Below are 40,526 nucleotides of genomic sequence, written 5' to 3' on the forward strand. Positions count from 1 at the left end.
CCCCCCCCCCCCCCCCCCCCCCCCCCCCCCGGGCTGATAGCGTTGTACCGGCGGCCCTCTCCCCCAGCCCCTCTCCCATAAATGGGAGAGGGGAGCAAAGCAGCGGAGTTTGTTCTGGAGTTTGTTATGAGCCGCACCCCCGATACCTGGATTCTCACCGCCCACTGCCCGAGCGTGCTCGGCACCGTGGATGCGGTGACGCGCTTTCTGTTCGAGCAGCGCTGCTACGTCACCGAGCACCACTCCTTCGATGATCGCCTGTCGGCGCGCTTCTTTATCCGCGTGGAGTTCCGTCAGCCGGATGACTTTGATGAGCAGGCCTTTCGCGCCGGCCTTGATCAGCGCCTGACCGCCTTCGGCATGCAGGTCGAACTGACCCCGCCGGGTTACCGCGCCAAGGTGGTGCTGATGGTCAGCAAGGCCGATCACTGCCTGAATGACCTGCTCTATCGCCAGCGTATCGGCCACCTGGCGATGGACGTGGTGGCGGTGGTGTCCAACCATCCGGATCTGGAGCCGCTGGCGCGCTGGCACGACATCCCCTATTACCACTTTCCGCTCGACCCGGCTGACAAGCCGGCGCAGGAGCGCAAGGTGCTGCAGGTGGTCGAGGACAGCGGCGCCGAACTGGTGGTGCTCGCCCGCTATATGCAGGTGCTCTCACCTGAGCTGTGCCGCCAATTGGACGGTTGGGCGATCAATATTCACCACTCGCTGCTGCCCGGCTTCAAGGGTGCCAAGCCCTATCACCAGGCCTATGAGAAGGGCGTCAAGCTGGTCGGCGCCACCGCGCATTACATCAACAACGACCTCGACGAGGGGCCGATCATCGCCCAGGGCGTGGAGTCGGTGGATCACGCCCATTACCCCGAAGACCTGATCGCCAAGGGCCGCGATATCGAATGCCAGACCCTGGCCAAAGCCATCGGTTACCACCTCGAGCGCCGCGTGTTTCTCAACGACGGCCGCACGGTGGTGTTGCACGCCTAAACCCATTTACGGCCCGTAGGGTGCGCCGCGCGCACCACGGCTAAGCCGAATCATCGGTGTGCATCGCGCACGCTCCGCCGGAGTCCGGCAACAGACGAATAACGCTCCAGTGCAAGGCCGCGTGGCCGCAGGTCGCGCCTTTGTATCAACAACAAGAAAGGAGAAATACGTATGTCTGGTAATCGTGGCGTCGTCTATCTCGGCGCTGGCAAGGTCGAAGTGCAGAAAATCGACTATCCGAAAATGCAGGACCCGCGCGGTCGCAAGATCGAGCACGCAGTGATCCTGCGCGTGGTCTCCACCAACATCTGTGGCTCCGACCAGCACATGGTGCGCGGCCGTACCACGGCGCAAACCGGCCTGGTACTGGGCCACGAAATCACCGGTGAGGTGATCGAGAAGGGCCGCGACGTGGAGAACCTGAAAATTGGTGATCTGGTCTCGGTGCCGTTCAACGTAGCCTGCGGCCGCTGCCGTTCGTGCAAAGAGCAACACACAGGCGTGTGCCTGTCGGTCAACCCGGCGCGTGCAGGCGGTGCCTACGGCTATGTCGATATGGGTGACTGGACCGGCGGCCAGGCCGAATACGCCATGGTGCCGTACGCCGACTTCAACCTGCTGAAACTGCCGGACCGCGACAAGGCCATGGAGAAAATCCGTGACCTGACCTGCCTCTCCGACATCCTGCCCACCGGTTACCACGGCGCTGTGACGGCGGGTGTAGGCCCAGGCAGCACCGTATATATCGCCGGTGCCGGCCCGGTTGGTCTGGCGGCCGCCGCTTCGGCACGCCTGCTTGGCGCGGCGGTGGTAATTGTCGGTGACGTCAATCCGGTGCGCCTGGCGCATGCCAAGGCGGTAGGTTTCGAGATTGCCGACCTGTCCAAAGACACCCCACTGCACGAACAGATCGCCGCGCTGCTGGGCGAGCCGGAAGTCGATTGTGCGGTGGATGCGGTGGGCTTTGAGGCTCGAGGCCATGGTCACGCAGGCGTCCAGCACGAAGCGCCGGCCACGGTGCTTAATTCGCTGATGGGCGTGGTGCGGGTCGCCGGCAAGATCGGCATCCCCGGCCTGTATGTCACTGAAGATCCGGGCGCGGTGGACGCGGCGGCGAAGATCGGCAGTCTGAGTATTCGCTTTGGCCTCGGCTGGGCTAAGTCGCACAGCTTCCATACCGGTCAGACACCGGTGATGAAGTACAACCGCCAACTGATGCAGGCGATCATGTGGGACCGTATCAATATCGCCGAAGTGGTGGGCGTGCAGGTGATCAGCCTGGACGACGCGCCGCGTGGTTACGGCGAGTTCGATGCCGGGGTGCCGAAGAAGTTTGTGATCGACCCGCACAAGCTGTTTAGCGCGGCCTGATTGCCCTCAGATATACAGGCGGGCAGTTGGTTTGCCCGCCTGCAGTCGCATGTGGCGTTCCTCATCCAAGGGGCGTGCCCGCTTTCTGCTTTTTCTGCTCCGTAAATAGAACCTGAAAAGTGGCTAGAGTAAGTGCACGGCACGGTTGTTCAGTGCCCACTTTCCAGGGCAGGACCTTATGCGGGCGATCTGCTTCACCCTATGCTGGCTTTGGATAAGTGGCCCAGTGTGGGCTACGGACTGGTATCCGGCTGAGGTGCTGGCCGATGGTGTATCGCAGCAGTACCAACCTTTGTCGCAAGCGGCGAAACCCTGGCGGGTCTGCGCCTTGTTGCCGCACGGCAAGGATCGCTATTGGTGGGGCGTAGCCTGGGGACTGGATGAAGAGGCGGCGCGTCAAGGTGTGCGACTGGGCATCTATGAGGCTCGCGGCTATGAAAACCCGCAGGTGCAAGCGCAGCAGTTGCTCAACTGTCAGCAGCGCAATGCCGATGCCTATGTGATTGCGGCGATCGATGCCCAGGCTCTCTGCACGGCTATTGCCCAACTGGTCGAACAGGGCAAACCGGTTATTGATCTGGTCAACGGCATCGACTGTCCGGGGCTGAGTGCCAGCTCCAGCGTGGACTTTGCCGATATGACCGGCGCCGCCCTGGCGTATATCGATAATCATCGGCCCTCGGGGCCTTTCAGCCTGGGCTGGCTGCCTGGGCCACAGGGTGCAGGGTGGGTGCTGGATTCGGAAAGGGCGCTGCGCCAAGCCGAACAGGTCAAGCCGCTGACCGTGCAACACGGTGGCTATGCCCCGGTAGATCGCGCCAGCCAGGCGCAGCTGGTGCGCGAACTACTCAGGCAGCATCCGCGCCTCGATTTCCTGCTGGGCAATGCTGAAGCCGCTGGCTTTGCCGCGCAGCTGGTGCAGACCTCGGGGCAGAACTACCAGGCGCGGGTACTGGCCACCTACACCACTGAGCGGATCGTCGAGCAGATTCGTGATGGTTTTATTGTTGCTGCGCCCACCGACTCTCCGGTGTTGCAAGCGCGCATTGCCGTGGACCTGGCGGTGCGCGCGCTGGAAGGTCGCGCGCATGCACGGCGGGTCAGTCCGATGATTGAGATGCTCGACCAGACCAGCCTGGAACAGTTCGATATGAGCCGTCTGATGCCGCCGCCGGAGCACTGGATGATTCGCCGTGAGCTGCCGCAGTAGTTGAGCAGTAGCGGTGTCTGGTCAGCTGGGCTGTTCGGCGCGAATCTGCGCGATCCGCGCATCCTTGTCTTGCCACAGTTTCGTCACCCAGCTCTGCACAAACTGGCGGAATACCGGGTCGTTCTCGTAATCGCCCTGCCACAGCGCGGGGTCGAGGTCGCGGGTCTGGATATCGACAATCACCTTGTCCACCTGACCGCTGATCAGCTCCCAGAAACCGGGAATGCGCGTGCTCGGATAGACCACCGTCACATCCAGCACGGTGTCCAACTGTTCGCCCAGCGCCGCCAGGACAAAAGCCACTCCGCCGGCTTTCGGCTTGAGCAGATACTGGTAGGGCGAGCCTTGCTGGGCCTGTTTGGCTGGGGTGCAGCGGGTGCCTTCGAGGTAGTTGACCACGGTCACCGGTAGGTCCTTGAACTTCTCGCAGGCGCGCTTGGTGATTTCCAGGTCCTGGCCCTTGAGCTGCGGATGCTTGGCCAGAAACGCCTTGGAGTAGCGGCGCATAAAGGGGTAATCCAGGGCCCAGAACGCCAGGCCGAGAAAGGGCACCCAGATCAGTTGCTGCTTGAGGAAGAACTTGAAGTAGGGTGTCTTGCGGTTAAACGCCTGCACCAGCGCAGGAATATCGACCCACGACTGATGGTTGCTGATCACCAGGTAGGAGGTGCTCTGGCGCAGGTCGGCACTGCCGCGAATATCCCAGTGCACCGGGAGCAGCGTGGCGAAGATCAGCTTGTTGAGTTCCGCCCAGGTTTCTGCCACCCACATTACCCCGCGTGAGCTGGCGGTTTTCAGCACCTTGCCGGGCAGGACGAACTTGCCGAGGGCGATCAGCAGCAGTGGGCCGATCAGTATCAGCGTATTGAGTAGCAGCAGAATAATGACGCTAAGACCGGTCAACAGGCGGCGCATGGCAACTCCTTATGGTGCGCTTGAGCGGCAATCATAAGCAGTCGTGCTAAGGCTTCCAAGCCGCTGATCTGCGACTGATGTCCTATGGCCATTAGTTGCTGCAGATCAGCATAATCCTGACGATTGTTCATCTACGCTTGTCTGACAATCATCGGGTTACTTTCTCGTTCGAGTGCCATCCATGCTGAAGTGCATCGCTGTGACCGACGTACGCGTCGGTATGTATATCCACGAATTCTGTGGCGCATGGATGGACCACCCCTTCTGGAAGTCCAAGTTTTTGCTCAAGTCTGAAAAAGACTTGCAGCGAATCAAGGCCAGCAGCATCGGCGAGTTGTGGATTGATGTCAGCAAGGGGGTGGATGTCGAGGTTGGCACTGCCAGTGTCAGCCCTGAGGAAGTCGCGGCCGAAGCCGAGGCCGCCCTGTTGGCTGCAGTGCAGAGCCCGCCGGTCAGCCTTGCGGTGTCGATGGAAGATGAGATGCAGCGTGCGGTCAAACTCTGCGCCCGCTCCAAAGCTGCGGTGGTCAGCATGTTTGGCGATGCGCGCATGGGCCAGGCGTTGCAGTTCGAGCAGGCCGGCGAGTTGGTCGAGGAAATTTCCGACTCGATCATGCGTCACCCCAATGCACTGATCAGCCTGGCGCGGCTAAAAAACGCCGATGAATACACCTATATGCATTCGGTGGCGGTCTGCGCCTTGATGATTGCCCTGGCGCGCAATCTGGGCCTGAACGAGGGCCAGGTGCGCGAGGCCGGGCTGGCCGGACTGCTGCATGACATCGGCAAGATGGCGATTCCCAATGAGGTGCTGAACAAGCCGGGCAAACTCACTGATAACGAATTCGCCACCGTACGTGACCACCCCGAAGCCGGTTCGCGCATGCTGATCGAAAGCAAGCAGGTCAGTGCCCTGGTGCTGGATGTGTGCCTGCATCACCACGAAAAGGTCGACGGTACGGGCTACCCGCATCGCCTGGCCGGCGAGCAGATCAGCCTGTATGCGCGTATGGGCGCAGTGTGTGACGTGTATGACGCGATTACCTCCAACCGGCCATACAAACAGGGTTGGGACCCTGCCGAGTCGATCCGCAAGATGGCCGAGTGGAAGGGGCATTTTGACCCCGTGGTGTTCCAGGCATTTGTCAAAACCGTGGGCATCTACCCGGTGGGTTCGCTGGTGCGTCTGGAAAGCGGGCGCATCGGCGTGGTCATGGAGCAGCAGGCCAAATCTCTGCTCGCGCCGAGGGTCAAAGTGTTCTTCTCGGCCAAATCGAAAACCCCGATCCCGCAGGAAATCCTCGACCTGAGCAAGCTGGTTGGGCGCGACAAGATCGTCGGGCGTGAGTCTGCCGAAGAGTGGGGCTTTCGCCATGTCGAGGAACTCTGGAGCGGTATTTCCAGTTAGGTTTCTCGGCCGGCAGCACAGCTCGCCGACCGGCAACGGGTCGCGACCCGGTCTCTCATCTATGCTTATTACAGATTACCGCCTGCAAGCGCGCTGCTTGGGCGTGCTTCTTGCTTGAAGTTTTGCTTTGGCGCGCCCCTGAAGTTGGCGTGCCCAACAGGTTGAGGTGTGTATGACTGGAGTACTCAAACCGGGTGTGCGGCTGCTGGAGCGTTTCAGCTTCGCGCGCAAGTTTCAGCTGGTGTTTGTCTTGTTCGCCCTGCCGCTGGGCTTTTCCCTGTGGGTGATCAGCAGCAATTACCTGGGGCGGCTCAACTCCATCGACCATGAACTGGAAGGCATCAGTGCCCTGCAGGGCATGGCCGGCGTGCAGCAGGAGCTGATTGAGCAACGCACCTTGCTGTCGCGCTGGAAGGGCACCGAGAAAGCCGCCGAAGCGCTGCTGCGTGAACACGCCAGTGGTCTGGGCCCTGCTCTGCAAGCGTTGCAGCAGCCGCTGAACTCCGCGCTGTTGAGTGATCAGGCGCGCCAGCATTTGCAGACCCTCAGCGCCGGCCAGGTCGAGCTGACTGTCGATGTACTGGGTAAGCTGGCCTTGCCCGACGCCCTCGAACGTTACCAAAAGAACCTGTTGAGCCTGCTGGCCCTGCGCGAGCAGGTGGCCACCGACAGCGGTCTGATCCTCGATCCGCAGCTCGACACCTACCTGATGATGGAGCAGCTGACCTACACCTTGCCGCGTCTGCTCGAACAGTTGGGCAGCTTTACCAGTCAGGGTTATGGCGCGGTGGTGTCACAGCATTTCACCTTGCAGAGCCGGGTGCTGATCCGCGATCTGCGCCGCAGCCTGGATGAGTCACGCAGCCAGTTGCTCAAGGCCCAGGCCACGCTCAAGCTGGAGGCGCCGCGTGCCATGCGCCAGCTGCAAGGGCCCTATGATGAGGCGCTGCAGGGTTACGAAGCCTTTCTCGCGGGCATCGACCGCGACATGTTCGAGGCCAGCCCCATGGCCCTGACGCCGGAGCAGTTCGTGCAGCGCACCGATGCCCTGCAGGGCCAATTGCTGGCGCTGCAGACCGCGCTGTACCAGCAGTTTGTCGCCAGCCTCGGTGATTACCGGCGCAAGGCCCTGAGCGCGATGATCGAAGTGATCGGTGTGTTCAGCCTGCTGACCCTGCTGGCGCTGTATGTGTTGTTCTGCCTGAACGCCTCGATCCGCCGCAGCACCGCCGGCATCATCCAGGCCGCCGAAGGCCTGCGCGATGGCGACCTGCGCGTGCGCATGCAGGTGCATGGTGAAGACGACCTGGCGAGTATCGCCATGGCGCTGAATACTGCCGTTGGCCAGTTGCGCGACTCCATGCAGGGGGTCAATCAGCAGAGTCAGCAACTGGGCGGTACGGTGCAGATGCTTAATGGCGAGGCGCGTAATGCCCTGGCGTCGGTGGAGCAGCAGCAGGCGCAGATGAGCCAGATTGCCGCGGCTGCCACCGAAATGGCGGCCACCGCGCAAAGCGTGGCGCAGAGCTGCGAGCAGGCTGCCGTGGAAGCCAGCCAGACCCGCGAGATTGCCAACCAGAGTAACCAGCGCAGCGCCCGTACCAGCGAGAGCATGCGTCAACTCAGCAGCCGCCTGGGCGACAGCGCCACCACCTTGCAGCAACTGCGTACGCAGACCGAGCAGATCACCCGGGTAGTGGATGTGATCAAGGGCATCGCCGAACAGACCAACCTGCTCGCGCTCAACGCCGCCATCGAAGCGGCGCGCGCCGGTGACCAGGGCCGCGGCTTTGCCGTGGTCGCCGATGAGGTGCGTTCGCTGTCGCAGCGCACGCAGAACTCCACGGCGGAAATCGCCGAAACCGTAGCCAATCTGCATCGCGTGGTGGGCCAGTCGGTGACCCAGATGGAAGACGCCGTGCGCCAGGCCGAAGGCGATGTTGGCAGCGTGCTGGCCATGGGTGAGGACCTGAATGCCATCGTCGAATCAGTGCAACTGGTGACTGATCGCTTGGCGCAGATCGCCACCGCCGCCGAGCAACAAGCGGCCACCGCCGATGAAGTCAGCGGCAATATCCAGCAGGTCGATCACGCAGCCAGCGCCCTGCTTGAAGGTGCGCAGGCCGTGAGCAATGCCGCTGAACAGCTGCGTCAGGGCAGTCAGGCATTGGCGCAGAATACCGCGCGTTTCAAACTCGACTGATGGCTCGTGGCTATCTGTAGGTTGGGTCGGGCGGCGTTCCGTTGAGGCGCGCAGCGGCGAAGCCCAACGATACGGCCGCACCTGTTGGGCTTCGCTGCGCTCAACGCCAACCTACGATCTGGTGCGTAGCCCGGATGTAACCCGGGGCGATCTATCTGTCGTCGTCATTCCCGGATTACATCCGGGCTACAACGGCTACGTGCAGGGTGATTGGTCATGCTTGACGCTGGCAGCGGCCTGCCGCAGGCTCCTCGCCGAGTTGCCACGAGCAGGACGCCCATGCCGCATATTCTGATTGTCGAAGACGAAGCCGCCATCGCCGACACCCTGATCTTCGCCCTGCAGAGCGAAGGTTTTACCACCACCTGGCTAAGCCTGGCCGAGCAGGCCCTGGCTGAGCAGCAGCGCAATCCGGCTGATCTGCTGATTCTCGATGTCGGCCTGCCGGACATCAGCGGCTTCGAGGCCTGCAAGCGACTGCGGCGCTTCTCCGAGGTGCCGGTGATTTTTCTCACGGCGCGTAGCGAGGAAATCGACCGCGTGGTGGGGCTGGAAATCGGTGCCGACGATTACGTGGTCAAACCCTTTAGCCCACGGGAATTGGCAGCGCGGGTTAAGGCCATCCTCAAGCGCATGGCGCCGCGTGAAGCGCCTGCCGCCAGCCCTGCAAGTGGCCCGTTTCAGCTGGATATCGAGCGGGTGCAAATCCACTACCACGGCCAACTGCTGAGCCTGACCCGCCACGAATTCCGCCTGCTACAAAGCCTGCTGGCGCAACCCGAGCGGGTGTTCTCCCGCGAGCAGTTGCTTGACGGCCTGGGGGTGGCCGCCGATGTCGGCTACGAACGCACCATCGACAGCCATATCAAAAGCCTGCGCGCCAAGCTGCGTCAGGTGGCCGCTGAGGCTGAGCCGATCCAGACCCATCGTGGCCTGGGTTACAGCTACTCGCCGAGGCACGCCTGATGCCCTTGGGGATTCGCATCTTCCTGGTGTACTTCTTGTTTGTCGGGCTGGCCGGCTGGTTTGTGCTGAGCACGGTGATGGACGAAATCCGCCCCGGGGTGCGCCAGAGCACCGAGGAAACCCTGGTCGACACCGCCAACCTGCTGGCGGAAATTCTGCGCAATGAGGTCAAGGCAGGACGTTTGCAACAAGGCCGCTTGCCGCAGGTATTACAGGCCTATGGTCAGCGCAAACCGCAGGCGCAGATTTGGGGCGTGGAAAAAACCCAGGTCAACCACCGCATCTATGTCACCGACGCCAAGGGCATTGTGTTGCTCGACTCCACGGGCGCGGCGGTGGGCCAGGACTATTCGCGCTGGAACGATGTGCTGCGCACGCTGCGCGGCGAATACGGCGCGCGCTCGACCAAGGAAGACCCGAACGACCCCGACTCCTCGGTGATGTATGTGGCCGCGCCGATCATGGACGGTGCGCAGATTATCGGCGTGGTCTCGGTGGCTAAGCCCAACCGCACCTTGCAGCCCTATATCGAACGCTCCGAGCAGCGCCTGGCCTGGCTCGGTGGCGGGCTGATCGTGCTCGGCCTGCTGATCGGCGCGCTGCTGTCCTGGTGGCTTAGCGCTGCGCTGCGCAAGCTCACCCGTTACGCCCAGGCGGTCAGTGCTGGGCAGCGTGCCGAACTGCCCAGCGTGCGCGGTGGCGAACTGGCGCAACTGGCTGAGGCCATCGAACGCATGCGCACCGAGCTGGAAGGCAAGGCCTATGTCGAGCGCTATGTACACACCCTGACCCACGAGCTGAAAAGCCCACTGGCGGCGATTCGCGGCGCGGCGGAGTTGCTCGATAGTGAAATGCCCGCGCCACAACGCCAGCGCTTCGTGGCCAATATCGAGCAGGAAAGTGCGCGCATGCAGCAACTGATCGAGCGCCTGCTGCACCTGGCTCAGGTCGAACAGCGCCAGGGCCTGGAAGAACAGGTGGCGGTGCCGCTGCAGGCGTTGGTCGATTCCCTGCTGCAGGCGCAGATGGCGCGCATCGAAGCGGTCGGTCTGCAGATTGAAAACCGCATTGGCACTGAATTAAGCGCATGCGGTGAGGCCTTTCTGCTGCGTCAGGCGCTGGCCAATCTGCTGGACAACGCCCTGGACTTCACCCCGCCAAGCGGGCTGATACGCTTTGACGCCGAGATTCGTGCTGGGCAGATCGAGCTGAGGCTGTTCAACCAGGGCGAGGCGATCCCCGATTACGCCCTGGCGCGTTTGAGCGAGCGCTTCTACTCCCTGCCGCGCCCCGGCAGCGGTCGCAAGAGCACCGGTTTGGGGCTGAATTTTGTCGAGGAAGTGATGCAACTACACGGAGGTGCATTGCACATCGGCAATGTGGCGGGCGGGGTAGAGGCGCGGCTGAGTTTGCCGCTCTTTCAGGGCAACTGACGCGTGGCTTGGCACCGACCTTGCTGGCCTGCAATGGTTGCGCTGAGCCCGCGCAGATGCTCTGATCGGGTCATCGGGTTGGCCAGCAATGGCCTGCCTGTGCACTATCCTTAATGCCAATAAGAAACAGAGCAGGAGCCGCTGCATGAAAACAGTTGCCGAGATTCTTCGCGCCAAGCCCCAGGCCGCCGTGTACAGCGTTACGCCCAGTACCTCTGTGCTGGATGCAATCAAGCTGATGGCCGAGAAAGGCATTGGTGCACTGGTGGTGCTGGATGACAAAGGCCGCCTGGCCGGTATCGTCAGCGAGCGTGACTACGCACGTAAAATTGTGCTGTTGGAGCGGTCTGCTTCTGATATTTCGATCAGCGAAATTATGACAGCAGATGTCCTGACTGTAGGGCTGCGCGACACCTCGCAGCACTGCATGCAACTGATGACCGATCGCCACCTACGGCATTTGCCGGTATTGGCCGAAGGCGAATTGATCGGCCTGTTGTCGATTGGTGACCTGGTCAAACACACCATTGCCGAACAGGCCAGCCTGATCCAGCAGCTGGAACAGTACATTCGCGGCGAGTAGCCCATGCAGTGGCGTTAGCTCGCTTCGCGGCGCTGCGGCTGATCCTCATGCAGAAAGCGCGTGTAGATATCCCTGGGCGGCGCCAATTGCAGTTGCGCCATGATCCGGCCGACCGCGCCACGGTGATAACCGCCGTGGGTGACGATATGCGCAAGCATTTCCGCGCGGCTCATACAGCCGGCATCACCATCGACGAAATTGAAGTGCAATCGTTCGGCCAGCTGCTCGGCGCTTAGCTCCGCAACATAATCCAGATACCAACGATCAGTCTCCTGCACCGCCTGCTGCAGTTCTGTCAGCGTGGGCGTCTCTGGGGTGTTGGTGGCGCTGTAGTCGTGGCGGATGCCTTGCAGGTTGGCGACAAAGATCCGCTCGACCACATGGATGTGATTGAGGATGCGCAGGGCAGCGTGCAGCTCGCTGTGCTGGGTAATGGGGTCAAGGCGTTGCAGCTCAGCAAAGAGTTCCTGGTTGGCCCAGGCCTTGTACTGCAGTAATGAGGTTAACAAGCTGGCGCTGCTCATAAATGGCCTTCAAGACGCGGGTTGTTTAACAGGATGGTGGTTGGGTTATTGCTCTGCGGGTGGATAGTGCTGTGCGCTTCTGACGTGGCGCGCATACTGGCGCTTCAATAACCCTAAGGTGACGATTATGACCCTTGCTCTAACCCCACTGATTTCGCTGATCGCCGGTGTGCTGATTCTGGTGATGCCGCGTTTGCTCAACTACATCGTGGCGATTTATCTGATTGTGATTGGTCTGGTCGGCATCTTCGGTACCGGCAATTTCAATCTGAGCTTTTAAGCGTTGAGCGGCCCGGTTCTCCGGGCTGCTCCGTGCCATTAGGCTGTCGTCGAGGCGCTATCCTGCGGCGCTTTGCTACCTGTATCGAGGGCCTTAAGTACCAGATACAGCAGCGGCCCGACTGATACAAAAATCGCAGTCAGGGCAAAGAACGGCAGCAGGTAGGCCAGTGACTTGCCCCGTGCGCGGCCATCGCGGTACATCCAGATGCACGCCAGCGCCGCGAGGATATACAGGTCGATTACCACCTGGGCGGTGTCGGCGTTGGACATCAACTGCAGGCCAAATTGCAGCAGCGATTGTTCTGCGTGCAGCATCACGTACAGGGTGTAGGCGCTGAAGGCCAGCAGGGTGATCAGCGGCAGGGCGAGCTTTTTCATGGTGCCATCCTTGGGTGTAATGGTGGTCCGGGGCTAATCGGCAAAGCGTGGTTCGCAGCGCACTTCAGATTTCACCGAGTTGGCGATAAAGCACTCTTCATGGGCCTGGTGGTGCATCTGCTCAATCTGGGCGCGGCTGGGTAGGCGCTCGCCGGAGAAGCTGACGGCGGGGCGCAAGGTGACCTGAGCGATAAACAGCTTGCCGGCGGCATTTTCCTGCATTAGCCCGCTGGCATTGTCACGGTAGTCATCGACGCAGAAGCGGCGCTTGGCAGCGATGGAGAGAAACCACAGCATGTGGCAGCTGGCGAGCGAGGCGACAAAGGCCTCCTCGGGGTCGACGGCGCTTGCATCCGACATCGGCAGCGGCACCACATGCGGTGAGGACGAGCCGGCAACCTCCAGGCCGCCATCAAAACGCAGCAGATGCTTGCGGCTGTAGCGATTACCAACAAAGTCCTGCTGGTCGCGTTGCCAGATCACCTCAGCGACATGCTCCGTCACGCTTATTCTCCTGATGCAGTTGAGTTAACAGGCTTGTTGAAAAACGTAGGCGAGGCAGCCAGCGCAAGGAAAAAACAGGCGAAAAAGCGGAGTTTACGAGCTGTAAATGAGCATTTTGAGCCTGTTTTTAACGCCGCGCTGGCAACGCAGGTAGTTTTTCAACAGCTTGTTGGACGCTTACCACCAGCCGTTATCGCTTAGCAGCATCTTCTTGTAGTAATCGATATTGGCGCGCGTGGCGAATACCGCGCTAATGCCGTAGCCCAGGGCGTTGGCGATTTTGCTGTAACCGAGGTAATCCAGGCCGATGCCAAGGATGAGCACCACCACTGCGCACACGACAAACAGCGCCAAACCCTTTTTCCACATGCCCTTGATGGCGTAGTAGATCGGCCCGAAGAAGAACGCCAGAAAGTTGAAGCTGAAGGCCTTGCGCCGCTCCTCGGCGGGCAGCTGCTTGAACGTGGGCATCTTGATGCCGCCGGCATGGTGGATCGCGCTAAAGCGCTGCTTCCATTTATCCGAGATGGGTAACGCGGCGATCTGCTCGTCGGATACCCGTGATTCTGGGTCGACGGCGCTGGCTTGCGGGGTGGCGTAGGGGTTGTGCTGGGTCACGGCCGTTCATCCTTAATGGGCGATCAGCGGCACGCTACGCATTTCTGTAAAAGCTGTCCATTTGCGCCGGGACGATTTGCGCAATCTTGTGATCTTTTCAGCGTCGCTTCATGCGCGCTTGGCTGAGGCATTGAGAGTTGTACAGGGCGAGATGCCCCGGGCAGTTGCCTGCCTCGGGGCCGGTTGGGTTACTCGTAGCGCCAGTACAGGGTCACACCGGAGAAGCTGGAGTAGCCCCGTACACCGATATGCCAGGTGCCGGCGGCAGGATTTTCCTGGGTACAGGTTTCCTGGTTGCCTTCGAGGTAGGGCCGGCAGGTCCATTGGCTGGTGGTGGGTTGGCTGCCCAGGCGGGTGTACAGGTCGGCATCACCCGTGCCGCCGCTGATTCGCACGGTCAGACGCTGGGCGCCGCTTGGCACGACCACGTTGTAACGCACCCAGGCGTCCCGCGCGCCGGAGAGGTTGGGGTAGGTCTGTTCCTCGCCATTGCCACCCCCGGTGGCATCGCAACCGCGCTGGGCGATCAGGTCGCTGGCCCGTTTGGCTTTGACGATACCGTAGCCGTAGTAGGGGTCGCGGCCCGGAGTGCCACGGTCTTCGGCTGTGGCGTTGACCACCTTGCGAATCTGCGCGGGGCTACATTGCCGATGTTGGCTCCACACCAGGGCGTAGACCGCTGAAACATGCGGGGTGGCCATCGAGGTGCCGTTGTAGTTCGCATAGTTGTTGCCAGGCAGGGTGGAGCGCACGCCAACGCCGGGCGCGGCGACTTCGACCTGATTGTTGTATTGCGAGAACGAGGCACGATTGCCGCTGCTGTCGACCGCCGCAACCGATACCACTGAGTCGTAGGAAGCCGGGTAGGAGAGGGTGCTATTACCACTGTTACCGGCAGCTGCGACGACCAGCACACCATTCTGGTAAGCCGCATCCATGGCATTGCGCTCGGTTACCGACGAGGCGCCGCCGCCCAGGCTCATGCTGATCACCGTCGAGCCGGCTGCGCGGCACTGCTGGATGGCCATCACCAGGTCCGAGCCATAGGCCCAGTTACCGCTGTTGTTGAACACCTTGACGATATGCAGGCCGAGATTGCCCGATGGGCTGACGCCGACCACACCAAGGTTATTGCCGCCCAGTGCGGCGATGGTGCCGGCGACATGGGTGCCATGGCCATTGCCATCCTCGTACCAGTTACCACTGTTGACGCTGCCGTAGCCGTCATTACCGGTGATGCCGGCTGACGGCAAATCCTGATGGCCGAGGTCGTAACCGGAGTCGACGATGCACACCTTCATATTGGAAATGGCGTTATCCGCTAGCAGGTCCGCCTGCACCATGGGGATGCCATAGGGCACTTGTTCGGCCATCAGGTAGCGACGCGGGTCGAGTTCGACATAGTCGACTGCCGGGTTGGCCTGCAGCTGTTTGAGTTGTGCTGGGCTGAGGTACGCCACGCTGGCAGCCTGGCTGTCCAGGTGCATCAGCGGTTGCACCTGAACCTGGCTAAGCAGGCGCTGGGCGGCGCGGCTTTCGAACTGGCCGGCGCTGAGGGGCTGCGGTTGGTTGGCCTGGCTTATCAATGAAGGTGACAGCTCCTTGTACTTGATGATGTAGCGCGGTGACTGCTGATCATCGACGGCGATCTGCGCCTGGGCCGCGAAGCTGGGTTGTTCATCGGCCTGGGCGTAGGCCCAGCCTGCGCTGAGCAACAGCAGTAAGGCAGTGGTGCGTTGGAATCCTTGCATGGTGATCTCCCAATTGTGTGCCGCGTAGTGCAGCTGCCAGAACCCTAGAAGACTGTGCTGAAAAGCCAAGGCCGTTTGTCGTTTTTTATCTATAAAAAATCAATAAAATCAATTATTTAAGTCGATATTGAGCCAGCCTTTCGGATGCCCAAAAGGGGATGTGAAACGCTGCTGCTGACACCTGGCCCAGGGCTGCGGTTACACCGGCACGGGGAGGATGGTGATGCACGCAACGCTGGCGGCTAGGGGCTATACGTCAGTGCCTGGGCATACCTGTGGCTCCACATAGACGAACGCCAAGGCGCAGTGCATGCGCCTGTGTCGTACGTGTGTTCAGGGGATAGGGTGCCCGCGCCGGCCAAACCGCTCGGCGGGCGCGGCGCTTATCTCAGTCTGCTGTCCAGGCGTCTTGCCAATGGCTGCCGATGCCGGGCTCGAACTGGGTCGAGGCGGCTGACCATTGCGTGCAATAGCCACTCTGCGGAAAGGGACGACACTGATACAGCTGTCCCGTCTTGGGTTGCAGCACCCGGGTGCCGGCCGTGTAACTGCGCAGGCCGTCCGGGAAGGTGAAGTCGTAGCTGGCGCTGCCGTCGTCTGCGACGAACATCATGTCGAAGGTTTTCTGCAACACCTGCTCGCTGTCAGCGACCTTGGCGCTGACTACCAATTGGTGATGACCGGGCGCAGGGTTCTCGACATTGATGCTCAAAGGCTGGCTGCCATTGGCCAGCTCGGTGGCGGCAAAGCCTTTGGCATTGCCGCCATGGTCGTAGACGTAGCTGCTGATCTGCAGCGCGCCAACGGCGGTGACGTTGAACGTGAGTTGCAGCTGGCCGCCACGGATGCGATAGCTGGGCTGCAAACCATCGACCAGTAGGTCGTGGTCCGGTGCCGGGGCCTTGTCGATCTGCACCTCGATGCGCTGGATGCCGCTGTCGGCGCGGGCAAACAGGCTGTTCTGGCCGTACACCGGCTGGATAGCACCATCGTTGCCGCGCTGGCCGGCCTTGAGCTGGCTCTGCTGCTGGTTGATCCGGCTGGCCAGCAGGTAGGTCCACTGGTTGCGTTGGCCCTGCTCGCGGGTTTCAACTTGCAGTCGAGTCTGCAAGTCATTGCGTTCGCCGCTGGCATCGAAGACTCGGGTCATTGCCTGGTCACCGACTTGCAGATCTACCGAGGGGTAGAGCATGCCCTTGGCTTGCCAGACGGACGGATCGGGAGGCGTTGTCACATCGCCGAACATCACATCCATCACGTTGTAGAAACTCATCGGCGTATCGCCCACTTCCCACACCCCGAGGATCACCTGGTAACCCTCGCGCGGCGGTACATCGCAGTTATGGGTGACCTCCTGCGGCGGCTGTTGCATGCCGCCGTCGACCACACAGAATGGCACCAGCTCGAACGCTGCACGGTTGAGCGGCTGATTGGCCAGCCAGTCGGGGCGGGTGATGTAGTAGCGCCAGTTGCGCGTGACATGGTTGGCGGTAAAGCGCCAGGTGAAGTTCGTTGGGCCAGCAGTGATTGGGCGCTTGGCCCAGCGGCTGACGGTCTGTTCATTGAGGGGGGAGAATTGCGCCAGGCCGGCACTGGCGATCTGGCCATCGGCGGGGCCGTTTTGCGGGAAGCCGGAGTAGCCCTCCAGGCTTTGCGGCTCCCATTGCACAGCACCGCATTGGCTGTTTTCACCGAGCTTGCACAGATAGCCACGTGCTTCAGGTTGTTTGATATAGCCGTGGGCGAATACGTTGCTGCTACCGAGCATTAATAGTGCGCTGGCCGCGCAAATCCATTGGCGCTTATGCATGACAGTCCCTTTCAGATTGGATAAATCTTGGTGAAGCCGCTTACCGGTCGCCTTGTGAGCAACAAGTGAGTTAGCACTTTAGTGCAGAAAACTCTGGCTTCCAGTGGAATGGACGAACGGTCGCAGGCATGTGCGAGCAAGCCCTTCGTGCGCATGTGGCCGATAAGTCTCCACACACTCTCCATCTGCCCTCCATAAAGCCACCACCTACGCCGCCCAGACTCTGCCTACCTAAACCGTATCGGAGAGTTGCACCATGAGCCGCATTCTGGGTTTCAAGCTGGGCGCTATTGCCTTGCTGATTTTGTTATTGCTGGTCCCGCTGTCGATGATCGGCGGGCTGGTGAGTGAGCGGCAGTATCAGCGCGCCGAGGTGCTGCAGGACATCGCGCGCAGTTCCAGCTACCGCCAACAGCTCACCGGGCCGATTCTGGTGATGCCCTACACCAAGGTCTGGCACCTGTGGAAAACTCACCCCAAGAGCGGCGAGCGCTATATGGAAGAGCAGCGCACGAGCGGCCGTTTGTACTTTCTGCCGGAGCGCTTTGTGCTCAATGGTCACGTCGCCACCGAGGAGCGCGCGCGCGGCATCTATAAGGCGCTGCTGTACCGCAGCGACAACCAGATCAGCGGTGCCTTCAAGCTGCCGGCGCGCCTGGGGCTGGGCGATGAGCTGGGCCTGTACCAATTTGACCGGCCCTTCCTCTCGGTCGGCATCAGCGATATCCGTGGCATCAGCAATGACCTGCAGCTGCGCTTCAACGGCATGAACCTGAGCTTTGCCCCCGGCAGCGCCGAGGAGCGTTTCGGCGCCGGTGTGCATGCGCCGCTGCCAGCGCTGGATACCCAGGGTGGGCAAGTGCTGGAGTTCGCCTTCGACCTCAAACTGCAGGGCACCGAACAACTGAGCATCACCCCGGTGGGTCGCGACAGTCGCGTCGAGCTGACCTCCACCTGGCCGCACCCCAGCTTTGTCGGGGAATACCTGCCGAGCAGCCGTGAAGTGTCGGACAAGGGCTTCAAGGCGCAGTGGCAGACCAGTTTCTTCGCCACCAACCTGGAAGAGGCGCTGGCCGATTGCGTGCGCGGTGACAGCTGCAACGCGCTGACCGCGCGCAACTTCGGCGTGAGCTTTGTCGACCCGGTTGACCAGTACCTGAAGACCGAGCGGGCGATCAAATATGCCCTGCTGTTTATCGGTCTGACCTTCGCCGTGTTCTTCCTCTTTGAGGTGCTCAAGCGCATGGCCGTGCACCCGGTGCAGTACGCCCTGGTGGGCATGTCGCTGGCACTGTTCTACCTGTTGCTGCTGTCGCTGTCCGAGCACCTGAGCTTTGCCCTGGCCTACGGCATTGCGGCGACCGCCTGCGTGCTGCTGATCGGCTTCTACGTCAGTTACGTGCTGCACAGCGCCCTGCGCGGCGCGGGTTTTGCCACCTTGCTGGCGCTGCTCTACGGCATGTTGTTCGGCCTGCTTGGGGCCGAGGACTACGCCCTGCTGATGGGCTCGGTACTGGTGTTCGGCGTGCTCGCCGGGGTGATGGTACTGACCCGCAAACTCGACTGGTACGGCGTCGGTCGCCAGCCACTGGCCAGCCCAGCCAGCGACCTTTGACCAATAGCGGCGCAGGCCCCGTCTGCGCCGCTTTCTTACCTGCGTGGGAGTTGAACATGATGCGTTTATTGATGCAGTTCTCTGCGTGTTTTGCCCTGGGGCTGGCGGTGGCTTTTATGGTGCTGCTGGGCCTGATGTTCTGCGGCCAGTTTGACCTGATCAAGGGCCTGCAGCTGACCGGCCAGCCCTTGGCACAGATGAGCCTGCTGCTGTTGCCGGAGGCGTTCTGGGAGAGCCTGACCGGCCTGGCCAATGCGCCGCAGAATCGCGAGGTGCAGTCCTTTCTCAGCCTGTGCACGGCGCTGGGTCAGGTCGGCCTGCTGCTGGCGTTTGGCTTCTTTCGTCTGTGGTATGTGCGATGAGCGGGCATGTCGGGTTACGCGAAGAGTCGCGCGCCGGGCACGTGCTGGCGCGGCGGATTGCCCACTTATTTGCCGCTGCGGCGAGCCAGCAGGCAAAGCGTGCAACGGACAAGGCTGCAGCGGTTGGTGATGGGCTTGTGCGGTCGGGATAACGGTGTGCTTGAGGGGCGTGGTGCAGGTGTTGTTCGAGGGCGTTTAGCGGGCCGTAGCTGCTATGTCATTCGACTAACGTCCTAGCGCTGACCTTAGCTCTGCTGCATGGCTGTCTAAGGTATTGTTATATAAGGATAAAAATTGTCTTCCAGGGCGCGCTCAGGCAGCTAATACCAATGTCTATCTGTCGGCCCTAGTGGCCTGCTGCTAGCTTGAGGGTGCATGAGAATAACAATAACCGGAGGAGTTTATGACTTCTGAACAAGCTAACGCTGCAGCGTACTGGAAGGCGAATGTTCGGCTGATTACCTGGAGCCTGATTGTCTGGGCCCTGGTGTCTTACGGCTTCGCCATACTTCTTCGACCGATGCTGGCAGGTATCTCTGTCGGTGGTACTGACCTTGGCTTCTGGTTCGCCCAGCAAGGTTCGATCATTAGTTTTGTCGTGATCATTTTCTTTTACGCCTGGAAAATGAACAAACTCGATAAACAATTCGGTGTCGAGGAATAATCCATGAGCCAGTTTGTAATCAATATGCTGTTTGTGGGCGCCTCCTTCGCGCTCTACTTCGGCATCGCTGTCTGGGCACGTGCCGGCTCGACTAAAGAGTTCTATGTCGCCGGCGGTGGTGTTCACCCTGTCACCAACGGCATGGCAACTGCAGCCGACTGGATGTCCGCGGCTTCTTTTATTTCCATGGCCGGTCTGATCGCCGCCGGTGGTTATGCCAACTCAACCTTTCTGATGGGCTGGACCGGTGGCTATGTGCTGCTGGCGATGCTGTTGGCGCCCTACCTGCGCAAGTTCGGCAAGTTCACTGTGCCGGACTTTATCGGTGATCGCTTCTACAGCAACGGCGCACGTCTGGCTGCAGTGGTCTGCCTGATCATCATCTGCGTCACGTATGTGATCGGTCAGATGGCCGGTGCCGGCGTGGCGTTCTCGCGCTTCCTCGAAGTGAGCAACTCCACCGGTATCTGGATCGCTGCCGGCGTGGTGTTCTGCTATGCGGTATTCGGCGGGATGAAGGGCATTACCTACACCCAGGTTGCCCAGTACGTGGTGTTGATCATCGCCTACACCATTCCTGCGGTGTTTATCTCCCTGCAGCTGACGGGCAATCCGATTCCGATGTTCGGCATGTTCAGCGAACATACCGAGTCAGGTGTGCCGCTGCTGCAGAAGCTCAATGAAGTTGTCGCGGGTCTGGGCTTTACCGACTACACCGCCGATGTCACCAACAAGCTGAACATGGTGCTTTTCACCATGTCGCTGATGATTGGTACGGCCGGTTTGCCGCACGTCATCATTCGCTTCTTCACTGTGCCGAAAGTCGCCGACGCGCGTTGGTCGGCTGGCTGGACCCTGGTGTTTATCTCCCTGCTCTATCTCACCGCGCCGGCTGTGGCCTCCATGGCACGCCTGAACCTGATGACCACTGTCTATCCGCAGGGTGTCGAGGCTCCAGCGCTGGCCTATGAAGAGCGTCCGGAGTGGGTGAAGACTTGGGAAACAACCGGTCTGATCAAGTGGGAAGACAAGAACGCTGATGGTCGCATTCAGCTGTACAACGATGCGGCGCCAGCCTTCACTGCGACCGCTGAGGCTCGCGGCTGGAAAGGCAGCGAGTTGACCGTGAACAACGACATTTTGGTACTGGCTAACCCGGAAATTGCCAACCTGCCGAGCTGGGTTATTGGCCTGATTGCAGCGGGTGCAATTGCCGCCGCGTTGTCCACCGCTGCCGGTCTATTGCTGGCCATTTCCTCAGCCGTGAGTCATGACCTGATCAAGAACATGATCAATCCGAAAATCAGTGAGAAGGGGGAAATGCGCGCTGCGCGGATCTCCATGGGGGTCGCGATCCTGCTGGCCACCTGGTTGGGGCTCAATCCACCAGGCTTTGCCGCGCAGGTGGTGGCGCTGGCCTTCGGTATTGCCGCAGCTACGCTGTTCCCGGCGCTGATGATGGGCATCTTCTCCAAACGGGTAAACGACAAAGGCGCGATTGCCGGCATGCTGGTCGGTCTGGTGTTTACCGTCGTCTACATCTTCCTGTACCTGGGCTGGTTCTTCATCCCTGGCACTGCGACCTTCGCCAACACCCCGGAGAACTGGATATTCGGCATCTCGCCGCTGTCCATCGGTACCGTCGGTGCGGTGATCAACTTCGCGGTTGCCTACGCCGTGTCGCTTGCGACCGTCGCGCCGCCGAAGGAGATTCAGGAATTGGTGGAAAGCGTACGTACTCCCAAAGGTGCTGGTGGCGCGTTGAGCCACTGAGCATAATCCCCCGATCATCTTTGATCTGGGTCTTACCAGCGGGCCTCCTTGAGAGGCCCGTTTTATTTCCAGTCATCGATAGCGCCACCCTTCGGGCCGTCGCTGCGCAGCGTTAAAACTGCGCCAGGCAGTTTTTTATTTTCGGGAGTCAGTCAATGCTGTGGACAATACTTGCCATCGTGGTATCGGGGCTGGGGGCTGCTGGTATTGCCATGCTGCTGCGCAAACTGACGCGCAACCGCCTGCCCAAGTGGATCATTCCGGCGTTTGGCGGTTTGGGCATGCTGAGCTACCAGATTTATTACGAGTACTCTTGGTTTGACCACCAGCTGCAGCGTCAGCCGGCTGAGTCCGTACTGGTAGCCAGTGAAACCGGCGAGGTGTTCTGGCGGCCCTGGACGTTTTACTGGCCAATGACCAAGGCCTTCACCGTGCTCGACAGTAAAAGCCTGCAGCGTCAGGAGACAGAGGCGGGCGTGATCAGCGCCTTTAATCTCTACCGCTTTGAAAAGCAGCACGTCGACCACGTCAGCCATCAGGCGCATCTGCTCAACTGCACCACGGCAGAGTTGCTGCCTTTGGACGCAGGCAAAAAGCCGCTGCTGGATCAGTTAAAAGTCGTAGCTAAAGAGGATGCGCTCTACCGGCAGGTTTGCCAGTAGTAGGCCGCAGCACCTACACCGATTCCCCTCGCTAATACATGCAGGTTACCGACCGGCTCGCCCTGATCCCTTTGCGGGTTTACGGGCGCCGGGTTTGGCTGCGCTGCAGCAACGGCCAGCAGCCAAGTACGGCCGGTAGCCCGAGGCCAAGCCAGGCCACGGCATCCCAGCCGCCATCACCCAGTAGCGCACTGATCAGGCCGATGGCGCTGAGCAGGCCGATCAGCAGCGGTAAGGCGAAGGTCGATTGGCGCCAGTTCATGCTGTTGTCTCCGTGCGCTCACGTTGTGTCGCTGGGGTGCGCCGGCGTATCCACCAGAGGTACAGGCCGCTGCCGAGCACAACGATGGTCAGCACATCCAGCACCGCCCAGAGCACTTTCATCGGCATGCCGCCGTAGTCACCAAAATGCAGCGGTTGCGACATCGACAGGGCATCCATGTACCAGGGCCGTTGGCCGATGGCGGTGACGTCCAGGCTGCGCGCATCGATCAGCACCGGCGTCCACAGGTGCGCAGTGAGGTGCGTATTGCCCTTCATAAACACGCTGTAGTGGTGCTCGCTGGAAAAGCGCGTGCCGGGGAAGGCGATAAAGTCCGGCTGCATACCCGGCGTGGCCTGCGCCGCGATAGTCAGCACCTGGTTGACCGGCGCGCGCTGGGTCAGCGGCGGGGCCGCGCGGTACGGCTCGACCATCGCTGCCAGGGACTCGCTGCGCCAGGCGCTGATCAGCAGATCGGCGCAGGCGCTGATTACCCCGGTCACGCCCACCACCAGCGCCCAGGTCAGGGTGACGATACCGATCAGGTTGTGCAGGTCGAGCCAGCGCGTGCGGGTGGCTTTCTCCCGGCGCACTTCGGCGAATTTCAGCCGACGCATAAACGGCGCATAAAGCACCACGCCGGAGATGATCGCCACCACAAACAGCAGGCCCATTAACGCCAGCAGCAGCTTGCCGGGCAGGCCGGCGAACATGTCCACATGCAAGCGCAGGATGACCATCAGGATGCCGCCATTGGCCGCCGGCATCTCCAGCGCCTCGCCGCTGCGCGCATCGAGCATAAAGGTGTGCGAGGCGTTCGGCTCGGTGCCGGCGGTGGCGGCGGTAATCGCCACCACGCCGTTGGGCTCGTCGTCCTCGAAACCGAAGTACTGCACCACTTCGCCCGGCCGGTGCCGCTCGGCTGCGTTGACCAGTTGCTGCAGGCTCAGGTGCGGCGCGTCCGCCGGCATTTCACGCAGCTCGGGCGCTTCACCGAGCAGGTGCTCCAGCTCGTGGTGGAAGATCAGCGGCAACCCGGTTAGCGCCAGCATCAGCAGAAACAGGGTGCAGATCAGGCTGGTCCAGGTGTGCACCTGGGACCAGCGGCGGATGGTGGTGGCTTTCATCGGCATATCCAGAAATGCCTGCGCCGCCCGGTATGGCGGCGTAGGGTTGCTGCGTGGGTGCTTACCAGGCGTAGTTGAGGCTGGCGGTCACGCGGCGTGGATCGCCGGCATAGCAGTAGAAGCCGTCGCAGGTGGCCAGGTATTCCTTGTCGAACAGGTTGTTGGCGTTGAGCGCCACGCTGGCGCCGTACAGGCTGCTGTCGAGATGGCCGAGGTCATAACGCACAGCGGCGTCGTAGACGGTGTAGGCGTTGGAATGGCCATCCGCTGTGTCGCGCACGAAGCCGATGCTGCCGACAGAAATATTGTCGGTGGCACCAACATAACGAGCACCGAAACCGATGCCGACGCCAGCCAGTGGACCCACCGACCAGTCGTAGTCAGCCCACAAGGCGGCCTGATGCTCTGGGGTCAGCGGTAGCGCGCGGTTCTTGTCGCGAGGATCACCGACGTTGGTCATCTTGCTGTTGGCGTAGGTGTAAGAGGCGGTCAGCTTGAAATTCGCGGTCACGTTGCCGATCGCTTCCAGCTCGAAACCACGGACTTGCACTTCCTCCAGGGGCTGGGTGGCTCCCAGGGTGTTGGTGCTGACGATGTTCTGCCGTTTCAGGTCATACGCCGCAGCGGTGAACAGCATGTCGCTGCCAGGCGGCTGATACTTGATCCCCAGTTCATACTGTTTGCCTGTGCTCGGCTGGAATGCTTTGCCCTCACTGCCACCCGCTTCCGCCTGGAAGGATTCGGCGTAAGAAATGTAAGGGGTGAAGCCGGAGTCGAACACGTAGCTCAGCGCTGCGTTGCCGCTGAATTGGCTGTCGCGACGACTGTCCTTGGCATCGTTGGCGTTGTAGAACACCGAGTCGGTATCCAGTTTGTCCCAGCGGCCGCCGAGGGTCAGGCGCCAGGCGTCGAGTGCCATCTGATCCTGCAGATAGAGGCCGGTGCTTGTGCGCTTCTGGTTGTAGTTCTGAAAAGCCGTGTAGGTGACACCGCTGAAGTCCTGTCCGTAAATCGGGCGAATGATGTTGCTGCTGGGAGCCGTGCCGTACAGCCAGCGGTAATCGGTGTCGACGCGCAGATAGTCCACGCCGAGCAACAGCGTGTGCCCGATTGCGCCCGTGTTGAAATCGGCCTGGACGTTGTTGTCCACGGCGAAGTGGCTGATGTTTTCGTCGTACACGTTGGCACCGCGCGCCACTGTGCCGTCATCGGCCACCGCAGTGGCCCAGCCGCCAGCGGTGATGATCTGGTTATCCAGTTCGAGCTTGCTATAGCGCAGGTTCTGATTGAGCTGCCAGATGTCGTTGATACGGTGCTCGAAGGCGTAGCCTAGGGCGTAGAACGTCTTGTCGTAGAACTCCCAGTCAGGGTCGCCAAGGTTCTTGTTGTAGTCGACCTTGCCGGCTGGGGTGCTCAGCCTGGTGCCTTGCAGGGGCAGGAACTGGCTGGTGCCGCCGGTATCGTCACGGTTGAACTGGCCGAGGAAGGTCAGTTTGCTGTCGTCGGCAATGTTCCACGTCAGGCTGGGCGCGAGGTTGAAGCGCTGGTCGTCCATATGCTCGATAACGGTGCCACTGTCACGGCCGGTGCCGCTGAGACGGTAGAGGAAGCGACCGTCATCGTCGATCTTGCCGGTGCTGTCGAAGCTGATCTGTTTGTGTTGGTAGTTGCCAACCTGCAGCTGCACCTCATGGCTGCTCTCGTCCTGAGGGCGCAGGCTGACGGCGTCCACCAGACCGCCTGGGGGCGTTTGACCGTAGACCGAAGAGGCCGGGCCGCGCAGTACGGCGACGCGTTCCAGGTTCCAGGTTTCCAGCTTGGCCATGGTGTAGCTGCCCTTGGGCAGCGGCAGACCGTCGAGCATCTGGATCGGCTCGAAACCGCGAATCTTCATCCAGTCGGCGCGGCTGTCGCTGCCGTAGCTGCTGGCCACCACGCCAGGCATATAGCGCACGGCATCATCGAGGTTCTGCACCTGGCGATCCTGCATCTGCTCGCGGGTGGTCACCGAGATCGAGCGCGGTGCTTCCAGCAGTGGTGTGTCGGTCTTGCTGCCAGCCGCTGTGCGTGAGGCCAGGTATCCAGGCGCAGGGCCCCAGGCGCTTTCCACATTCTGCGCAGCGGTCACCGTAACGTCCGGCAAGGCCACAGCGGCTTGCGGCACAGGCACCAGGCTATAACTGCCGGCACTGTTCTGTTGCAGTTGCAGGCCGCTGCCTTGCAGCGCCTGGTGCAGGGCGCCGAGGGCGTTGTAGTCGCCGGCAACCGGGGCCGATTGCTTGTTGGCGGTCAGCGCGGGGTCGATGCTCAGGACAATACCGGCCTGGCTGGCGATCTGCGTCAGGGTGCTGGCCAGGGGCGCGGCTGGCAGCTGGTAGCTGTCCGCCAGGGCGGGAGCGCAGACGCTGGCGAGGCTGATGGCAGCGGCAAGCAGGCCGGGGCGAAACAGGGGCAGGGCGCGGGTCATTACGAAACTCTCCTAAGCGGGAATGCATCTCAATAACCTGTTGCCGAAGCAGAATGGAAAAGTGACAGGGTCGGCTGAAATTATTTTTTAGCGAGATCCAAAGGCGCTGTTGTCGACCCCTAACCGGACGCCGGTTCTTTGTGGGAGGGGCTATAGCCGCGACACTGCAATGTCGCGGCTAAAGCCCCTCCCACGTCCGCCCCTGTCCGCCTGGTTTTTAGGCGGCCGCTTACTGCGCAGCAGGTACAACCTTGGCCCACCAGTTGCCAAAGCGTTCGATTTTCACCGGCAAACTCGGCGGTAGCGCAGCCAGGGCCTTGTCGCTGTCGTGCAGGGGGAAGCTGCCGCTGATGCGCAGGTCAGCCAGGCTTGGGTCGAGGCCCAGGTAACCGCTGCGGTATTCGCCCAGGGCGTCGAGCAGGTCGGCCAGGCGCAGGTTGTCGGCTACCAGCATGCCGTGGCTCCAGGCCGCCGCGCTGAGTGGCGCAGGCAGCACGCTGCCAAGGCGCTGGCGCTGCATCAGCACTTGTTCGCCGCTGTGGATAATCCGTTCGCTGCTGCCTTCGGCCGGGTGTGCGGCGACGGCCGACTGCAGCACGGTGAGGCGCGTGCTGGTGCCTTCGCGGCGTACCAGAAAGCGCGTGCCGAGGGCGCGCAGGCTGCCGTGTTCGGTGAACACCACAAAGGGCCGCGTATCGCCGTGAGCGGTCTGCACCAGGATTTCACCGCTGCGCAGGCGCACCGCTCGTTGTGTTTGGCTGAATTCGATATCCACGGCGCTGGCGCTGTTCAGGCGCACCAGGCTGTGGTCGCTGAGCAGCAGCTCGCGCTGTTCGCCCCGGCCGGTGTGTTCGTCGGCCAGGTAATCGCCGAGCGGGCGCTGTTGCGCCAAGAGGCCGAGCGCCAGCGCGCTGCTCAGCAGCAGGCCGAGTGCCGTACTGCCCATACGGCGCAGGTTTTTGCTGCGCGCGCTGTGCAGCAAGGCGTGGCGCGCGGGTACGGCGGCGGCCGAAGCCAGGCGGATATCCAGGCCATTGAGTTGCTGCCAGACCCGTGCATGTTCGGGGTGCGCCGCCAACCATGCGGTGAACGCGTGCTGCTGTTCGGCGCTGACCGTGCCGGAGTCGAGGCACAGTTGCCATTCGATGGCGGCATCCAGCACCTGCGCCGATACCGCGCTCATTGCGGTGCTCCGTAAAGGGCGATGTAGCACTGACGCAGGCCCTGGGCCAGGTACTGACGCACGCGGGATACTGACACACCCAGGCGCTCGGCGATTTCCGCGTGGCCCATGCCGTCCAGACGGTTATGTAGAAAGGCCGCGCGGGCGTTGCTCGACAGCTGGCCGAGCAGGCGGTCGATCTCGCGCAGCGCGTCCAGGGCCAGTGCCTGTTCTTCGGCGCTGGGTTGCACGTCCTGTGGTTGCTGGCCGAGTTCTTCGAGGTAGGCACGTTCCAGCGCGCTGCGGCGGAAGTGGTCGATCAGCAGGCCCTTGGCGATGGTGGTCAGCAGCGCGCGCGGCTCGCGGGCCTGGTCCAGATCACTGCGCCCGAGCAGGCGGACAAAGGTGTCCTGGCTGAGGTCTTCGGCGCGTTCCGGGCTGTACAGGCTTTTGCGCAGCCAGCCGAGCAGCCAATCGCGGTGATCGCGATAGAACAGGCCAACACGTTGCTGGTGGGTGGAATCGCCGGCCGACACGCGGACCTCGCAACAGGAGATGGGAAACAAATCGAGAATTATTCGCATATGATGACAGGGCCGCGCCCTACGCTGCAATCAGCCGTTGGGCTGCCGCGATGGGTGGTTGCGCCGCGTCCTGCCTGCGCCGTGTCATAGATGCAGATCAATAGCCGCTGACCACTGGCGCGCTAGAGTGACCGGCCCTGTTGGCTGAGCGCTTGACCCATGGCATCGACTGCGAATTACCCCGAGCTGCTCTCGCCAGCCGGCACCCTGAAAAATATGCGTTACGCCTTCGCCTATGGCGCGGATGCGGTGTACGCCGGGCAGCCGCGCTATAGCCTGAGGGTGCGCAACAACGAGTTCGACCACGACAACCTTGAGGCGGGTATTCGTGAGGCGCATATCCAGGGCAAGCAGTTCTATGTGGTGGTCAATATCGCGCCGCATAACGCCAAGCTGAAGACCTTTCTGCGCGATTTGCTGCCGGTGGTGCTGATGGGCCCGGATGCGCTGATCATGTCCGACCCCGGTTTGATCATGCTGGTGCGCGAGCACTTTCCGCAGATGCCGATTCACTTGTCGGTGCAGGCCAATGCGGTGAACTGGGCCAGTGTGCAGTTCTGGAAGCAGCAGGGCTTGAACCGGGTGATTCTGTCGCGCGAGCTGTCACTGGAGGAGATTGCCGAGATCCGCAGCGAAGTGCCGGGCATGCAGCTGGAGGTGTTTGTCCATGGCGCGCTGTGCATGGCCTACTCCGGGCGCTGCCTGCTGTCGGGCTATATCAACAAGCGCGATCCCAACCAGGGCAGCTGCACCAATGCCTGCCGCTGGCAATATAAAGCTGAGCAGGCCGGCGAGAACGAGCTGGGCGAGGTGGTGCAGCTGGTCGAACCGACCTTAGGCGTCGGCGCCCCCACCGAGCAGCTGTTTCTGCTGGAAGACTCCAGCCGCCCAGGCGAGCAGATGGCCGCCTTTGAGGATGAGCACGGCACCTACATCATGAACTCCAAGGACTTGCGCGCGGTGCAGCATGTCGAGCGCCTGGTGCAGATGGGCGTGCATTCGCTGAAGATCGAGGGCCGCACCAAATCCCACTACTACGTGGCGCGCACTGCTCAGGTGTATCGCAAGGCCATTGATGATGCAGTGGCCGGCAAACCTTTCGACAAATCCCTGATGAATACCCTGGAGTCCCTCGCTCATCGCGGCTACACCGAGGGCTTTTTGCGCCGCCATGTGCACGATGAATATCAGAACTACGAGCGCGGCAGCTCGGTCTCCGAACAGCAGCAGTTTGTTGGTGAGCTGACCGGCGAACGCCGTGGTGAGCTGGCCGAGGTACGGGTGAAAAACCGCTTTGCCGTCGGCGATGGCCTGGAGCTGATGACGCCCCAGGGCAATCTGCGCTTTAGCCTGCAGCAGCTGGAAAACCGCCAGGGCCAGGCCGTGGCAGTAGCGCCCGGCGACGGCCATGTGCTGTACCTGCCGGTGCCGCCTGAGGTGCAGCTGGAATATGGCTTGTTGATGAGAAATCTGTAGGCGCACGCCATGCGTGCGATTCGCGGGCATGGCACTAGGCGTCCCCCCCCCGCTCCTACGGGGTGCTGCCCTTACATCGAATGCGCGCGCTGACGACGGCGGCTGTTGAGTTGCTGCAGCAGTGCCGGCAGGTTATCGAGCTGCTGCTGGCGCGCCTTGCTGAACAGAATCAGCGCCAGCTCGGCAGTCACTAAGGCGTCGGCGCTGGCGTGGTGACGCTGCTGCACTTGCAGGCCGAAATGCTGCGTCCAGTCGTCCAGCCCGGCGTGGGGCAGATTGGCTTTGGGGCAGACCAGCGGGGCGATCTCGGCGACATCGAAGAAGGCATGGCGCAAGCGATAGCCCAGGCTCTGCTTGAGCGCGCGGGCGAGCATGCGCTGGTCGAACTCGGCGTGGAACGCCAGCAGCGGGCTGTCACCGACAAACTCCATAAAGCCCAGCAGCGCTTCGGCCGGCTCCTCGCCATTGGCGATCTCGCTGGGCGCGATGCCGTGGATCAGGGTGCTGGCGCTGGCCTGATGATCCAGGCGCTGCAGGGTGCATTCAAACTGCTGGCTCAGGTCGATGGCGCCGTTGTCGATCACCACCGCGCCGATCGACAGCACCTGATCGCGGCGCATATTCAGCCCGCTGGTTTCCAGATCGAGGATGACGAAGCGCTGCTGGTGCAGTGAACGCTCATCGAGTGCGCAGGGCTCGGCCAGCTTGCCGCGCCGCTGCAGTTGCAGTTGGGTCAGCGCCGGGCCGCGCCCGCTAAACCAGGTGAACTTGCTCATAGTTGATACCTCACAGCCAGGCTGCTCTGCAGCCGCTGCGCCTGGCGGAAGGACTCGCGCAGGATGCGTCGGTCGAGGTGATTGAGATTATCGGGGTCGACCCGGTTGGAGTAGGGCAGGCCGCTGCGTGCCTGCAACTGGTGCTGTTGCATACGCGCCTGCTGGATGTAGTGGTAGGCCTCTTCATAGGCCGCGCCATCCTGGGTTTCGATCACCCCTTGCTGGGTCAGCGCGCGCAGGCGCTCCAGGGTGTTGCAGACGTCCACGCCATGGGCCAGAGCGAGCAGGCGGGCGCCGTCGACAAAGGGCGTGAGGCCTTGCACCTTGAGGTCCAGGGTGTCTTTCTCGGCACCTTTGCGCGCCACTACAAAATCGCGAAACACCCCAACTGGCGGGCGCTGGCGCAGGGCGTTCTCGGCCAGCATGCGCTGGAACAGGCTATTGCCGGCGACCTGCTGCAGCAGACCCTGGCGCAGCTGCTCGCAGCCCTCGATCTCGCCCCATACCGCACGCAGATCGAAGTAGATGCTCGACGCCAGCAGATTCTCCGGGGTGGCTTCCTGGACAAAGCTGCTGAAGCGCCGCGACCACTCCTGGCGCGACAGGCACAGCTCGGGGTTGCCGGCCATGATATTGCCCTTGCACAGGGTAAAGTCGCACTGCGCCAGGCGTAGGTTGATCTCATGCGCCAGCGGCAGCAGGCGGCCGCGAATGGCGGCGGCCTCGGTGGCGTCAGCGGCCTCGAAGAGGATGCCGTTGTCCTGGTCGGTGTACAGGGTTTGCTCGCTACGGCCCTCGCTGCCGAACACCAGCCAGGTGAATGGCACGCCAGGGTCACCGAGGTCTTCCAGGGTCAGTTCGATCACCCGGCAGACGGTGTGGTCGTTGAGCAGGGTGATCAGCTGGGTGATCTGCGTCGAGCTGGCACCGTGGGCGAGCATGCTGTCGACTAGCTGGCGCACATCGCTGCGCAGCGCCGCCAGGGTTTCCACCCGACCGGCGTGGCGAATGGTGCGCGCCAGGTGCACCAGATCGACCCGCTGCAGGCTGAACAGATCACGCTCGGAAATCACCCCGCACAGCCGGCCCTGTTCGACCAGGCAGACGTGAGCGATATGCCGCTCGGTCATGGCCATCGCTGCATCGAAGGCGCTGGCATCCGGTGGCAGATGGAAGGGTGATTGGGTCATCAGGCGGTCGATGGGCTGGGTCAGGTCGACGCCATCGGCCACCACGCGGCGCAGGTCACGCAGGGTGAAAATGCCCAGCGGTTTCTGCGCCGGGTCGACAATCACGATGCTGCCGACCTGCTGCTCGTGCATCAGTTTGACCGCATCGCGCAGCGGCATGTCAGGGGCGCAGCTGATCGGGGTGCGCATGGCCAGTTGGCCGAGGCGGGTGTCGAGGGAATATTGCGCGCCGAGGGTTTCCACCGCGCGCATCTGCACCTGCTGGTTGACCTGATCGAGCAGGCTGCTGACCCCGCGCAGAGCAAAGTCGCGCAGCGGGTTGGACAGCGAGAACAGTTTGATAAAGGCCGGCTTGTTCAGCAGCAGGCAGAAGGTGTCTTCGGCGGCCAGGTGTTCGGTGCGGGTGGCGCGCTCGCCAATCAACGCGGCCAGCGGGAAGCATTCGCCAGTGGTGATCTCGAAGGTGGTTTCTGTGCCGCGCCTTGCCGAGTGAGGGCGCTCGCCGTGCACGCGGCCCTGTTTAACGATAAAGAAGTACTCAACCGGGCCGTCAGTCGGCTTGATGATGGTTTCACCTTCGCCATAAAACCGCAGCTGACAGTTCTCCACCAGATACGCCAAGTGGGCGGCATCCATCTGGTTGAACGGCGGGAATTTCTGCAAAAAGGCCATGGTGCCATGGATGTTCTGCAGCACAGCCGTCTTGCCTGCCTGGGCGATTGCGTCTGCGCTGCTCATGGGCGGCCTCGGGGGTTGGCTATATAGGCATGATCGGCCTTTGCTGTCGCACGAGCCATTGGACGTAAGTCTAGACGGCAGGCTCCGCCTGGAGTGGCCAGTTGTTGGGTACTTGTGCGCAATAAAAAACCGCCCCGAAGGGCGGTTTTTATGTGGCTACAGCTGCGGGTTACAGGCCGTTGGCGGCTTTGAACTCGCGGCGGCGGCGGTGCAGGACTGGCTCGGTGTAGCCGTTCGGCTGCTTGGCGCCTTCGACTACCAGCTCCAGGGCAGCCTGGAAGGCGATGTTGCTGTCGAAGTTCGGTGCCAGCGGACGGTACAGCGGGTCAGCCGCGTTCTGACGGTCAACCACCGGAGCCATGCGCTTGAGGCTGGCAACGATCTGCTCTTCAGTGGCGATGCCATGACGCAGCCAGTTGGCCAGCAGCTGGCTGGAGATGCGCAGGGTAGCGCGGTCTTCCATCAGGCCGACGTCATTGATATCCGGCACCTTGGAGCAGCCGACGCCCTGGTCGATCCAGCGCACGACATAACCGAGGATGCCCTGCGAGTTGTTGTCCAGTTCGTTCTGGATCTCGTCAGCCGACCAGTTGGTGTCCTTGGCCAGCGGAATGCTCAGGATGTCGTCGATGGACGCGCGGGCGCGTTGGGCCAGTTCGGCCTGACGGGCGAACACGTCGACCTTGTGGTAATGCAGCGCGTGCAGCGCAGCGGCGGTCGGCGACGGCACCCAGGCGGTGTTGGCACCGGCCAGCGGGTGAGCGATCTTCTGCTCCAACATACCAGCCATCAGGTCGGGCATGGCCCACATGCCTTTACCGATCTGCGCGCGACCTTGCAGGCCGGTGGCCAGGCCGATGTCGACGTTCCAGTTCTCGTAGGCGCTGATCCACTTCTCGGACTTCATGGCGGCTTTACGTACCACGGCGCCAGCTTCCATGGAGGTGTGGATTTCGTCACCGGTGCGGTCGAGGAAGCCGGTGTTGATAAACACCACGCGCTCGCTGGCGGCCTTGATACAGGCTTTCAGGTTGACGGTGGTGCGGCGCTCTTCGTCCATGATGCCGACTTTCAGCGTGTTGCGAGCCAGGCCAAGGACATCTTCAACGCGACCGAAAATTTCGGTGGTAAAAGCTACTTCTTCTGGGCCGTGCATCTTCGGTTTAACAATGTAGACCGAACCGGTGCGAGTGTTCTTGCGGCTGGTGTTGCCATTCAGGTTGTGGATGGCGATCAGGCTGGTGAACAGCGCGTCCTGAATGCCTTCCGGGATTTCGTTGCCCTGGGCATCGAGGATCGCCGGGTTGGTCATCAGATGGCCGACGTTACGCACGAACAGCAGGCTGCGACCGTGCAGGGTCAGCTCGCTACCGTCGGTTTTGGTGTAGACGCGATCCGGGTTCATGGTGCGGGTGAAGGTCTGGCCGCCTTTGACCACTTCTTCCGCCAGGTCGCCCTTCATCAGGCCGAGCCAGTTCTTGTAGATCACCACTTTGTCGTCGGCATCGACGGCGGCGACCGAGTCTTCGCAGTCCATGATGGTGGTCAGCGCAGCTTCCATCAGCACGTCTTTAACGCCAGCGGCGTCGGTCTGGCCGACCGGGGTGTTGGCGTCGATCTGAATTTCGAAATGCAGGCCGTTGTGCTTGAGCAGTACGGCGATAGGCGCGTCGCTTGCGCCCTGGAAACCAACCAGTTGTGCGTCGTCACGCAGGCCGCTGTTGCTGCCGCCTTTGAGGCTGACAACCAGCTTGCCGGCTTCGATGCGGTAACCGGTGGAATCGACGTGGGAGCCAGCAGCCAGCGGCGCGGCTTCGTCGAGGAAGGCGCGGGCGAAGGCAATCACCTTGTCGCCGCGAACCTTGTTGTAGCCGCGGCCTTTCTCGGCGCCGCCTTCTTCGCTGATCACGTCAGTACCGTACAGGGCATCGTACAGCGAGCCCCAGCGGGCGTTGGAGGCGTTGAGGGCAAAGCGCGCATTCATAACCGGCACTACCAGCTGCGGGCCTGCCAGACGGGCGATTTCTTCGTCGACGTTCTGGGTGGTGGCCTGGAAGTCAGCTGGCTCTGGTAGCAGGTAGCCGATTTCCTGAAGGAAGGCTTTATAAGCTGCTGCGTCATGCGCTTGGCCAGCGCGGGCTTGATGCCAGCCGTCAATCTGCGCCTGAATCGCATCGCGTTTGGCGAGCAGCGCACGATTTTTCGGGGCCAGGTCATTGATGACCGCTTCGGCACCCGCCCAGAACGTTTCGGCAGTAATGCCGGTACCGGGGATGGCTTCGTTATTCACGAAGTCGAACAGCACTTTGGCAACCTGCAGGCTGCCTACTTGAACGCGTTCAGTCATCACTTGCCTCACTCTGCTCAGCTCTACTCAATAGCCGCGTCGGACATGGGAAATACGTCATGTAGTCCGAGGCGCGGCATACTACATCAAGATCCGGGGAAAATCAGTGGGTGCGCGTCGCTCTGCGACCAAGAAGTGCTTTGCAGTCACTGTGTGTGGCGTATTGTCGCGGTAAACTTTGAATATTGTTTCATAAAAGTTAAAAAACAGTACACAGTTTATTGCGCGTGTTTCTCGATCTACTGCTATAGACGCGCCTGCCTATACTGCTGCTCCACCGTTTATGGAGAGTGATCACCATGCATATACAGGCAGCCACTGCCGTGGATCTGGATGAGCTGGCCGAGCTGTTTGGCGCCTATCTGCGCTTCTATGAGGCGGCCAAGCCTCAGCCGCAGGTGCGGGACTTCCTCGCCGCGCGCCTGCGCAACAGTGATTCGACCATCCTGCTGGCGCGCGATAAGCAAGGTGTGGCATTGGGCTTCGTCCAGCTCTATGCCTTTTTCTCTTCGCTGGCACTACAGCCGGCCTGGCTGCTGAGTGACCTGTATGTCAGCGAGCAGGCGCGCCGCCAGGGTGTTGGTGAGGCGTTGATGAACGCTGCTCGCGCCCATGCCGAAGCTACTGGCGCATGCGGTTTGCAGTTGGAGACGGCAAAGAGCAATCTGCCAGGACAAGCCCTCTACGAACGCCTGGGTTATGTGCGTGATGAGGTGTTTTATACCTATTGGCTGGCGCTCAAATAAGCCTCGTATAAGGAGTTGTTTATGGATCATCTGGTATTGACGGTTATTGCCCAGGATCAGCCGGGGCTGGTCGAGCGCATCGCCCAGTGCATCAGCGAGCACGGCGGTAACTGGCTGGAGAGCCGTATGTCGCGTATGGCTGGGCAGTTCGCCGGAATCCTGCGCGTTGATGTGCCGCTGGATGCGCATGCCGGCCTGGTCACTGCGCTGGAGGAATTGCAGGGCCATGGCATTCGCGTGCAGATCGCCGCTGGCGGCACCGAGCCGGTAACGGTTTGGCAGGCCATTCGCCTGGAGCTGGTGGGCAATGATCGCCCGGGTATCGTGCGCGATATCACCCGCCTGCTCAGCAGCCATGGGGTCAACCTGGAAAGCCTGAACACCGAAGTGGTGCCGGCGCCTATGAGTGGCGAACTGCTGTTCCAGGCCCAGGCGGTGTTGGGCGTGCCGCAGAGTCTGAGCCTGGAGCAGTTGCAGACCCATCTGGAAACCCTGGCGGATGATCTGATGGTGGAGCTAAAACTGCAGGTTGAAGACTAGGCGGCTTTATCCACGATCCATGTGGATAACTCTGTGCGTAGCATGAGGAGCCCCGGAGCACTGCTTAGTGCCCCGGGGCTTTTTGCTAAGTGCTTATTTTTTAAGCACTTAGCAACTGGTTGTGCACAAAGGCCGGGGATGCTTCTGTGGATAAGCCGGGGGCAATTGGCTGCAGGCCAGCGGCCTCGGGCGTTACGGCAGGCTGGCTGTTTTTTAATCAGCTTGGCGTTTGCGCAAGCTCAACCAGGCATCCACGCTGTAGATCGCCAGCCCGGTCCAGATGCAGATAAAGGCCAGCAGCTTGCTCGGGTCGAAGTGTTCGCCAAACAGGAAGATCGCCTGCAGCAGCACCAGGGTGGGCGCCAGGTACTGCAGAAAGCCCAGGGTGGTGTAGGGCAAATGACGGGCTGCGGCGTTGAAACACACCAACGGCACCAGGGTGATGGGCCCAGCGGCAATCAGCCACAGCGCTTCCGGGGTGCTCCAGAAGTCAGCCTGAGTGCTCATCGCAGTGGGGTGCATCAGCAACCAGCCCAGTGCCAGCGGTAGCAGCAGCCAGGTTTCCACCACCAGGCCGGGCAGTGCAGCCACCGGTGCCTGTTTGCGGATCAGCCCGTAGAACCCGAAGGTCAGCGCCAGCACCAGGGATACCCAGGGAATGCTGCCGACCTGCCACAGCTGTTGCAACACACCCAGCGCGGCCAGGGCTACGGCCAGCCATTGCAGGCGGCGCAAACGCTCGCCGAGAATCAGCATGCCCAGCAGCACGTTGACTAGCGGATTGATGTAGTAACCCAGGCTGGCCTCAAGCATGCGCTCGTTATTCACCGCCCACACATACACCAGCCAGTTGCTGGCGATCAGCACCCCGCTCAGGGCCAGTACGGCAAAACGTTTGGGATTGTTGAGCAGCTCGCGCAGCCAGCCGGGGTGCTTCCACACCAGTAGCAACAGCGCACCAAACAGCGCGGACCAGAGTGCGCGATGGACGATGATTTCCAGCGCCGGCACGCTCTGGATCGCTTTGAAATAGAGCGGGAACAGGCCCCAGATGATGTAGGCGGTCAGGCCGAGAATATACCCGCGACGCGGGTTGGCGGTGGCCATGCTGGGTCCTTGCTTGGGCGGCTAACTAGAGGCCTGCGATTCTAGTCGGCATGGCGCGAGCTTGTCTGGATGGGCAGGATTTTCTTCGGCGCTCCAGGGCGCTTGGCTGTAACAAAGATGTTACGGCTGAGTGGGTAACTGTAGTGGTCAGCCCTGTAGCCCGGATAAGCCTTGGCGCAATCCGGGGGTGCTATCCCGGATTGCGCTGCGCTTATCCAGGCTACGGACTGCATGGGCCGAGGGTTCTTGGTGCGCGCGGCGCACCCTACAAGTCAGCCCTGTAGCCCGGATGCAATCCGGGGTTGCCATTCGCGGATTACATCCGTGCTAGGCAAGCCGTGTCAAAACAGCTTTAGCGGTTCTTCACCCAGCGCCGACAGTTGCTCACGCAGGATCAGGATCTGCTCGCCCCAGTAACGTTCGCTGCCGAACCAGGGGAAGCTCATGGGGAAGGCCGGGTCGTCCCAGCGCCGCGCCAGCCAGGCGCTGTAATGCATCAGACGCAGGGCGCGCAGGCCTTCGATCAGCGGCAGTTCGCGCGGGTTGAAGTCGTGAAACTCCTGATAACCATCCATCAGCTCCGAGAGCTGGCCGAGGCGCTCGTGACGTTCGCCGGCGAGCATCATCCATAAATCCTGCACGGCCGGCCCCATGCGGCAGTCGTCGAGGTCGACCATGTGGAAGGTCTCGTCGCGGCACAGCAGGTTGCCGGGGTGGCAATCGCCGTGCAAACGGATCGCCTGCACTGGATTGGCGGCGAACAGTACATCCAGGCGCTTGAGCAGATCCCGCGCTACGGACTCGTAGGCCGGCAGCAGGCTGCGTGGAATAAAGTTGCCGTCCAGCAGGGTGGTCAGCGATGCATGGCCGAAGTTGCTCACCTGCAGGGCTTCACGATGGATGAAGGGTTTCAGCGAGCCGACTGCATGCAGGCGGCCGAGCAGTTGGCCGAGGCGATACAGCTGGTCGAGGTTGCCAGGCTCCGGCGCGCGGCCGCCACGCCGTGGAAACAGGGCGAAGCGAAAGCCGGAATAACTGAACAGGGTTTCGCCATCGCGTACCAGTGGCGCCACCACCGGCACCTCGCACTCGGCCAGCTCGAAGGTGAAACTGTGCTCCTCGCGAATCGCTTCATCGGTCCAGCGGTCCGGGCGATAGAACTTGGCAATCAGCGGCGTTTCGTCCTCGATGCCCACCTGATAGACGCGGTTTTCGTAGCTGTTCAGCGCCAGTACGCGGGCGTCGCTGAGGTAGCCGATGCTCTCCACGGCATCCAGCACCAGGTCGGGTGTGAGTGCGGCAAATGGATGGGACATGGGCGACTCCGGGGTGATTGGCCGCAGAGTGTAGCGCTTATGCATGGTCGGGCGGTGTTTGAGCGCTGCGTAGGATGGTGTTGAGCGCAGCGATACCCATCACCAGTTCGTAGCCTGGATAAGCGCAGCGCAATCCGGGATAGCACTTCGGATAGCGCTCCCGGATTGCGCCAAGGCTTATCCGGGCGACGAGGCGGGTTAATCGCCGGGCTTTGGCGTGCGCGCCAGGCAATACACGTCAATCCGCGCCGCACCAGCCTTGTTTAATAGCCGCGCCAGGCTTTCGGCGGTGGCTCCAGTGGTCAGAACGTCATCGACCAGCGCCACATGCAGGCCACTGACTGCGCTGCCTGGCGCCAGAGCAAAAGCTTTGCGCAGGTTGCGTTTGCGCGTGGCGGCATCCAGTTGCTGTTGCGCCGGCGTATCGATAATTCGCTGTAGCCAGTTTTTCTGCTGCGGTACTTGCAGCAGAGGGCTAAGCCATTCACAGAGCAAACCGGCCTGGTTAAAACCGCGCTGGCGTTGACGTTTTTCCGCCAGCGGTACGGGTAGCAGCAGATCGGGGCGCGGCAGCCCTTCATCGAAGGCATGTTGCAGATGCTGTGACAAAAGCTCGCCGAGCAGACGTCCCAATGGCCACTTGGCCTGATGCTTGAACCGGGTAATCAGGCTGTCGATGGGGAAGGCGTAGCGCCAGGGCACTTCGACTTTGCTAAAACTCGGCGGCTTTTTCAGGCAGGCCCCGCAGACCAAGCCGTGGCTGGGCAGTGGCAGGGCGCAGACCTGGCAATGTCCGCCGAGCCACGGCAGTTCGGCTTCGCAGCTGGTGCAGATGGCCAGTGCGGCGTCTGCGGCTTCGTCGCAGAGCAAACAGGATTGTTTGCTTTTTAACCAGTTGTAAACCGGGTGCTGTGAGTTGGGTTGACAGCGCATACGCCTTCCATAACTATGCCGAACATCCGTGTCGCGTCCGCTGAATCTAGCAGGGCGCAGCCAACAATAAGGAATTACCGATGAGCGCCACCACCGCCGCCAACCTGCGTCACGACTGGACTCTGAATGAGGTCAAGGCGCTCTTCGAGCAACCGTTCAACGACCTGCTGTTCCAGGCGCAGAGCGTGCACCGCGCGCATTTTGACCCGAACCGCGTGCAGGTCTCGACCCTGCTGTCGATCAAGACCGGCGCCTGTCCGGAAGACTGCAAGTACTGCCCGCAGTCCGGCCACTACAACACCGGTCTGGAAAAGGAAAAACTGCTGGAAGTGCAGAAGGTGCTGGAAGCCGCCGCCGAGGCCAAGGCCATCGGCTCTACGCGCTTCTGCATGGGCGCGGCGTGGAAGCACCCGTCGGCTAAAGACATGCCCTACGTGCTGAAAATGGTCGAGGGCGTCAAAGCCCTGGGCCTGGAAACCTGCATGACCCTGGGCAAGCTGGATAAAGAACAGACCCAGGCCCTGGCCGCTGCCGGCTTGGATTACTACAACCACAACCTGGATACCTCGCCGGAGTTCTACGGCAATATCATCACCACCCGCACCTATGGCGAGCGCTTGGAAACCCTGGCCTATGTGCGTGATTCGGGGATGAAGATCTGCTCCGGTGGCATTCTCGGCATGGGCGAGTCGCTGGACGACCGCGCCGGGCTGCTGATTCAGCTGGCCAACCTGCCGGAGCATCCGGAGTCGGTGCCGATCAACATGCTAGTCAAGGTCAAAGGTACGCCGCTGGCCGATGAGCAGGATGTCGATCCGTTCGACTTTATTCGCATGCTCGCCGTCGCGCGGATCATGATGCCGCAGTCGCATGTGCGCCTGTCCGCTGGCCGCGAGGCGATGAATGAGCAGATGCAAGCCCTGGCGTTCTTCGCCGGCGCCAACTCGATCTTCTACGGCGAGAAACTGCTGACCACCGCCAACCCGCAGGCCAACAAAGATATGGAGTTGTTTGCCCGCCTTGGCATCAAGCCGGAAGAACGCGAAGAGCACGCAGATGAAGTGCATCAGGCCGCTATCGAGCAGGCCCTGGTCGAGCAGCGCGACTCCAAGCTGTTCTATAACGCTGCGGTCTGACTGCTGAGCGCGCCTCTCTCCTATATCCGGAGTGGGGCGTTAATGCCTCCTCCGAGATAGCCATGAGCTTCGATCTTGCCACTCGCCTCGCCGAGCGCCGCACCGCCAATCTCTATCGCCAGCGGCCCTTGCTTGAGTCACCGCAGGGGCCGCTGGTGCAGGTCGATGGGCGGCAGCTGCTGGCTTTCTGTTCCAACGATTACCTGGGCCTGGCCAATCATCCGCAGGTGATCGACGCCTGGCGCGCGGGTGCGGAACAATGGGGCGTGGGCGGCGGTGCATCGCATCTGGTGATCGGCCACAGCACGCCGCACCACCAGTTGGAAGAAGCCCTCGCCGAGTTCACCGGGCGGCCGCGTGCGCTGCTGTTTTCCACCGGCTATATGGCCAACCTCGGTGCAGTCACCGCGTTGGTCGGGCAAGGCGATAGCGTGTTGGAGGATCGCCTCAACCATGCCTCCCTGCTGGATGCCGGCCTGCTCAGCGGCGCGCGCTTTTCTCGTTACCTGCACAACGATGGCGTAAGCCTGGCCAACCGCCTGCGCAAGGTCATCGGCAATACCCTGATCGTCACCGATGGCGTATTCAGCATGGACG

At 61.6% G+C, this 40,526-nt stretch carries 37 protein-coding genes; 19 read left to right on the forward strand and 18 right to left on the reverse strand.

Going from position 1 to position 40,526, the window contains the following annotated elements; translation table 11 throughout:
* The first annotated feature begins 126 nt into the window (after nucleotides 1–126).
* The 3 genes from purU (at nucleotide 127) to torT (ending at nucleotide 3,571) form a co-directional block, all read left to right on the forward strand.
* The gene (gene purU, locus Q8M42_RS06765; protein WP_304871222.1) at nucleotides 127–990 is read left to right on the forward strand and encodes a formyltetrahydrofolate deformylase; all 864 of its coding nucleotides are present in this window, start codon (nucleotides 127–129) and stop codon (nucleotides 988–990) included.
* A 171-nt stretch (nucleotides 991–1,161) separates the two neighbouring features.
* Entirely contained in the window at nucleotides 1,162–2,361 is a 1,200-nt protein-coding gene (gene fdhA / locus Q8M42_RS06770; RefSeq protein ID WP_167146726.1) for a formaldehyde dehydrogenase, glutathione-independent, read from the forward strand.
* Nucleotides 2,362–2,587: 226 nt separating this feature from the next.
* Nucleotides 2,588–3,571, forward strand: a complete 984-nt coding sequence (torT, locus tag Q8M42_RS06775) for a TMAO reductase system periplasmic protein TorT (RefSeq protein WP_304871218.1) — start codon at nucleotides 2,588–2,590, stop codon at nucleotides 3,569–3,571.
* A gap of 21 nt (nucleotides 3,572–3,592) precedes the next feature.
* On the opposite strand, the gene Q8M42_RS06780 is transcribed toward torT, so the two are convergent.
* Entirely contained in the window at nucleotides 3,593–4,486 is an 894-nt protein-coding gene (locus tag Q8M42_RS06780; RefSeq protein ID WP_304871216.1) for an acyltransferase, read from the reverse strand.
* Nucleotides 4,487–4,667: 181 nt separating this feature from the next.
* On the opposite strand from Q8M42_RS06780, the gene Q8M42_RS06785 reads away from it, so the two are divergent.
* The 5 genes from Q8M42_RS06785 to Q8M42_RS06805 all read left to right on the forward strand — a co-directional run bounded on the left by Q8M42_RS06785 (nucleotide 4,668) and on the right by Q8M42_RS06805 (nucleotide 11,079).
* Entirely contained in the window at nucleotides 4,668–5,894 is a 1,227-nt protein-coding gene (locus Q8M42_RS06785) for an HD-GYP domain-containing protein (RefSeq protein ID WP_304871214.1), read from the forward strand.
* 1,495 nt (nucleotides 5,895–7,389) lie between these two features.
* Nucleotides 7,390–8,097: a methyl-accepting chemotaxis protein gene (locus tag Q8M42_RS20935; RefSeq protein WP_370870343.1), complete on the forward strand. Its 708-nt coding sequence runs from the start codon at nucleotides 7,390–7,392 to the stop codon at nucleotides 8,095–8,097.
* Between the two features lie 279 nt (nucleotides 8,098–8,376).
* On the forward strand, nucleotides 8,377–9,063 hold the full coding sequence (creB, locus tag Q8M42_RS06795) for a two-component system response regulator CreB (protein WP_304871211.1): 687 nt from the start codon (nucleotides 8,377–8,379) through the stop codon (nucleotides 9,061–9,063).
* Nucleotides 9,063–10,496 carry a two-component system sensor histidine kinase CreC gene (gene creC, locus Q8M42_RS06800; RefSeq protein ID WP_304871209.1) on the forward strand — a complete coding sequence of 478 codons (1,434 nt, stop codon included), beginning with the start codon at nucleotides 9,063–9,065 and terminating at the stop codon, nucleotides 10,494–10,496. Before creB ends, creC begins: the two co-directional genes overlap by 1 nt.
* Nucleotides 10,497–10,641: 145 nt before the next feature.
* Entirely contained in the window at nucleotides 10,642–11,079 is a 438-nt protein-coding gene (locus tag Q8M42_RS06805; RefSeq protein ID WP_304871207.1) for a CBS domain-containing protein, read from the forward strand.
* A 14-nt stretch (nucleotides 11,080–11,093) separates the two neighbouring features.
* Here the strand turns inward: Q8M42_RS06805 and Q8M42_RS06810 are convergent, their stop codons facing one another.
* Nucleotides 11,094–11,603, reverse strand: a complete 510-nt coding sequence (locus Q8M42_RS06810) for a DinB family protein (protein ID WP_304871205.1) — start codon at nucleotides 11,601–11,603, stop codon at nucleotides 11,094–11,096.
* A gap of 127 nt (nucleotides 11,604–11,730) precedes the next feature.
* On the opposite strand from Q8M42_RS06810, the gene Q8M42_RS06815 reads away from it, so the two are divergent.
* Nucleotides 11,731–11,883: a DUF3096 domain-containing protein gene (locus tag Q8M42_RS06815; protein WP_304871203.1), complete on the forward strand. Its 153-nt coding sequence runs from the start codon at nucleotides 11,731–11,733 to the stop codon at nucleotides 11,881–11,883.
* A 38-nt stretch (nucleotides 11,884–11,921) separates the two neighbouring features.
* Here Q8M42_RS06815 and Q8M42_RS06820 read toward each other — a convergent pair whose 3' ends face one another.
* The 5 genes from Q8M42_RS06820 to gbpA form a co-directional block, all read right to left on the reverse strand.
* Nucleotides 11,922–12,263 carry a DUF2834 domain-containing protein gene (locus tag Q8M42_RS06820; RefSeq protein WP_304871201.1) on the reverse strand — a complete coding sequence of 114 codons (342 nt, stop codon included), beginning with the start codon at nucleotides 12,261–12,263 and terminating at the stop codon, nucleotides 11,922–11,924.
* 33 nt (nucleotides 12,264–12,296) lie between these two features.
* A complete protein-coding gene (locus tag Q8M42_RS06825) occupies nucleotides 12,297–12,767 on the reverse strand; it encodes an OsmC family protein (RefSeq protein ID WP_304871199.1) in 471 nt (156 codons plus the stop codon).
* A gap of 177 nt (nucleotides 12,768–12,944) precedes the next feature.
* Complete coding sequence (locus tag Q8M42_RS06830; RefSeq protein ID WP_304871197.1) at nucleotides 12,945–13,385, reverse strand: DUF2628 domain-containing protein; 441 nt, start codon at nucleotides 13,383–13,385, stop codon at nucleotides 12,945–12,947.
* A 188-nt stretch (nucleotides 13,386–13,573) separates the two neighbouring features.
* Nucleotides 13,574–15,136 carry a S8 family serine peptidase gene (locus Q8M42_RS06835; RefSeq protein ID WP_304871196.1) on the reverse strand — a complete coding sequence of 521 codons (1,563 nt, stop codon included), beginning with the start codon at nucleotides 15,134–15,136 and terminating at the stop codon, nucleotides 13,574–13,576.
* Nucleotides 15,137–15,524: 388 nt separating this feature from the next.
* A complete protein-coding gene (gene gbpA / locus Q8M42_RS06840) occupies nucleotides 15,525–16,946 on the reverse strand; it encodes an N-acetylglucosamine-binding protein GbpA (protein WP_304871194.1) in 1,422 nt (473 codons plus the stop codon).
* 256 nt (nucleotides 16,947–17,202) lie between these two features.
* On the opposite strand from gbpA, the gene creD reads away from it, so the two are divergent.
* The 5 genes from creD to Q8M42_RS06865 all read left to right on the forward strand — a co-directional run bounded on the left by creD (nucleotide 17,203) and on the right by Q8M42_RS06865 (nucleotide 22,022).
* Nucleotides 17,203–18,561, forward strand: a complete 1,359-nt coding sequence (gene creD / locus Q8M42_RS06845) for a cell envelope integrity protein CreD (protein WP_304871192.1) — start codon at nucleotides 17,203–17,205, stop codon at nucleotides 18,559–18,561.
* 56 nt (nucleotides 18,562–18,617) lie between these two features.
* Entirely contained in the window at nucleotides 18,618–18,923 is a 306-nt protein-coding gene (locus Q8M42_RS06850; protein ID WP_304871191.1) for a hypothetical protein, read from the forward strand.
* A gap of 403 nt (nucleotides 18,924–19,326) precedes the next feature.
* Nucleotides 19,327–19,587, forward strand: coding sequence for a DUF4212 domain-containing protein (locus Q8M42_RS06855; RefSeq protein ID WP_304871189.1), 261 nt, complete (start codon nucleotides 19,327–19,329; stop codon nucleotides 19,585–19,587).
* A gap of 3 nt (nucleotides 19,588–19,590) precedes the next feature.
* Nucleotides 19,591–21,360 carry a sodium:solute symporter family protein gene (locus Q8M42_RS06860; protein WP_304871187.1) on the forward strand — a complete coding sequence of 590 codons (1,770 nt, stop codon included), beginning with the start codon at nucleotides 19,591–19,593 and terminating at the stop codon, nucleotides 21,358–21,360.
* A gap of 155 nt (nucleotides 21,361–21,515) precedes the next feature.
* Nucleotides 21,516–22,022 carry a hypothetical protein gene (locus tag Q8M42_RS06865; RefSeq protein ID WP_304871185.1) on the forward strand — a complete coding sequence of 169 codons (507 nt, stop codon included), beginning with the start codon at nucleotides 21,516–21,518 and terminating at the stop codon, nucleotides 22,020–22,022.
* 79 nt (nucleotides 22,023–22,101) lie between these two features.
* Here Q8M42_RS06865 and Q8M42_RS06870 read toward each other — a convergent pair whose 3' ends face one another.
* The 5 genes from Q8M42_RS06870 to Q8M42_RS06890 all read right to left on the reverse strand — a co-directional run bounded on the left by Q8M42_RS06870 (nucleotide 22,102) and on the right by Q8M42_RS06890 (nucleotide 27,576).
* A complete protein-coding gene (locus Q8M42_RS06870) occupies nucleotides 22,102–22,284 on the reverse strand; it encodes a hypothetical protein (protein ID WP_304871183.1) in 183 nt (60 codons plus the stop codon).
* Nucleotides 22,281–23,411 carry a PepSY domain-containing protein gene (locus tag Q8M42_RS06875; RefSeq protein WP_304871181.1) on the reverse strand — a complete coding sequence of 377 codons (1,131 nt, stop codon included), beginning with the start codon at nucleotides 23,409–23,411 and terminating at the stop codon, nucleotides 22,281–22,283. Before Q8M42_RS06875 ends, Q8M42_RS06870 begins: the two co-directional genes overlap by 4 nt.
* 61 nt (nucleotides 23,412–23,472) lie before the next feature.
* The gene (locus Q8M42_RS06880; protein ID WP_304871178.1) at nucleotides 23,473–25,878 is read right to left on the reverse strand and encodes a TonB-dependent siderophore receptor; all 2,406 of its coding nucleotides are present in this window, start codon (nucleotides 25,876–25,878) and stop codon (nucleotides 23,473–23,475) included.
* A gap of 229 nt (nucleotides 25,879–26,107) precedes the next feature.
* Nucleotides 26,108–27,061, reverse strand: a complete 954-nt coding sequence (locus Q8M42_RS06885) for a FecR domain-containing protein (protein WP_304871176.1) — start codon at nucleotides 27,059–27,061, stop codon at nucleotides 26,108–26,110.
* A complete protein-coding gene (locus tag Q8M42_RS06890) occupies nucleotides 27,058–27,576 on the reverse strand; it encodes an RNA polymerase sigma factor (RefSeq protein ID WP_304871175.1) in 519 nt (172 codons plus the stop codon). The genes Q8M42_RS06885 and Q8M42_RS06890 overlap by 4 nt, the downstream gene beginning before the upstream one ends.
* A 207-nt stretch (nucleotides 27,577–27,783) precedes the next feature.
* Between Q8M42_RS06890 and yegQ the strand changes: the two genes are divergently transcribed.
* Nucleotides 27,784–29,100 (forward strand): tRNA 5-hydroxyuridine modification protein YegQ, encoded by a 1,317-nt coding sequence (gene yegQ / locus Q8M42_RS06895; RefSeq protein WP_304871174.1) that lies wholly within the window; start codon nucleotides 27,784–27,786, stop codon nucleotides 29,098–29,100.
* Between the two features lie 71 nt (nucleotides 29,101–29,171).
* Here the strand turns inward: yegQ and Q8M42_RS06900 are convergent, their stop codons facing one another.
* From Q8M42_RS06900 to Q8M42_RS06910, 3 genes are all read right to left on the reverse strand, one after another.
* Nucleotides 29,172–29,876, reverse strand: a complete 705-nt coding sequence (locus tag Q8M42_RS06900; RefSeq protein ID WP_304871172.1) for a PolC-type DNA polymerase III — start codon at nucleotides 29,874–29,876, stop codon at nucleotides 29,172–29,174.
* Nucleotides 29,873–31,804, reverse strand: coding sequence for a putative nucleotidyltransferase substrate binding domain-containing protein (locus Q8M42_RS06905; RefSeq protein WP_304871170.1), 1,932 nt, complete (start codon nucleotides 31,802–31,804; stop codon nucleotides 29,873–29,875). The genes Q8M42_RS06900 and Q8M42_RS06905 overlap by 4 nt, the downstream gene beginning before the upstream one ends.
* A gap of 169 nt (nucleotides 31,805–31,973) precedes the next feature.
* Nucleotides 31,974–34,151, reverse strand: coding sequence for a malate synthase G (locus Q8M42_RS06910; RefSeq protein WP_305283821.1), 2,178 nt, complete (start codon nucleotides 34,149–34,151; stop codon nucleotides 31,974–31,976).
* A gap of 299 nt (nucleotides 34,152–34,450) precedes the next feature.
* Between Q8M42_RS06910 and Q8M42_RS06915 the strand changes: the two genes are divergently transcribed.
* Both Q8M42_RS06915 and Q8M42_RS06920 read left to right on the forward strand, forming a co-directional pair.
* Complete coding sequence (locus Q8M42_RS06915; protein WP_304871167.1) at nucleotides 34,451–34,897, forward strand: GNAT family N-acetyltransferase; 447 nt, start codon at nucleotides 34,451–34,453, stop codon at nucleotides 34,895–34,897.
* 21 nt (nucleotides 34,898–34,918) lie between these two features.
* A complete protein-coding gene (locus tag Q8M42_RS06920; RefSeq protein ID WP_304871165.1) occupies nucleotides 34,919–35,437 on the forward strand; it encodes a glycine cleavage system protein R in 519 nt (172 codons plus the stop codon).
* A gap of 213 nt (nucleotides 35,438–35,650) precedes the next feature.
* Here Q8M42_RS06920 and rarD read toward each other — a convergent pair whose 3' ends face one another.
* The 3 genes from rarD to Q8M42_RS06935 form a co-directional block, all read right to left on the reverse strand.
* The gene (gene rarD, locus Q8M42_RS06925) at nucleotides 35,651–36,544 is read right to left on the reverse strand and encodes an EamA family transporter RarD (protein WP_304871163.1); all 894 of its coding nucleotides are present in this window, start codon (nucleotides 36,542–36,544) and stop codon (nucleotides 35,651–35,653) included.
* A 341-nt stretch (nucleotides 36,545–36,885) separates the two neighbouring features.
* Nucleotides 36,886–37,860 (reverse strand): serine/threonine protein kinase, encoded by a 975-nt coding sequence (locus Q8M42_RS06930; protein ID WP_304871161.1) that lies wholly within the window; start codon nucleotides 37,858–37,860, stop codon nucleotides 36,886–36,888.
* 198 nt (nucleotides 37,861–38,058) lie between these two features.
* The gene (locus tag Q8M42_RS06935; protein WP_304871159.1) at nucleotides 38,059–38,793 is read right to left on the reverse strand and encodes a ComF family protein; all 735 of its coding nucleotides are present in this window, start codon (nucleotides 38,791–38,793) and stop codon (nucleotides 38,059–38,061) included.
* Between the two features lie 80 nt (nucleotides 38,794–38,873).
* Here Q8M42_RS06935 and bioB point away from each other — a divergent pair, with 80 nt between their 5' ends.
* Together bioB and Q8M42_RS06945 are read left to right on the forward strand one after the other, a co-directional pair.
* Nucleotides 38,874–39,929 (forward strand): biotin synthase BioB, encoded by a 1,056-nt coding sequence (bioB, locus tag Q8M42_RS06940; protein ID WP_304871157.1) that lies wholly within the window; start codon nucleotides 38,874–38,876, stop codon nucleotides 39,927–39,929.
* 62 nt (nucleotides 39,930–39,991) lie between these two features.
* On the forward strand, nucleotides 39,992–40,526 hold a 535-nt coding region (locus Q8M42_RS06945; protein ID WP_305283827.1), incomplete at its 3' end, for an aminotransferase class I/II-fold pyridoxal phosphate-dependent enzyme.

The organism is Pseudomonas sp. (genome assembly GCF_030684895.1).
Taxonomy (GTDB): domain Bacteria; phylum Pseudomonadota; class Gammaproteobacteria; order Pseudomonadales; family Pseudomonadaceae; genus Aquipseudomonas.

Excerpts from the sequence above, each read along its gene's own strand:
- purU (WP_304871222.1), top strand. The coding sequence starts at position 127 with ATGAGCCGCACCCCCGATACCTGGATTCTCACCGCCCACTGCCCGAGC.
- fdhA (WP_167146726.1), top strand. The coding sequence starts at position 1,162 with ATGTCTGGTAATCGTGGCGTCGTCTATCTCGGCGCTGGCAAGGTCGAA.
- Q8M42_RS06780 (WP_304871216.1), bottom strand. The coding sequence starts at position 4,486 with ATGCGCCGCCTGTTGACCGGTCTTAGCGTCATTATTCTGCTGCTACTC.
- Q8M42_RS06785 (WP_304871214.1), top strand. The coding sequence starts at position 4,668 with ATGCTGAAGTGCATCGCTGTGACCGACGTACGCGTCGGTATGTATATC.
- Q8M42_RS20935 (WP_370870343.1), top strand. The coding sequence starts at position 7,390 with ATGGCGGCCACCGCGCAAAGCGTGGCGCAGAGCTGCGAGCAGGCTGCC.
- creB (WP_304871211.1), top strand. The coding sequence starts at position 8,377 with ATGCCGCATATTCTGATTGTCGAAGACGAAGCCGCCATCGCCGACACC.
- creC (WP_304871209.1), top strand. The coding sequence starts at position 9,063 with ATGCCCTTGGGGATTCGCATCTTCCTGGTGTACTTCTTGTTTGTCGGG.
- Q8M42_RS06805 (WP_304871207.1), top strand. The coding sequence starts at position 10,642 with ATGAAAACAGTTGCCGAGATTCTTCGCGCCAAGCCCCAGGCCGCCGTG.
- Q8M42_RS06810 (WP_304871205.1), bottom strand. The coding sequence starts at position 11,603 with ATGAGCAGCGCCAGCTTGTTAACCTCATTACTGCAGTACAAGGCCTGG.
- Q8M42_RS06815 (WP_304871203.1), top strand. The coding sequence starts at position 11,731 with ATGACCCTTGCTCTAACCCCACTGATTTCGCTGATCGCCGGTGTGCTG.
- Q8M42_RS06820 (WP_304871201.1), bottom strand. The coding sequence starts at position 12,263 with ATGAAAAAGCTCGCCCTGCCGCTGATCACCCTGCTGGCCTTCAGCGCC.
- Q8M42_RS06835 (WP_304871196.1), bottom strand. The coding sequence starts at position 15,136 with ATGCAAGGATTCCAACGCACCACTGCCTTACTGCTGTTGCTCAGCGCA.
- gbpA (WP_304871194.1), bottom strand. The coding sequence starts at position 16,946 with ATGCATAAGCGCCAATGGATTTGCGCGGCCAGCGCACTATTAATGCTC.
- creD (WP_304871192.1), top strand. The coding sequence starts at position 17,203 with ATGAGCCGCATTCTGGGTTTCAAGCTGGGCGCTATTGCCTTGCTGATT.
- Q8M42_RS06850 (WP_304871191.1), top strand. The coding sequence starts at position 18,618 with ATGATGCGTTTATTGATGCAGTTCTCTGCGTGTTTTGCCCTGGGGCTG.
- Q8M42_RS06855 (WP_304871189.1), top strand. The coding sequence starts at position 19,327 with ATGACTTCTGAACAAGCTAACGCTGCAGCGTACTGGAAGGCGAATGTT.
- Q8M42_RS06860 (WP_304871187.1), top strand. The coding sequence starts at position 19,591 with ATGAGCCAGTTTGTAATCAATATGCTGTTTGTGGGCGCCTCCTTCGCG.
- Q8M42_RS06865 (WP_304871185.1), top strand. The coding sequence starts at position 21,516 with ATGCTGTGGACAATACTTGCCATCGTGGTATCGGGGCTGGGGGCTGCT.
- Q8M42_RS06870 (WP_304871183.1), bottom strand. The coding sequence starts at position 22,284 with ATGAACTGGCGCCAATCGACCTTCGCCTTACCGCTGCTGATCGGCCTG.
- Q8M42_RS06875 (WP_304871181.1), bottom strand. The coding sequence starts at position 23,411 with ATGAAAGCCACCACCATCCGCCGCTGGTCCCAGGTGCACACCTGGACC.
- Q8M42_RS06880 (WP_304871178.1), bottom strand. The coding sequence starts at position 25,878 with ATGACCCGCGCCCTGCCCCTGTTTCGCCCCGGCCTGCTTGCCGCTGCC.
- Q8M42_RS06885 (WP_304871176.1), bottom strand. The coding sequence starts at position 27,061 with ATGAGCGCGGTATCGGCGCAGGTGCTGGATGCCGCCATCGAATGGCAA.
- yegQ (WP_304871174.1), top strand. The coding sequence starts at position 27,784 with ATGGCATCGACTGCGAATTACCCCGAGCTGCTCTCGCCAGCCGGCACC.
- Q8M42_RS06900 (WP_304871172.1), bottom strand. The coding sequence starts at position 29,876 with ATGAGCAAGTTCACCTGGTTTAGCGGGCGCGGCCCGGCGCTGACCCAA.
- Q8M42_RS06905 (WP_304871170.1), bottom strand. The coding sequence starts at position 31,804 with ATGAGCAGCGCAGACGCAATCGCCCAGGCAGGCAAGACGGCTGTGCTG.
- Q8M42_RS06910 (WP_305283821.1), bottom strand. The coding sequence starts at position 34,151 with ATGACTGAACGCGTTCAAGTAGGCAGCCTGCAGGTTGCCAAAGTGCTG.
- Q8M42_RS06915 (WP_304871167.1), top strand. The coding sequence starts at position 34,451 with ATGCATATACAGGCAGCCACTGCCGTGGATCTGGATGAGCTGGCCGAG.
- Q8M42_RS06920 (WP_304871165.1), top strand. The coding sequence starts at position 34,919 with ATGGATCATCTGGTATTGACGGTTATTGCCCAGGATCAGCCGGGGCTG.
- rarD (WP_304871163.1), bottom strand. The coding sequence starts at position 36,544 with ATGGCCACCGCCAACCCGCGTCGCGGGTATATTCTCGGCCTGACCGCC.
- Q8M42_RS06930 (WP_304871161.1), bottom strand. The coding sequence starts at position 37,860 with ATGTCCCATCCATTTGCCGCACTCACACCCGACCTGGTGCTGGATGCC.
- Q8M42_RS06935 (WP_304871159.1), bottom strand. The coding sequence starts at position 38,793 with ATGCGCTGTCAACCCAACTCACAGCACCCGGTTTACAACTGGTTAAAA.
- bioB (WP_304871157.1), top strand. The coding sequence starts at position 38,874 with ATGAGCGCCACCACCGCCGCCAACCTGCGTCACGACTGGACTCTGAAT.